The sequence below is a fragment of the Lutibacter sp. genome (genome assembly GCF_030692605.1).
Taxonomy (GTDB): Bacteria; Bacteroidota; Bacteroidia; order Flavobacteriales; family Flavobacteriaceae; genus Lutibacter.
Map to the genome: position 1 here is coordinate 1 of NZ_JAUYUD010000037.1, position 45185 is coordinate 45185.

Sequence of the window (45185 nt, forward strand, 5' to 3'; positions counted from 1 at the left end):
CTATTATAATAACGAAAGAATTAAATCAAATCTAAACAAAATGAGCCCGATAAAATATCGAGCTCATTATTGTCAAAATTAATTATAAATTTGTCTAACTTTTTGGGTTCAGTCTAATGCGGCTTTTTTTTATTTTAAATATTTTAAAAAGAAATTCATAAGTTTTTCTTTTAATTCATAGTGCATTTTAATAAATGTATCCATTTCGTCCTTAAGCAATACTTGTTTTTCATGAAAAATAGCTTCAGGTTTGTTATCAACTTTCGCTTGTGCCAATTCTCTTTTTTTCATTCTAATTCGGTGTCTTAAATCACCTATAACTTCTCGTTCTCTTATAATTTTATTTTGAAATCCTTCTATCTTAATCATGATATCTGTACCCAAACTGCGGATTGCAACATGTTCTAATTTTTCTTCAAAATAATCCATTTCACCTTCATGAAATTTCAACTCTCTTTTCCACACCTCTAAATTGAAGTTTAGATCACTTAATAATAATAATTGGCTTTCCATACATACTTTAATTTAAGTTTATTTTAATACCCTAAAGTTCATCATTTTTTAAAAATATTCTTCTGATATTTATCATAAAAACTAAGAATAAATCAAATATTAAAAAAAAATGATCTTGGTTAAAGATATAAAAAAAGCGTTTTAAAATTAATTAAAACGCTTAAATAATTATATTTTCATTAAAATTTACCCTTTTTCTTCTTCTTCTTCTTTTTTAGAAGCTTTATTCCAAATTTTTATTTCATCTTTTAAAGTAACACCTTTAATAATTTCAACATTAACACCGTCTGATATTCCAAGTTCAACATCGCGTCTTTCAAACTTTTGATCACCAACTTTTACTTCTACAAAAGGTGCTTCAGTTTTTTTGTCAAATTGTAGCAGTGCTTCTTTAATAGATAGAACACTGTCTTTCTTTTCCAAAACTATATCAGCATTTGCGCTGTACCCTGCTCTTACAAAAAATTGATTATCTAACGTTACATCTCCTTTAATTTTAAATTGAACAGCTCCATTTTCTTCTGTTCCTTTAGGGGCAATAAAATTTAATTTAGCAAGATATTTTTTCTTTTCAATCGCACCTAGTGAAACCTCTAATACCGTTCCGTTTTTAATTTTTCCTACCTCGGCTTCATCAACTTTTCCTTCAAAAATCATTTTAGTCATATCAGCAATAGTTGCAATGGTTGTTCCTGCATTAAACGTATTACTTTCAATTACCTGAGTTCCCCTACGAACTGGAATTTCTAATATGGTCCCAGCTATTTCAGCTTTTACATAGGTGTTTGCAGTTTTTCCCATACCAGCAGCGGAACCTTTTTTAATGATATCTAAATTGTTTTGAGAATTACTCAAATCTTGCCTTGCGCTATTATAATTTAACTCGGCTGATTCAAATTCTTGCTTAGAAATTACACCCTTTTCAAAAAGACCTTTGTTTCTTTCAAATAAGGTTTTAGTATTATCAAATCTCAATTGAGCCGTTTTTACTGAGCCTTGTGCACTATTAAGTGAACCCACATTAGGAACAACTCTTATAGTTGCAATTAAGTCACCCACTTTAACAACAGCTCCTTCTTCAACAAATATTTCTTCAATGATTCCAGAAACCTTTGGCTTAATTTCTGCTTCCTCTAATGGAACAACCTTTCCTGTTGCAACCGTTTTTCTAACAATATTTGTTTTAAATGGTTTTTCTGTTTCAAACTCTATAGGAGATTTACTATTTTTTGCTCCAAACCAAGCTAAAACAGCTATAAGCGCTACTCCTATCGATCCAAAAATTATTTTTTTCTTCATTAGTTATTGATTTTGTTTATTTTTATTTTGAAAGACTGAAATATTATATTAATGTTATGAAACATTTAATTACAATCTTTTTTTTATTTTTTAATTATCAATTTTTATTAATTATTCTTCTCTTAATGCTTCAATTGGTCTAATACTAACCGCTGTGTGCGCTGGAATTAATCCTATTAATGTACCTAAAACTACCAATGTAAGTGCAGCAATCAATATTACAGGAATATCGACAGTTGGATTTGTTAAGGCTGCATCTTCCCCTTTACCTAAAGTGGCATCTATTAACATTAAAACTAACCCTCCAAAAATAATTCCTAAGGCTCCTGCAATACTTGTTAAAAATACTGATTCTAGTATTATTTGCCTCTTAATTTCCCACGGCTTTGCGCCAATTGCTCTTCGTATTCCAATCTCTTTGGTTCGTTCTTTCACTGTTATTAATAAAATATTTCCAATGGCAAAAACACCTGCAATTAATGTAGCAATGCCAACAAACCAAGTCAAAAATTGCATTCCGGTTAAAAAACCAGTGACTTTAGCTATTTCTTTACCTAAATTAAAACTACCAAAAGCACGTTCATCTTCTGGATGTACTTTATGTAAGTTTTTAAGTAATAATTTAATATCCGCTTCAATTTGAACAATATCAAAACCTGGTTTCCCAGTAATCATCATCCAACCAATGCTATCTCCCATGTTATAAACCTGCTGAAAAGTAGTAAAAGGGATATGAATATTCCCTTGTGGACCACCTCCAACCATACCTTCTTTATACATTCCAACAACATTATAATTAATATCGTTAATTTTAATGTATTGCCCTATTGGGTCTTCATCTTTTTCAAAGAGTTGCTTATAGATTTCTTCTTCAATAACACAAACCTTCTTTTTTTCTTTAATATCGTTATCGTTGATAAAACGACCATATACTAAATTTCTTTTTTGAACCTTATCAAATTCTGGGTAATCTCCAAAAACCCCAAAGGTTCCTGATTTAAATTTATTAATTGTTAGTGCCTGTGTTTGGTGTCTTGGAACCACAAATTCCAACCCTTCAATTTCCGTTCTAATAGTCTCAATATCAGACATTTTTAATCGTAGCGATTTTCCTTCTTGAAAACCTTTAAAAGGCTGACTTGTCTGTTGTGCCCACACAAATACACTATTGGTCGCAAAGTTTCCGAATAATTTATTAAAATTATTTTCCACTCCCTTAGCTGCACCCAATAATACAACCAACAAAAATATACCCCACATTACACCAATAATGGTAATTGCAGTTCGTATTTTGTTTTTACGAATGCTACTGTATATTTCTTGCCAGGTATCTGTATCAAATAAAAACTTCATTTTCTATAATAGTTTTACTTTTTTGTAAAATTCATAATTACTCATCGTTTAATGCTACAATTGGTTTTATACTAGCAGCCCTTTTGGCAGGAATATAACCAGCAATAGTACCTGCAATTATTAATATAATAGTTGCTCCAACAACCACGTATGTTTCTACCGATGGATTAATAATAAAATAGGTTTCCAAACTGTCGCCAATCGCTTTTAAAGTGAATACTCCAATCAATAACCCTACATAACCAGCAACCGCAGTTACAAATATAGATTCTAACATAATCATTCCTACTATTGATTTTGGTGTTGCTCCTAACGCTTTTCTAATACCTATTTCTTTAGATCTTTCTTTAACAATATAAACCATAATATTACTTATACCTATTATACCAGCAACAAGAGTCCCTATACCAATAAATAAAATAATTATATTTAAAACCATCATAAACTGATTCACACTTTTATTTGCCTCAGCCATATTAGAAACTCTTAAAGCAGCTTGATCTCTGGGGTCTATATCGTGTTTTTCTTTAAATCGAGCTAAAATTAAATTACCAAATGAAATGGCTTGCTCCAAATTTAGCGTTGGATTATAGGTTAAATTAAGCTGATCTATATAGTCATTATTTCCATAAATAGATTGTGCGGTGGTAATTGGCATGTAAATAATACGCTCCTCATTATCACCACCTTCATCAGAAAAAGTTCCAATAACTTTGTAGGTAACTCCATTTAAACTAATACTTTTACCTAACGCAATTCTACCTCCAAATAAATCTTCTTTCACCAGCCTCCCTATTACAATTACTTTCGATTTATTTTTTAAATCAAACATATTTAAATAGCGACCTTCATCTATTATTGTTTTTTCTAAAAATTGATGATCAGGATGCACAGCTCGTAGTGAATAATTATTTTGTTCATTTTTATATATAGCTTGAACATTATTGTAAATACGAGCGCTTAAAAACTGAACTTTATTTCCGAATTCATCAACAATAAACTTATAGTCATCGTTTTTAAACTGAATTTTTCGACCACTCTGTAACCCTTTATATGGTTTAGTTGTTTGACCTGTTCTAATAAATATTGCATTATTTGCATCATCATTAAACGATTTTTCAAAAGTGTGTTTTAAACCATTCCCAATACCAAATAAGAGCGTAAAAAGTAATATTGCGAATGCAATAGTAAAACCAGAAAGAAGTGTTCTTAATTTGTTTTTACTAAGGGTCTGAAAAATTTCTTGCCACCGGTCTAAATCAAACATATCTTATACTATTGCTTTTTTTAGTACTTTCTCATCACTAATAATGATGCCATCTCTTAAACGCACAATTCTATCTGTTTCATTTGCAATATCCTCTTCATGAGTTATCACAAATACAGTCATCCCTTCTCGATTTATTTCTTTTAAAAGTTCCATGACAGAAGCAGAAGTAGTTGAATCTAACGCTCCAGTAGGTTCATCAGCCAAAATAACTTTAGGGTTTGTAACTAAAGCGCGTGCCACTGCAACGCGTTGTTTTTCACCACCTGACAGCTCACTTGGTAAATGGTCTGCTCTTTCTTTTAATCCAACTTTATCTAAAAATTGCATGGCTCTTTCGTTGCGTTCTTTTCGTCCCATTCCTTGATAGTAAAGCGGGAGAGCCACATTTTCCAATGCGTTTTTATAATTTATTAAATTAAATGATTGAAATACAAAACCTAAAAATTTATTTCGAAGCACTGCTGCCTTAGTTTCATCCAAATTTTCAATTAATTGTCCATTTAAAAAATAATTTCCCTCATCATGATTGTCTAATAACCCAACAATATTCAATAAAGTTGATTTTCCAGAACCAGAAGAACCCATAATAGCAACAAATTCTCCTTCTTTTATATGTAAATCTAATCCTTTTAAAACATGAAGTTTATCTTTCCCAATTGGATAAGATTTGTGCAGTTTTTCTATTTTAATCATTTGGTTGTTGTTTTAAACGAAATTATAAAATGCACTACAAAAACCTATTAATTTTATGTTAAATCCCAACATATTTAATTATTATGTAGCTTTGCTTTATGAACAAATTTGATAACAAATCTCTAATTCTTTTCGATGGAATTTGCAATTTATGCAATTCATCAGTCAAATTCATAATAAAAAATGATCCAAACGAAAATTTCAAATTTGCTTCAATTCAATCAGACGCCGCAACCGAAATTTTGTTACAGTATTCAACTATAAAATATGATTTAGATTCTATTATTTTAATTGAAGAAGGAAAAATATACGACAAATCGACTGCAATTCTTAAAATTGCTCGAAAATTAGCACATGGATTTTCCGTTTGCTATATTTTTATAATTGTACCACTATTTATAAGAGATTGGGTTTATTCAACCATAGCAAAAAATCGCTATAATTGGTTTGGAAAAAGAGAAAGCTGTATGTTGCCTTCCTTAGAAATAAAAAAAAGATTTTTAAATTAGAAAAACAATTATTAACCTATATCATTATCATTTCAATCTTTCACTTTCGGTTCATGAAGTTTCCCTAAAGATTTTGCAACGATCATAGAAACTACAGCATCTCCAGTTACGTTCACAGTTGTTCTACACATATCTAAAGGTCTATCAATAGCAAAAATTAATGCCAAACCTGCTTCCGGAATCCCGGCTTGCGCCAAAACAATCACCAACATAACCATACCTGCACCTGGCACTGCTGCCGATCCTATGCTTGCCAATGTTGCAGTAACAATTATTCCCAATTGAACAGATAATGATAAGTCCATTCCAAAAGCCTGGGCAATAAATACTGCTGCTACTGCCTGATACAAACTTGTGCCATCCATATTTATGGTTGCTCCAATTGGTAAAACAAAACTACTTACTTCTTCTTCAACACCTAAATGCTCTGTAACCCTTTCCATGGTAACAGGCAATGTTGCCGCACTGCTGCTAGTTGAAAAAGCCAATAATTGTGCTGGGGAGATTCCTTTCATAAAGAAAGAAGGTTTCCTTTTAGCAAATATAAATACCAACAAATTGTAGAATACTATAATAATGATTAATCCTAAAACAACTGTAAAAGCATACCATGCTAATGCTTTAAATAAATCTATACTCGGAGATTCCACTACTAAAGCAGCTAATAACGCAAAAACGCCATAAGGTGAAGCTATCATAATTAAGTCTATCATTTTCAGAATAACTTCATTAAAACCATCGAAGAATTTTTTAACGGGTTTCGATTTTTTTTCTGGAATCAATATTAACCCAATACCAAAAAATATGGAGAAAAATATAACTTGAAGCATATTCTTATTTTCTGAAGCCGCTCCAAAAATATTATCTGGAACAATATCTACCAACGCTTGAAGCGGACCACTTTCTTTTTGTATGGAAGCCTCATCTGAATATTTTTCGGCATCACTGCTATAATTACTAACTAATTCTTGACGCGTTTCTTCTGAAATTGAATTTCCTGGTTTTATAATATTCACCAATAATAATCCAATCGAAACTGCAATTACGGTTGTTATCAAATAGAGTCCAATTGTTCGACCTCCCATTTTAGACAATTTTGAAATATCTTTTAAATCGGAAACGCCTTTTATAAGTGAAGCTAATATTAAAGGAACTGCTATTAGTTTTAATGAATTTATAAAAATAGTTCCAAATGGCTTGACCCAATCTTTTACAATTTCTTTTCCTCCATCAAACTGAGTCATTATTAAGCCCACTAAAACACCCAAAACCATTCCCAGTAATATTTGCCAATGCAATGCTAATTTTTTCATTTAAGTATAGAATAAAACTTCTGAAATGTAATAAATATTAGCACACAAAAAATTTATTTTTAAATAAAATATTTTAGGTGTAAATCATCTGATTTTAAGAGCTTTGCGTACAAACCCAAAAGGGTTATTTTCTCAAAATAAGTAATTAAATTTGTGAACGATTTTACAATAACAATGACAGTCGGATTAGTATTAAACAAATCAAGATGTTGAAATTCAACATCTTGATTTGTTTAATATAAAATTACAGTTGATCTAATTACTTTTATAATTATCGTCCCAATCTTTTACTTTAGGGTCATGCAGTCTTCCTAAAGATTTAGCAACAATCATAGATACAGATGCATCACCTGTTACATTTACAGCTGTTCTGCACATGTCTAACGGTCTATCAATCGCAAAAATTAATGCCAAACCTGCTTCCGGAATTCCCGCTTGTGCCAATACAATCACTAACATGACCATTCCTGCACCGGGTACAGCAGCAGAACCAATACTTGCTAGAGTTGCTGTAACAATAATACCTAACTGAACACCCAAAGATAAATCCATTCCAAAAGCTTGTGCAATAAATACTGCAGCCACAGCTTGATATAAACTTGTACCATCCATATTTATAGTGGCTCCAATAGGTAAAACGAAACTACTCACTTCTTCATCAACGCCTAAATGTTCTGTAACTCTTTCCATAGTAACAGGTAATGTTGCTGCACTGCTACTGGTTGAAAAAGCCAATAATTGTGCCGGCGAAATTCCTTTTAAAAAGAAAGAAGGGTTTTTCTTAGTAATTACCCACACTAAAAGATTGTAAAAAGCAATCATAATTAACAACCCTAAAATAACTGTAAAAGCATACCAAATTAACGCTTTAAATAAATCTACACTTGGAGATTCTACCACCAATGCGGCCAATAAAGCAAAAACTCCATAAGGTGCTGCAAGCATAATTAAATCAATCATTTTTAAAATGACTTCATTAAAACCATCAAAGAATTTTTTAACGGGTTTTGATTTTTTTTCAGGAATTAATATCAATGCGAATTAAGGGTTAAAAATCACAAGAAAAAAGCAAAAAATTTATGATAAAAAGCAATAAAATATTTGCATAAAAGCCTGATAATCAGTATATTTATAGTGAATTTCAAACATTATAAAAAACATGATTAATCAGGCTAAAGCAGTAAAATTAATAAAAATATATCAATATGTATGTGATAAATACGAAGAGGAATTACAATATCACTGTCAAAGATTTACCAATAACAATAGACCTGAATTTACGGACCAAGAAATTATGACCATTTATTTGTTTTCAGTGAGTGAAGAACAGCGTTATAAAATTAAGCATATCCATGATTTTGCAAAGAATTATTTGATAGAGTGGTTTCCAAAATTAAACTCCTATGTGGCTTTCTGTACGCGTCTCAACAAGCTATCAGCAGTACTAAAGATTTTATGTAGCACTGTAATTCAGTCATTTATTCCAATAGAATGTTCAAAGGAGTTTTCATTATTAGATTCTATGCCAATTATTACCTGTGGTGGTAAAAGGACTGGAAAAGTAGCTAAAGAAATTACGGATAAAAGTTTTTGCTCCACAAAAAACTTGTGGTATTATGGTGTTAAATTACATTCACTAAACCATTACAATAAAGGAACTTTGCCATATCCAGAAAGTATTGTGATTAGTAAAGCTTCTGAAAATGATTTAAATGTTTTTAAGGAAAATTGGTCAGAAATTAAAGGAAGGACTTTTTTTGGCGATAAAATCTATCATAACCATGATTTTTTTGATAATTTATACACTGAAAATAAAATAACTATGCTAACGCCAATCAAAGGAATTAAAGGAAAATCAGAGGTTCTTAAGCAAAGAGATTTTGCCTATGAAAATCTCTTTTCAAAGGCTGTATCAACCATAAGACAACCTATAGAATCGTTTTTTAATTGGATAAATGAAAATACTCAAATCCAAAATGCAAGTAAAGTCAGGTCGTTTAAAGGTTTAATTGTACATATATTTGGAAAACTTGCTGCTTGTTTTTTAAAGCCAATTGTTAACCCTTAATTCGCATTATCAATCCAATTCCAAAAAATATGGCAAAAAATATAACTTGAAGCATATTCTTATTTTCTGAAGCTGCTCCAAATATATTGTCTGGAACAATATCTACCAATGCTTCTAAAGGACCACTTTCTTTTTGCTTAGAAGCTTCATCTGAATATTTAGCAGCATCGCCACTATAATTGCTAACTAATTCTAGACGAGTTTCTTCAGAAATTGAATTTCCTGGTTTAATAATATTCACCAACAACAATCCTATTAAAACAGCAATTACAGTAGTCAATATATACAAACCTATTGTTTTACCTCCCATTGCAGACAGTTTAGAAATGTCTTTTAAATCGGAAACCCCTTTTATAAGCGAGGCAAGTATTAATGGCACTGCTATTAATTTTAAGGAGTTAATAAAAATTGACCCAAAAGGCTTTATCCAATCCTGAACAATTTCTTTACCACCAATAAATTGAGTCATTATTAAACCCACTAAAACACCTAAAACCATTCCCAGTAATATTTGCCAGTGTAATGCTAATTTTTTCATTTAAAAATTTTAAAATTCTTGGTAAGATAAAAAAAAATAATTGTAAACTAGTTTATTCCAGTTCATAAAAAAAGCTCCAAAGGAGCTTTATATTTAATAATCAAATAATTAGTTGAAGAGATACCTTAGAGATAGCGCTAAATCTATATTGGTGTCATTGCCATAATCTCCCATAATTCCAAATTCTGGTCTAAAATCAAGCGAAATAAGTAAAGGAATGCCAAAATTGTATTCTATACCCACATTTCCATCTAAATTTAAAAACAGTCCATCATCCTGATTTCCAACAAATCCTGATTTTTTACTCCAATTCCCTAACCCTGCTCCAACACCTGCATACCAATTAAAACCTCCATCAATATTCCAAACCCATTGATAAATACCACTTAATTTAAATGCATCTGAATTGGTATGATCTCTAAAACCAAGATCAATTTCTAGCCTGTTATATTCGCCTAATTCTCTTTGATAGGATATTTCGGTCCCAAATCCATCATTGTTTCCCAAACGCAAACCCAACGCGTTTCTTGAAATGTCTTGCGCCTCAATGCTTAAAATAAAACTAAAAAAAACAACTGCTACTAAAAATAAATTTTTCATAAATTAAATTATTTGATTATTAAAGAATTGATGATTGTCCCATTAATTATGATTAAAACGCTTAAAAAACTTTATTATTTTAACCTATTTTAAAATGATATTGATTTAAATTTAAATTCTATTTTTTTTATTAATTTGCAATAATAATTTAAAATTAAAAAAATGGCGGGATTAATAGATTTACTTAACAGCGATTTAGGAAAAACATTGGTAACTGGTGCAAGTAAAAAACTTGGTCAAGATAAAGGTAAAACCGCCTCTGCATTAAATGCCGCAATGCCTTTAATATTAGGGGCAATGAAAAACAATGCATCGTCTCCTAAGGGAGCAGAAGGTTTGTTAAACGCATTATCTAAAAAACATGATGGTGGTATTTTAGATAATTTAGGAGATTTATTAGGTAATGATGATATTTTAAAAGATGGTGCTGGTATTTTAGGGCATGTTTTTGGTGGGAAAGAACAAAATGTTGCAAAAGCAGTAAGTGCTAAAAGTGGTATGAATGCTGGAGCTACCATGGATTTATTAAAAATGGCTGCTCCTGTTATTATGGGGTATTTGGGAAAAGAAAAGCAAACTAAAAATGTAACTGATGGAAATGGAATTGACGACATACTTGGTGGTTTATTAGGTGGAAACGCTAAAGGAGAACAAAGTTTAATCGCCAAAATATTAGATGCTAATGGAGACGGAAGTGTTATTGATGACATAATGGGAATGGTATCTGGCGGTAAAAAGAAAGGGGGTTTAGTTGGGTTATTAGGGGGTTTATTTGGAAGAAAATAATTTTTAATAGAACTAAATAAAAAGGTCAAGTTTTTCAACTTGACCTTTTTTTATTCTTACTATTCATTATTGAATTATAAATGTATTTTTGCACAGAATTTATCAAAAAATGGAGAAATTAAAAAAACGTTGGGGACTAACTTCAAATTTTCAAATTTTATTAATACTAATTGTTTTTTCTTTAAATGGTTCATTTGCTGCTTGGATTGCAAAACCGTTGACTGAATTTATTGGTTTAAATTATGAAAATACAAACCCTTGGTTATTTTGGCCTGTTCGAATTATTTTAATTTTTGTTATTTATCAAATAACGTTGCCTTTGGTAGGTTTTTGTTTTGGTCAGTTTAAATTCTTCTGGAATTTTTTCACAAAAAAAATGTTCGCAAGAATAGGTTTCAAAGACAATTTTAAAGAATCTTAGGTTACTTCTTTTTTAATTAAGAATTTATAAATCCAAGTGAAAGTGAAAGTTGGAATAAAATCTGTTCCAAAAAATCCTGCTTCTTCAACAAACGTTACAAAACTTGCTATTTTACCAGCAGTACCTTTGTACATTTTTAAAATTAAAAATGCTGCCAATGGTGCCCAAAAAATATCAAAAAACTCTCCAAAAAATGGTATTACAAAAGATAGCATTCCAACTCCATCTAAAAACAACCCTAAAATCAATAATTTATATTTTTCTTGCATTGGTTCTTTAAAATTGAAGGTAATACACTCTTTTAATTAGTTTTCTTTTAATTTGTTTTTAAACTTTTTTAAAAATTTATCTAATTTAGGATTGATAACTGCAACACAATAACCCTGTGTTTTATTATTATTGTAATAATTTTGATGATACTCTTCGGCTATGTAAAAAATATCAGCTTTTGAAATTTCTGTTACTATCTTATTTTCAAATACATGAGCTTCTGTTAATTCTTTTATAAAATTTTCTGCAATTAACTTTTGAGTTTCATTGTGATAAAATATAGCAGATCTATATTGCGTCCCCACATCAAAACCTTGTTTATTTTTAGTGGTTGGGTCATGGGTGCTAAAAAAAACTTCAAGAATTTCTTGAAAACTAATTTCACTTGCGTCAAATTTAATTTGAATTGCTTCAGCATGTTCTGTTAATCCAGTTGTAATATCATTATAGGTAGGATTTATTAGTTTTCCTCCAGTATATCCAGATTTAACAGTTTCAACACCTTTTAGCCGCTGAAAGATAGCCTCTGTGCACCAAAAACAACCATTGGCCAGCGTTGCAGTTTCTATTTTCGTATTCATTTTTGATTTTTTAATTAGACTCGATTGAGACAGCATATTATTTGTAACTAAAAAAGTAAGAGCTAGAAGAATTAATTGTTTTTTCATTGTAATATATTTAATTCTAAGTCGCGTTCCTTTTGGTATAATTACATTTAAAATTAAATATTTTCAATAGTTCTTACAACGCTTTCTAACATATCTTCGGTAAAATCTAAATGAGTTACCATTCTTAGTTTTCCTTGACCCATACTAATTAATAGGATTCCCGCACCTTTTAAACGATTAATAAAATCATATTCATTAATTGAATCAATAACATTAAAAATAACAATGTTAGTTTCAATTGGCTCCACATTTTTTATTAAATGACAGTTAGATAAGGTTGCTCCAATTATTTTTGCCCGTGTATGATCTACGGCTAACCTTTCAACATGGTTGTCAAGTGCATAAATACCAGCGGCGGCGAGATATCCCGCTTGTCTCATTGCTCCTCCAAATAATTTTCTAATTCTTAACGCTTTTGCTATATGCTCTTTACTTCCAATTAAAACAGATCCTATGGGCGCACCTAAACCTTTAGACAAACAAATTGATATGGTATCAAAAGTTTTTCCATATTGATCTGGAGTTTCATTTTTTGCTACTAAGGCGTTAAAAAGTCGGGCACCATCTAAATGAAAAGCTAAATTATTAGTCGTACATATTTTTTTTATTTTCAATATTTCTTCAAAATCCCAACAAGCTCCACCCCCTTTATTCGTAGTATTTTCTAAGGAAACTAGCCTTGAAAATGGAGTATGAATATCAGATCTACCACCTTCAATTATTTCATTAAACTGTTTTGCTTTAAACATACCGCGCTCTCCATCAATTAAATAAGATGTTACACCTGAATTAAATGCAGGTCCACCTCCTTCAAAATTGTAGACATGTGCCCATTTATCACAAAACATTTTATCGCCTGGCTGTGTATGTAATTTTATTGCAGCTTGATTTGCCATCGTGCCAGAAGGAAAAAAAAGAGCATCTTCCATTCCAAATATTTCAGCAATTTTTTCTTGTAATCGATTCACTGTTGGATCGGTTTTAAAAACATCATCACCAACTTCGGCATTCATCATTGCTTTCAACATTCCTTTAGTTGGTTTGGTTACTGTATCGCTTATTAAATTTATTTCCATATTATTAATTTGTTAATTTTCTATTTAAAAATCGCAACTCATACTTCCAATTGGCGCTCCATCAGGAATTCTAGGGGCAATAACTTTTTGGTATTTTGATGTATTTTTATAAAAGTCATCTATTAATACTACATATTCTTGGGTATACGATTGATTTACTTTTGATCCTTTTTTGGTTAATAACCATTTTCTTAATTCTTTCAATTTATAATTTGTAATAGCTTTAGCTTGGAATGAAGCTACATTACTTGCAGCTAAAAAAAACAAGCTTTGCAATACTTCGTGATTTATATTTTGCTGAATTTCAAAGTCATATATTATGATATGATTCATTTTAAAACTTTCATTTATCACGCTATCTATCAACTCGTCCAATCCTAAATTTTGGTTGTATAATGCTTTTTGATGAATTAAACGTGAAGCTCTTTCAGGATTAAATAATAAATTTAATGCAAACTCTGATGCCGTTGAAGCACTATTTAAAGCATCAAATGAAATTCCATTTTTAGAGTTAAAAGACTCTCTGGTTCTAGGAAATCCATTTGCTCTTGGGGGAAATAATTCAATCAAATGAATTGGAATTTTTAAAGTTTCAACTTTTAATGTGTTCAAAATGCTTTCAAGCGCTTCCTTTTCTAAAAATGCCTGTATTGGCTTAATAATTTTTTGTCCATCATTTTTGACTGCATACGAGTAATCTATTCCTCCAATTAATTTTATGGTAGCTTCCAATTGATAACGATGGAAAAAATAAAGTGGAACGAATAAATCTTCCAATGATGTATAGGGTTCATTATCCCCTAAATTAGCCACTGAAAAATTGGCAATGGCTTTAGCTCTAACTTTTAGAATCCTATTTAATTCAATAGCAGGATTCGACCCATTATCCCATAAATGTGCGTAAATATGAGCTCCGCCTTCTGCTCTTGCGTCGCTGTCTGTAATAAATTTCAACCCATTTTCTAAAGAAGTGGCAATAATTTTATTTAATTCTTGAGTTTCATTCAAGTTTGGAGGAAAATCTTGATAAGAATAAGCCACAGTAACTTTATCCCATTCCTTAATTCCAACATCATATGCATCCTTTAAATCTATGTTCCCATCTGTTAATTGAACGTATGGATGAGGGTAATCCATTACAGACCCTCTATCATTAACACTTGATGCAAAATTATGGGTAAAACCAAGAGTATGACCTATTTCATGAGCAGATAATTGTCGAATTCTTGCCAAAGCCATTTTTAAAAGTTCATTTTCTGAATCATTCACTTTTGGAATTCCTAATAATGCTTGGGCAATTAAATAATCTTGCCTAATTCTTAAAGAGCCCAAACTAACATGACCTTTTAAAATTTCACCTGTTCTTGGATCAACTACGCTTGCACCATAAGACCAACCACGTGTAGACCTATGAACCCATTGTATTACGTTATACCTTATATCTAATGGATCAACTCCTTCTGGTAATACTTTAATTTGAAATGCATTTTTATATCCTGCCGCTTCAAAAGCTTGGTTCCACCAACTTCCTCCTTCTAGCAAAGCCGATTTTATTGGTTCTGGTGCTCCCCTATCTAAATAATAAATAATTGGCTCAACAGGTTCGCTTTGTAACGCTTCCGGATTTTTTTTTGTTAATCTATGTCTTATAATAAATTGCTTTTTTATATCTGATTCCACTGGAGTTGCATAATCTAAATATGACATGCCTATTGCTCCTGATCGAGGATCAAATTTTCTCATTTTATAATTTGAGTCAGGCAATTCTATAAATGAATGATGTTGTCTTACCGTAACAAGTGATGAATTTGGTGTTACACTTTTTATAAAATTCCCTTCTGCTTCGCCTGTAAAAGTTAAAATTGCTTCAAATTCTACATTTTTAGGAAACGCTTTTGTTCGTTCTAAATAAAAAGCACTTTTAGTAAGATCCAATTTATAAGTACCTTGCTTTGAAGATTTTAATCGGTTCGAAACACCATGGGCATCACTCATAAAAAATGAAGAAACATCAATTAAATAATTAGTCTCTATTGTTTCAATAATAGGAAATCCGTACCAAACGGATTGAGCAAATGCTTCTTGAACAGATTTTTTTTCTTCTAAATTATCACTTACTGCGCGGTACTTTAAATTTGGCTCAATAAGCAACAACTTATTACCCGCTTTTATAAATTTAACTACAGCCGTTTCTCCCAATTGCCCTCTATCCAAACCAATATCGTTAGAACCTATACCTGCTGCCAAAGAATTTACATATAAAAACTCCTGATCAACATTAGAAACTTTTAAATATATCTTATCGGTATTTTCCTCATAAAAAAAATCGAAAAAACCTTTAAAATGTTTCATTTCTTTAGTTTTTTGAAAAGATTGAGAAATACCCGAAAAACAAAATAAAATCGATAACACACTTAAAAAATATTTCATTTTTTTTAGAAAAATTAGAATTAATAAAATAATTGAGATGTTCGTATTTCTATAATTATTGTTGTTTCAAATATAATTTATAATTTCTTAAACCATTTAATTTTAAACATAATTAAAAAATGAAAAAAAATTAATTTGCATAGATTAAATATGAAAGATTATTTTTGTGTCACTTTTTACATGAAATGATAACAAACGATCAAATATTAAAATTACAAGAACGAATAGTCAATTTAAAAACTTACCTCGAAATTGACAAGAAAATAATTGAAATTTCTAACGAGGAAGAGAAAACTCTAAATCCTGATTTTTGGAATAACTCAAAAGAGGCTGAATCAATTATGAAAATAATTCAATCTAAAAAAAGTTGGGTTGAAGATTTTAAAAAAATAACAACTAACTATGAGGATATTTTGGTTCTTTTCGATTTTTTTAAAGAAGGCGAAGTTTCAGAAAAAGAGGTCGAAAAACTATATCATACAACCGCTGGTTTAGTTGAAAAACTTGAATTTAAAAATATGCTTTCTGAAGAAGGTGATAATTTAAGTGCGGTGCTTCAAATTACTGCTGGTGCAGGTGGAACTGAGAGTTGTGATTGGGCAGAAATGTTAATGCGTATGTACTTAATGTGGAGCCAAAATCAAGGTTACAAAGTTAAAGAACTAAATTTTCAGGCAGGAGATACTGTTGGTATTAAAACAGTAACCATAGAAATAGAAGGCGAATTTGCATTTGGCTATTTAAAAGGTGAGAATGGTGTGCATAGATTGGTTAGAATTTCACCATTTGATAGTAATGCAAAACGGCATACTTCATTTGCTTCTGTATATGCTTACCCTTTGGTAGATGATAGCATTGATATAACAATTAATCCGGCCGATATAGAAATTATTACTTCTAGATCTAGTGGCGCGGGTGGACAAAATGTAAACAAAGTTGAAACAAAAGTTCAGTTAACCCATAAACCAACAGGAATTCAAATTTCTTGTTCAGAAACGCGTTCTCAACATGAAAATCGAGACAGAGCTTTGCAAATGCTAAAATCTCAATTATATGAAATTGAATTAAAAAAACAGCATGAAGCACGTGAAGATATTGAAGCAGGAAAAATGAAAATAGAATTTGGATCTCAAATTAGAAATTATGTAATGCACCCGTATAAATTAGTGAAAGACGTTAGAACTTTGCATGAAACAGCCAATGTTGATGCTGTTATGGATGGCGATATAGACGGTTTTATAAAGGCCTTTTTAATGCAAAATGGTCAAAAAGAAACTTCAAATGAGTTATAAATGAAACAAAAAATTGATACTATTATTTTTGACTTAGGAGGAGTGTTAGTAGATTGGGATCCTAAAAATGTATACTTAAAAGTATTTAATGGAAATGTTGAAAAAACAAATTGGTTTATAGAAACCGTTTGTACTCATGAATGGAACATGGCTCAAGATGGCGGAAGAACCATTGAAGAAGCAGTAACTGTGAAAATTGCAGAATTTCCGCAATATGAAGAGCTAATTAGAATTTATTACAACGAATGGCACCATATGTTTTCTGGTATTATTGAAGAGAATGTTGCACTATTCAAAAAAATGAAGGATTCAGGAAAATATAAAATTTATGCGTTAACCAATTGGAGTGATGAAAAATGGGATTTAGCCTTAGAATTATTTCCCTTTTTTAATAGTTTTGATGGTGTAGTAGTTTCTGGTAAAGAAAAAACGCACAAACCATTACCAGAAATTTATCACTTAATTCTAAATAGATTTCAAATAAATCCTGAAAGTACTATTTTTATTGATGATAATCCGTCTAACATTGAGGCCGCAAATAAGTTTAATTTACACACCATTCACTTTAAGTCAAATTCGAACCTAGCTTTAGATTTAAATAAATTTGGAATAATCTTTTAACAAAATAACAAACAGTATTTAATTTCCAACAATTAGTGATTAATTCAATATAATTTGTATTTTTACAAGAATTTACATTTTATAATGTTATTTTATTTAAAAATTGCTAAGAATTAACTAAAAATAACTGTATGAGAAAATTATTAATAGGGCTATTCTTACTAGTTCCAATTATTACTTTCGGCCAAAAGGCGTATACTTCATTTACCATTTCTGGAAAAATAATTGACGGTTCAACAAAAGAACCAATTGAACTTGCAACTATAATATTTAAAAATTCCGATGATTCTAAAATTAAACATGGAGGTATTTCCAACTCCAAAGGAAATTTTTCCATTGATGTCGAAAGAGGTACTTACGATGTTTCTGTTGAAATTATTGGGTTTAAAACAAAAAACCTGAACATTTCATCAATTAATAGAAATATAAATCTTTCCGTGATTGAATTGGAAATAGATACTGAGTTATTGGCCGAAGTTGAAGTTTTAAGCGAAAAAAGGACCATTGAATTTAAGGCTAACAAAATAGTTTATAATGTTGAAAGGGACTTATCATCTTCTGGCAACTCTGCAACTGAAATTTTAAATAATATCCCTTCCGTTTCAGTTGCCCCTGACGGAAATGTTAAAATAGGCGGAATTAAAACTCCTTTGATTTTAATAAATGGCAAAATGTCTTCAATGACTAAAAATGAAGGTTTAAAATCAATTCCTGCAGGTTCTATTGAAAATATTGAGGTTATTCCAAATGCCGGAGCCAAATATGCGGCATCAACCACAGGTGTTATTAACATTATTCTTAAAAAAGGGGAAAAGGAAGGCTTAAATGGATCTATTACTACCACAGCAGGTTATAAAGATTATTATGGTGGATTACTAACTTTAAACCAGAAGTCTAAAGGGATCAATTTTTATGTAAATAGCACTTATTTTCAAAGAAACCCTATAGATGAAATTGTTACTAACTCAGATTTTATAAGTAATGGATTGTTAGTGTCTTCTGTAAACGAAAAAATTGAAAACAATAGTAAAGGGAAAGGTTTTTACAGTACAATTGGTGCAGATTTCAACCTTTCAAGTCAAACTAATTTATCAACTGTTCTAAATTATACCAATATAAATAATAATAATAAAGCACCTGGAATTACTACATTTATAAATAATTTAGGGCAGATTACTTCAAGCAATGATCGTGATTTTAAAGGAGATTTTAGTGATGAGATTGTTGAATTATTAATCGATCTTGAACACAATTTTAAAAAGGAAGGACAGCAATTATCTGCATCTGTGAGACGGTACAGTGATCTTGAGAACTTTCATAATACAATTTTTAACACCAATAACTTATTTTCAAATGAGGATTTTGTTATAAAAAACAAAATGGCTGGTACTAATTATCATTTGAAATTTAATAACCCAATTAACAAAACTTCAACATTTATAACCGGATATACATATAAAAATGGTAAAATCCCATTTAGATTAAGTGGTACTTCTATTTCGAGCATGGATTACACAGAAAAAGTAAATGCTGGTTTTATTGAATTTGAAAATGAAGGTGAAAAATTCTCTTATGTTTTAGGTTTAAGGGGAGAATTTATTGAGCTCGACGTTAACTATCTTTCACAAGATATTTCTCAAAAAAAGGATTACAAATTTTTAATTCCTTCAACTTACTTTCAATATTCATTTTCAGATACAAAATCGTTAAGTTTGAGTTATGGAAAATCAGTTGTCAATCCTGACTACAACCGCTTACAACCTTTTGAACAAAAAATAAGTGAAACCTCTTCCTATAAAGGAAATGTTCATTTAAATCCTATTATTACAAACAATATAGAACTTCTTTATGCATATTCTGGCGAAAAAATAACCTTTGCTCCTACTATATTCTTTATGAAAATAGATGAGTATTGGGAATTCGTTACTTATGAAACAGGTGAAACTATAAACGGTATTTCAAAAATACTTACAAAACCGTATAACGTAGGTAATTTAGACTATTACGGAATAAATTTGACCAGTAGCTATAAAGTTTCAAATATCTTAAATTTTACAGGTTTTGTAAGTATCTTTAATATGACCAGAAAAGGTAAACTTACTATAAAAAATGAATTAAACGAAAATATTAATAAAGATTATGAACATAGTAGTTTGAGTGGTGAAATGAGTTTATTATTTCAGTTAAAAATTCCAGGCGTTTTTGATATTCAAAGTAATATTCAGCATGTATTAGAATCTGAAGCACGTTATTCCATTAGAAAAGCATATACTAATGCCAATTTAGCAATTAACAAAGATTTGTTTAATAAGGATGCATCTATTAGTCTATCTGTTGACGATTTATTTTTATCTGAGAAAACTGATAGAAATCGTTTTGAAACTAATTATTTTTCCAATACTTTAAATAAAAGTAAACATCGAAACATCTTATTATCATTTACTTATCGTTTTAACCAAAGTAAAAAAGATAGAAAAATTGATTTTGAAATAAAAGAAAATAAGCCTAAATTTTAAATAGTTATTAACTTATATTAATGAAGATATACCATAACCCAAGATGCAGTAAAAGCAGGGAAGGTCTTGCCATTTTGGAAGAATCTAATACACAATTTGAAGTTGTTTTATATTTAGACCAACTTTTAACAAAGGCTGAATTAACTGAAATCATACAATTATTAGGTATTTCTCCAATAGAATTAATTCGAAAGAATGAATCTTTATGGAAAGAAAATTACAAAGCAAAAAATCTTACTGATATGGAACTTATCAAAGTAATGATTGAAAATCCAAAATTGATTGAAAGACCAATTGTGATAAACAATGGAAAAGCTGTTATTGGACGTCCGCCTGAAATAATTAAATCAATTTTATAAAATTTAAGTTTTTTTTAACACAAAAATAAATCCCAAAACCTTTAATATAATTATCACAATTACTATTTAACTAATTGTTTATCAGTAATTTAATTTATTAAATTAACCTTAGAATCTAACTTTTTTAAGTCCAACTTTCCTTAGTATTCATTAACACTAGTTAACATATAACTACTTGGTTAACCACTATATTTGTCCCTGAAATAAACAAAAATATATTTATGAAAAGAATTAAAATTTTGATGCTAATTTTAACGCTTTCAAATACCATGTTTGGACAGATGCAAGGAAATGCACCTCAAATTAGTGTTAAGGGTCAAGTAATAGACATTGAAACCAAACAGCCATTAGAATACGCAACAATAATTTTTACACCTGTAAATGGGAAATCGCTAAATGGAGGAATAACAGATGATAAAGGTAATTTTGATATTCCAGTAGCAAAAGGAACCTACAATATTTCAGTGGAATTTATTTCATTTAAAACAAAAAAATTTCCAAATAGAGCTTTAACAGTTGATACTAATCTAGGTGTAATTTCATTAGAAATTAATGCCGAAGCCTTAAATGAAGTGGAAGTAATTGCTGAAAAAAGTACTGTTGAGATTAGACTTGACAAAAAAATATATAATGTTGGTAAAGATATGACTGTAAAAGGTGGTACTGCAGCAGATGTATTAGATAATGTTCCATCAGTATCTGTTGATGTTGAAGGAAATGTTAGTTTACGAGGCAGTGAAAATGTAAGAATTTTAATAAATGGAAAACCATCTGGGTTGGTTGGTTTAAGCGGTACCGATGCATTAAGACAATTACCTGCTGATGCTATTGAAAAAGTCGAAGTAATTACAAGTCCTTCAGCACGTTATGAAGCAGAAGGTACGGCCGGAATATTAAATATTATTTTACGAAAAGGTAAAGCTCAAGGATTCAATGGTTCATTTACCGCAACTACTGGACATCCTGATAATTTAGGTGCATCTGCTAGTTTAAATTATAGAACCGATAAGGTAAATTATTTTGGAAATGGTGGTTATTCCTATAGAAATGCTCCAGGCAGCTCATTTAGTAACACCACTTATTTAAATCCAATTGCTGGAGCTCCTAAATTTAGAAATGAAAATAATGAAATTGTACGTTTAAATAATAATTATAATACTCGCTTTGGTATAGAATATTTTTTATCAGATAAAAGCTCTTTAACAGGTACATTTTTATACAGAGAATCTAATGGAGAAGACCTATCAACTAACATTACAGATGAGTTGAACGCATCAAAAATAATGACACGTGTTAACGAAAGAATTGATAGCTCTGATGAAAAAGATAAAACCATTGAATATGCACTTAATTATTCAAAAGATTTTACTAAATCTGGTCATAAACTAACATTAGATTTCCAATATGGATCAAGCACTGAAGGAAATCAATCTAATTTAACAGACTCAGATACTTTTCCTACACTAGTAATAAACAATCCTGAAAGGAGTTTAACCAATAATGAATCTAAAGATTTACTATTTAAAGGAGATTATGTGTTACCCCTTGGAGAAAAAGCACAATTTGAATTCGGATTTAAAGCCGACATTACCTCTTTAAATTCAGATTATTTGGTAGAAGATTATGATTTCACAACTAACCAATACATCAATAATCTTAATTTTTCTAATGCATTAGAGTTTGATCAAAATGTGTTTGCTGTTTACTCTCAATACGGAGAAAAAATTAATAAATTCTCCTATTTATTTGGTTTAAGAATGGAAACAACGGATAGAAACATAAAATTAGTTGACCAGCCCGATAATAAAAAAGATTTTACTGAACTATTTCCAACCATAAATTTTGGTTATGAATTTAGCGATACTGAAAATTTAACATTGGGTTACAGTAGAAGATTAAGAAGACCACATCATTGGTTTTTAAACCCTTTTGAGTCGAGAACTAGTGAAACTTCCATTAACAAAGGAAACATTTATTTAGATCCAATGTATACTAATTCCTTTGATTTAGGATATTTAAAAAGATGGGATAAGATAACTTTAAATTCATCTGTTTATTACCAGCATACAACAAACAATTTTGAAAGAATTCAAACCGAGGAGAATAGAATTATTGACGGAAATCTAACATTAGTTCTTATTAGACAACCTATAAATTTAAGTTCCCAAGATAGATATGGATTTGAATTTACTGCAAATTATAATCCTTATAAATGGTGGAGATTAACCAATAGTTTTAATTTCTTTAAATCTGTAACTGATGGGTTTTATGAAGGTATCAGTTATGATGCCGAAAATACAAGTTGGTTTACACGCTTTGATTCTAGAATAACCCTACCTGGAAAAATTGATTGGCAAACAAGTGGTATGTATATGGGACCCTCAGAAGGAGCTCAATCTAAAAATAAAGCTATGTTTGGGGTTAACTTAGCCTTTAGTAAGGATATTTTAAAAGATAATGGTACTATTTCTTTAAACGTAAGCGATCTATTTAACACTCGTAAGAGAGAATCAACAAATTATTCTCCAAACACTATTTCTGTTAATGAATTTCAATGGAGAAAGCGTCAAGTATTATTAAACTTTACGTATAGATTAAATCAGAAAAAGAAAAGAGAAAGACCTCAAAGAGATTCTGAAGGAGGCGAAGAAGAAATGTTTAAAGCATAAAAAAAGGGAGCAATTAAAATTGCTCCCTTTTTTTATATATAATTTATTTTTTTTACTTCTTAGCTTCTACTTTTGCAGCCTTTCTATATTTCCAAGATTCTTTAAAATATCCAATTAACCAATAAGGAATAACAAACGTAATTAAAAAAATCATTAACCAAAACCCCATTGTAAAAACGGTTAAGAAAACTAAAAATCCAGAAAATTGGGATAAATCCATAACTTTTAAAGTATTTTATTAATTTTTACAAAAATACTATTTATTTTAAATTAACTACTAAAGTTTACTTATTTTTTATTGGTTACTTTTATTACTAAATAATTTAAAAAATATTCCTCTCCTTTGGAAAGTTCAAAACGTATAATTTGTAACTTTACATGGTTAGTAATTACCTTAATCAATATTAAAATGAAATATAGAATAGAAAAAGACACAATGGGTAAAATTGAAGTTCCTGCTGATAAATATTGGGGAGCTCAAACCGAACGATCAAGAAATAATTTTAAAATAGGACCTTCTGGTTCTATGCCTTTAGAAGTGATATATGGATTTGCATATTTAAAAAAAGCCGCTGCTCATGCAAATTACGATTTAGGTGTATTACCATTAGAAAAAAGAGATTTAATTTCTAAAGTTTGTGAAGAAATTTTAGAAGGAAAATTAGATGATCAGTTTCCTTTAGTTATTTGGCAAACAGGATCTGGTACCCAAAGTAATATGAACTGTAATGAAGTAATTGCAAACAGAGCTCATGAAATTGCAGGAAATATTATTGGAGAAGGAGAACCTGTGATACAAGCAAATGATGATGTGAACAAGTCACAATCTAGTAATGATACTTACCCAACTGGAATGCACATTGCTTGTTATAAAATGATAAATGATGTTACCATTCCAGGTGTAAAAAAATTGAGAGATACTCTAAAAGCAAAATCTGAAGAATTTAAAGATGTTGTTAAAATTGGACGTACACATCTTATGGATGCAACTCCGCTTACCATAGGGCAAGAATTTTCTGGCTACGTTTCTCAATTAAATCACGGATTAAAAGCATTAGAAAATACATTACCTCATTTAGCTGAATTAGCACTAGGTGGAACAGCGGTTGGAACTGGACTAAATACGCCTAAAGGATACGATGTTCTCGTAGCTCAAAAAATTGCAGAATTTACAGGCTTACCATTTATTACAGCTGAAAATAAATTTGAGGCATTAGCTTCACACGATGCATTAGTTGAAAGTCATGGTGCATTAAAACAATTAGCTGTTTCATTAAATAAAATTGCAAACGATATTAGAATGATGGCTTCTGGACCAAGATCTGGAATTGGAGAATTAATTATCCCAGCAAATGAACCAGGAAGCTCAATTATGCCAGGTAAGGTAAACCCAACCCAATCTGAAGCAATAACAATGGTTTGCGCCCAGGTAATTGGTAATGATGTTACCATTACATTTGGAGGTGCTCAAGGTCATTATGAATTAAATGTTTTTAAACCTGTAATGTGTGCCAATTTCTTACAATCGGCACGATTATTAGGGGACGCTTCTGACAGTTTTAATGAGCATTGCGCCGTTGGTATAGAACCAAATTACCCGAGAATTAAAGAACTATTAAATAATTCATTAATGTTGGTTACAGCATTAAACACAAAAATTGGTTATTATAAAGCTGCTGAAATAGCAAATACAGCGCATACTAATGGAACTACATTAAAAGAAGAAGCTGTAAGATTAGGATATGTAACTCCTGAAGATTACGATGCTTGGGTTAAACCAGAAGAAATGATTGGTTCTTTAAAATAAGATTGACTTTAATTAAAAAAAGCACTGAAATTCAGTGCTTTTTTTTTATAACAATTCAAATGATTGTTTTGCAATTTCAACCTCTTCATTAGTAGGAACAATTAATATTTTTGTTCTTGCATTTAAGGAATGAATTTCAGTTATTTTTTTAGCTCTAACTTTATTTTTCTCTTTGTCTATTTCAATTCCAAAATATTCCATATTAGCACATACCAAGTTTCTAATAGCCTCAGAATTTTCTCCAATTCCAGCAGTAAATACAATAGCGTCTAAACCATTCATAGCAGCAACATAAGCTCCAATATAATGTTTTATTTTATATGCACTCATATCCAACGCTAACTGACATTCTTTATTTCCCTTTTCAGCTTCAGATTCAATATCACGTAAATCACTATAACCAGTTAATCCAAACATCCCACTTTCTTTTTGCAACATGCTGTTAACTTCATCTAATTCATAACCTAAATTATTTACCAAATGAAAAATAATAGCGTGATCAATGGCACCACTTCTAGAACCCATTATTAACCCTGTTACAGGTCCAAACCCTAGCGAAGTATCAATGCTTTTCCCATCTTTCACAGCGGCCATACTACAACCATTCCCTAAATGAATTGTAATAATTTTAGAATTTTTAATTCCCAAATATTCAATTGCTTTTTCAGAAACATATTTATGACTGGTACCGTGAAATCCGTATTTTCTAATTTTATGTTCTTCCAAAAATTTATTTGGAATGGCATATTTATAAGCTTCAACTGGTATAGTTTGGTGGAAGGCTGTATCAAAAACTGCAATTTGCTTTGCTTCAGGAAACATTGTTTCAGCAACAATAATACCTTCATAATTTGCCGGATTGTGTTGAGGAGCTAAAGAAAATAATTTTTTAATTTGATCTTTAACTTCCCGATTTATAATAGTTGTATTTGAGAATGTGCTTCCCCCGTGCACTACTCTATGACCAACAGCTTCAATTTCTAAAGTAGATTTTAATACCCCTACTTTTGGATCAAGTAGCAATTTAACAACTTTTTCTAACCCTATTTTATGATTCGGAATTTCTCCAACTTCATCAATTTTATGATTTTCAGATTTATAATGAATCTCCGCATCGTTTAAACCTATTCTTTCAACCAAACCTGAACAAATAACTTCTTCTTGTGGCATTTTAAATAATTGATATTTAATGGAAGAACTACCTGAATTAATTACTAATATTTTCATGTGTTATTTTTATTGTTTTTTAATGGTCAAATGCTGTTCGCTATTAATAATTCTCTTGAAAATAAAAATTTTAATGCTCGTTTCATTTTATAAATCTTGCGCTTGTATTGCTGTTAATATTACAGTATTAAAAATATCATCTATAGTACAACCTCTACTTAAATCATTTACCGGTTTATTTAAACCTTGTAACATTGGGCCAATAGCTAATGCTCCTGTTTCTCTTTGAACTGCCTTATACGTGTTATTTCCTGTATTCAAATCTGGAAATATCAAAACATTTGCTTGCCCAGCAACTTCAGAATCTGGCATTTTACTTTTACCTATTCTAGCATCAACAGCCGCGTCGTATTGAATTGGGCCTTCTACTTTTAAATCTGGTCTTTTTCTTCTAATAATTTCAGTTGCTTCTCTTACTTTATCAACATCCGCTCCTTTTCCAGACTCCCCAGATGAATAGGAAAGCATTGCAATTTTAGGTTCAATTCCAAAATTCATACTAGAATCCGCCGATGTAATTGCAATTTCAGAAAGTTGCTCTGCAGTTGGATTTGGATTAATGGCACAATCTCCAAAAACAGAAACTCGATCTTCTAAACACATAAAAAATATAGATGATACAACCGAAACTCCTGGTTTTGTTTTAATAAATTGCAAAGCAGGTTTAATAGTGTGTTGAGTTGTGTGAGCAGCTCCAGAAACCATTCCATCTGCAAGACCTTTATAAACCATCATGGTTCCAAAGTACGACACATCACCCATTAAATCTTCAGCCACATCTATAGTTAATCCTTTATCTTTTCTTAGTTCAAATAAGGTATTAGAGAAATCAGAATAATAATCAGACTCAATAGGGTTAATAATTTGAACTTTATCCAAATCAAAATGCAATCCTAATTGCTGAATTTTGTATTCAATATTAGTTTTAGAACCTAAAATCGTTAAATCAACAATATCCATTTCAATTAACCTACATGCAGCAATTATTATTCGGTCATCATTGCCTTCGGGAAGAACAATATGTTTTCTGTGATTTTTGGCTCTTTTTAATAAGTTATACTGAAACATTTTCGGAGTCATTCCAACATTTTGGAATGCAATTAATTTTTCAATTAATGCATCAACTTCTATGAATTTATCAAAGGTATTTAAGGAGGTTGCAATCTTTTTCTTGTTCCCAGCATACATATGAGAACGAACTGCCCCAATTTTATTTGCAACTTCAAAAGTTCCTTCACTTACAGTTAAAATTGGTACTATTTGCGATAACCCTTCAATCAGTTTTAAAATTGAATCTTCAGGCATAATTCCACCTGTTAATACAATACCAGAAATTTTTGGATAATTGGTTGAAATATTTGCCTGCAACGCCCCCAAAATAATATCAGCTCTATCTCCAGGAGTAATTATTAAACAATCTTCTTCTAAATAAGTAAGATAATTTCTCAATTGCATTGCTCCTACCTTAAAACTTGAAGATTGGTTATTAATAAATTCTTTTCCGTATAAAACCTCGGCTCCTATCGATTTGGCTATTTCTTTGATCGTAGGGTTTTTCAATGATGCAATCATTGGAATTACTCCAACAAAAACATTCTTTGGTATATTTTTTTGTACGCCTTCTTTTACCATTTGAATATTAACCTCTTGAACCTTATTAGCAATTACAGCTAGAACTTCAACATCCCTATCTTTGAAAGAATCGTATGCCAAACACAAATCACCTATAAATTCGTCCATAGTTTTGCCAACTCCGCTCGAAACAATAATTGCCGGGATTCCTAAATTTTTTGCAATTAAAATATTTGCATCTAATTCAATAGCAACCCCTTCACCAGAAAAATCAGAGCCTTCAACCAACATAAAATCGTGCTTTTCCTCAAGAGCTTTATATTTTTCAATAATAGTATCTATTATTTCACCTTCTTTACCTTTGTTTCTTTTTTTAATAAATTGGGAACGCGTGTAAGCAAAAGCATCATCTGGATTAATATCCAAATCGAAATGTGATATAATGGTATTGATATGATTGTCTTTTTTACCTTTAGAAACATCGTCAATTATAGGTCTAAAATATCCAACTTTTGCCGTTTTTCCCAATAACATTCTCATTAAACCTAGTGAAACAATAGACTTACCACTATTAGGTTCACTAGTTGCAATATATATAGCTTTATTCATTTTAAAAATTTTTGCAAAGGTACTGCAAACTATCTTTATATCTATGGTTTTTTGGTATTTTTGATGTGTTCTTATGGAGAATTAATTTATTAAAATTCAATTTTTAATACCTCTCAAAATTCCTGTATATTTGAACTGTTAAATTACCTTTTATGACAACCTTAATTATCAATATTAAAGAATTAATTCAAATAGAAAATGTACCAAAATACATAGTAAAAGGTGCTGATATGAAAATTCTTCCAACCATAAAAAATGCCTATTTGCTAATTGAAAATGATCTTATTAAGGATTTTGGTACTATGAGCAATGTGCCAAATATAACATCTCAAATTACAATAGATGCATCTGGTGGGTCTATTTTGCCTGCTTGGTGCGATAGCCATACTCATATTGTTTATGCAGGGAACCGTGAGCAAGAATTTGTAGATAGAATTAATGGATTAACTTATGAAGAAATTGCTGCAAATGGTGGTGGAATCTTAAATTCATCAAAAGTGTTAATTCAGACTTCTGAAGAAGATTTATTCGACCAATCTTCTCATAGAATTGAAGAAGTTATGAAACTTGGAACTGGGGCTATAGAAATCAAATCAGGTTATGGTTTGAATAAAGAAGGTGAATTAAAAATGCTTCGAGTAATTAAAAAATTAAAACAAAAATATCCTATCACCATAAAAGTTACTTTTTTAGCTGCACATGCCTTGCCTATCGAATTTAAAGATAAAAAAAGTGATTATATAGATTATGTGATTCAAGAAATATTGCCAATAGTAAAAAAAGAAAAATTAGCTGATTATATTGATGTTTTTTGCGAAACTGGTTATTTTAACGTTGAAGACACACATAAAATTTTACAAGCCGGAAAAAAAGCTGGGTTACAAGGTAAAATTCATGTAAATCAGTTTACAGCTATTGGTGGAGTTGAAGTTGGGGTGAAAAATAAAGCACTTTCTGTAGATCATTTAGAAATAATGAATTCTGATGATATCAAAATTTTAAAAAATAGTAAAACTATGCCTGTAGCATTGCCTTCGTGTTCCTATTTTTTAGGTATTCCTTATACCCCTGCCCGCAAAATAATTGATGCTGGATTACCCCTAGCATTGGCAACAGATTATAACCCTGGTTCAACACCTTCTGGAAATATGAATTTTGTAATATCAACAGCATGCATTAAAATGAAAATGACACCCGAAGAAGCTATCAACGCTGCAACCATAAATGGTGCATACGCAATGGGATTAGAAAAAACTCATGGAAGTATTTGTATTGGTAAAAAAGCTAATTTTATTATTACAAAAGTAATACCTAGTTATAATTTTATTCCATATTCATTTGGAAATCACCAAATTGACCAAGTATTTATTAATGGATTACGAGTTTAGTATTAATTTCTATTTCTTTTTAAATCTCCTCATTACTTTAGTTAAAAAAGAAGAATTAATATCTGAAACATACCCACTTGAATATTTACCAAGTCCATATCCATAGCCGTAACCATATCCGTAACCGTAGCCATATTTCGATTTTATTTTAAAATCATTCAATACTATACTTATATTGGAAATTTCCTTTTTTAAATATTTATCATTAATCATCTTAAGCATTGGTTTTTGAGAATATCGTTGTCTAACTACATAAATAGTAGCATCAACAAATTTTACCAATTCTAAAGCATCGCTTACTAAGCCAATTGGAGGCGTGTCTAAAATAATATACTCATACTCTTCTTTTAAACTTGCTAATAATTCAGCGATAGCATCGCTTAATAAAAGTTCAGACGGATTTGGTGGTACTAGTCCAGAAGTAATTACATCAAGATTTGGAATATTAGTAGAACTAATAACTTCCGATTTGCTATTCTCCGAAATTAAATAATTTACAACACCTTTTTCATTGGATAAATTAAAATCTCCAAATATTTTTGGCTTACGCAAATCCAAACCAACCAAAATGGTTTTTTTTCCACTTAATGCAAAAACAGTTGCCATATTAATTGAAATAAACGTTTTACCTTCTCCACTAACCGAAGATGTTACCAATATTGTTTTGCTTTTATCTTTTGAACTTCGGGTAAATAAAAATTGTAAATTGGACCTTACTCCTCTAAAAGATTCAGCTACAGAAGATTTTGAATTTAAAAACACTGCTAAATTACTTTCAATGCCACTTTTACCAATTACACCAAGTACTGGAATTGGTGAAATTCGTTCAATGTCTTCAACTGTTTTAATACTATTATCAAAAATTTCTCTAATTATAATTAAAAATAAAGGAATTAAAACTCCTAATAATAAGGCAATCATATAATTAAATTCTTTACGTGGCAACACTGAACCTTGTCCGGTATCTTTGGCTGAATCTAAAATTGAAATATCAGAAACGCTTGCTGCGATGGCTATATCTGCTTCATAACGTTTCTGCATTAAAAAGACAACATTATTCTCAGTTAAGCTGTATTTTCGTTCGTAATTAATTAATTGCTGCTCTTTTTTTGGTAGTTTACTCAACTCATTAGCATAGCCACCCAGTCTACCTCTGCTGTTTGAAAGGTTTAAAACTATTGCCTTTCTTAACGATGAAATATTTTCTAAAACAACTCTTTTCGTAGTCTCTGCATCTTGTCTGATCTGAATTAAAGCTGGATGATTTCCAGTTACTTGTTTAGAGAGCTGATCTTTTCTAATTGATAATTGTGTTAATTGACCAACCATTTCAGAAATTGAACCATCTTCAATATTTATGATTGCTGGTGCTGGAATGTTCGTGTAATTTTCATGAGTTTTAATATAATTTGTCAAATTATCTAAATACTCAATTTTATCAAGTAATACTTTTTGTGCATTATCTAAACTTATCGTTTTAGAAAAAATTTCACTTCCTTCTGCAGATAATTGATATATGGAATTATCTCGCTTATACTTTCCAATATTACTTTCAATAACTTGTAAACTATCTGAAGTGGTTTTAAACTGCGCATCAATAAAATCTTTGGTACTATGCGCATAATTAGTTTTTCGTTCTAATTCTCTTTCAGCCAAAACTTCAACTGTTTTATTTAAATAATCAACAAGTCTGTTTTTGTTTGCACCAGTAAGTGTAATTTCAACTAAAGAAGTACCTTGTAAACCTGTAGCTCTAATATTTTGGTATTTTTCAGTAACTAAATTAATGGGTTTTAATCTTAAATAAAATATTTTTCCTTTAAGTCTATTTTCAGTCACCAATCCTTCCAATTGCCCTTTTAAGAAAGGTAAATTAATATATTCGTTAATAAGATATTTCTTTGAAAAAACGGCTTCATCTGAAAAATATTCCTTAATTGTTTCATCTTTATAATTCATTAATTCGTAAGATTCCTTTTCAGAAAAATCAATTGATAAATTAAAACTTTCATTGTCAATAAATTCAATTTTTATTAAGGTATTAAGTAATTGAAACTGGTTTGGTTGAAGTTTAACTAAAAAAGGCGTTTTACCATACACATCATCCTTTCTAAACCTACCCTCTTTCAAATATTCAATGTAAAAATTTAATCTATTAATAACTTCCTCATTATGAGAACGAGAGGTCAATGATTTCCTAATAGATTCTACCTGATCACTTACACCTCCCCAATTAAATGCAATATTAGTACCTGTTGCGAATAATGGGTTTTGCTTTTCTTTAACAACAATGGTGGTTTTTAGACCAAATATTTTTTCAGTAGAAATATTGTAATAAAAAGCAATAAGTAAAGCAATTACAACTGAAAAAACAAACCATTGCCAATTAGCTAAAATTCGATACAAATAATCTTTAATACTAGAAATTTGTTCACTAGGATTTGTAATAAATTTAAATTTATTTTCCATTTGAATAATTATATATTTTTAACCAATAAAACGGAACTAACAACAAAAGATAAAATTGTTACCACAGTTGAGAATGTTTGAAAAGCGTTTGTGCCTGTTCCCCATGATTTTTGTTTTAATGGGGCCACATATATAATATCATTTGGTTGAATGTAAAAATGTTCAGAATTGAAAATATCAATACTGGTTAAGTCTAAACTATATTTTTTAACACCATCCAATGATTTTCGAATTAATACTACTTCCTTTTTATTACCCAACTGGGAAATTTCACCTGCATTTGAAATTGCATCTACAATTGAAACCTGATTTTGAGCTAAATTTTTGGTTCCTGGAGAACCAACTTCACCTGTTACCACAAAATTAATTCCTGCTAGCTTTACCGTAACAAATACCCCAGCTGTATCCTTAATATATTTTGTTAATTCAATTTCTATTTTCTCTCTAATTTCCTTCTCCGTATAACCCAAAACATTAACATCTCCCAAATATGGAATTCGAATATTCCCTTGTCTATCTACTGAATAACCAGACGACTCACCTTGTGCAAATAATGTTACTAAATCTTTATTTTCTGCTTTTATAAAAATAGTTACAACATCATTAACTTGTAATCGATAAGGTTCATTATTCAATTTATAAATTTCTAGGTTAGATTTTGGCTCACCTTGAAAAGAAGTCATTTGTTTAGTTGTGATACAAGATGACCCTAATGACAAAATCAAAATGTAAAAAAAAAGTTTCTTCATAAAATTTTATTGAGGTAACGCAAATATAATTTTTAATAACAGATTAAAATAATTTTTAAACTATTTTCGTAATAAATACAACTATAATATGTGGTTTCAAGTCTTTTCATATTTTAAATTTTTAATTAAATCTACAAATCAACATGGAATTCATTCCCCTTTTATTTATGATTTAGTAACCAAATGTTTCTATAAAAATGCTGATAAAACTACTCGCAATTCCATTAAAAACGTCATACAATTTTTAAAATCAAATCCAAATACTATCGACGTAATCGATTATGGAAGTGGCTCTAAGGTGTTTAAAAATAACCGTCGAAAAATTGGATTAATTGCAGTGGTTGCTGGAAGTTCACTTAAAAAAGCAATATTTTTAGCCAAATTAGTAAATTACCTAAAACCCAAAAGTATTTTAGAAATTGGAACCTCCGTTGGAATTGGAACTTCTGCTTTAAGTTTCGGGTATCCAAAATCAAAAATAACTACCATAGAAGGTTGTAGTAACACTGCAAAAATAGCTCAAGAAACTTTTAATCATTTTGGGTTGACTAGTATTGAATTAAAAATTGGACAATTTGAACAAGTACTTCCAGAAATATTAGAAAATCAAACATTCAATTGCATATTTTTTGATGGAAATCATAAAAAAAATCCGACACTAAACTATTTTGAACTTTGTTTAAAAAATGCTGAAACAACTTCAGTTTTTATTTTCGATGATATCTATTATTCAAAAGAAATGTATGAAGCCTGGAACATTATTAAAAAAAACCCGAATGTTTCTGTAACTATCAACACTTATTATTTTGGAATTGTGTTTTTTAAAAAGGAACAAACAAAACAACATTTTACGGTAAGAATCTAAATTTCACTAATTTTACAACCATTAAAACAAGTATTTTTTATTTTTAAAATAATTTTTATGAAAATATATACTAAAACAGGAGACAAAGGTGAAACTTCTTTATTTGGAGGAACGAGAGTTCCAAAACATAATATACGAATTGAAGCTTATGGAACAGTTGACGAACTCAATTCTTATATTGGTTTTATTAGAGATCATATAAAAGATATTCAAATAAAAACTGTTCTCATCGAAATCCAGACAAATTTATTTACCGCAGGAGCTATATTAGCTACTGCACCTGATAAAAAAATACTTAAAAATGGAAAAGATCGCTTAAACATTCCAACAATTAATCCTAACTCTATTTCAACTTTAGAGCAACAAATGGATTTAATGAATGATGAATTACCAGAAATGACTCATTTCATTTTACCTGGTGGCCACCCAACAGTGTCAATTTGTCATATTGCTCGTTGTATTTGTCGCAGAGCTGAAAGACGTTGTACTGAACTTCATTATAACTCGCCAGTAAATGAGTCTATATTGGTATATTTAAACAGACTTTCAGACTATTTATTTGTGTTGGCACGGAAATTGACTAAAGACTTGCAAGGGAGTGAAATACAATGGATTCCTGAAAAATTAAAATAAGTTCTTTGTTATATAAAATAATATCAAAAATAACTTGACTTTTTAACTAAAAAAATTACTTTTGCACAAATAATAAAATTCAAAGCTATGTATTGGACACTAGAATTAGCCTCTTATTTATCAGACGCGCCTTGGCCAGCAACTAAAGATGAATTAATCGATTATGCGATCAGAACTGGTGCACCTTTAGAAGTGGTAGAAAACCTCCAAGAGATTGAAGATGAAGAAGAAAATTTCGAATCTATTTTGGAAATTTGGCCAGACTATCCGTCGGACGAAGATTATCTTTGGAATGAGGATGAATACTAAATAAAAAACAAAAAAAGTCTCAAAATGAGACTTTTTTTTTATCATATAATCAATAAAATTTTCTGAAATTATTAAGTGTTTTAAATTCAAAATATTTTAATTTCGTTTCATTATTATAAACCATTAGTAATTACTATTAAAATGGTAATTACAATTTACTAGATATCAAAATTATGAATATATTAAATTCTGTTCTAAAGTTATTTGTTGGTGATAAAAATAAGAAAGACCTAAAATTATTGGAACCAATAATTGGCCAAGTCAATTTCTTTGAAAATGAATATTTAAAATTATCAAATGATGAGTTAAGAGCAAAAACAATTGCCTTTAAACAACGAATAAAAGAAGCAACAAACGAATTCACAAATGCCATAACGATTTTGGAGACTGAGGCTGTTGATGCAACTATTGATAGAAAAGAAGATATTTATTCGGAAATAGATGAGTTAAAAAACCTTTCATACGAGGCCTCAGAAAAAGCGCTGAATGCTATTATGCCAGAAGCTTTTGCTTTAGTTAAAGAAACAGCAAAGCGTTTTGTAGAAAACAATACTTTACGAGTAACCGCTACTCCTTTTGATAGAGAATTATCTGCTTTTAGAGAAAATGTAAATTTAGATAATACAGATGCTATTTGGGATAATCATTGGGATGCTCAAGGCAAAAAAGTAATTTGGGACATGGTACATTACGATGTTCAACTAATAGGTGGAGCCGTTTTGCATAGTGGTAAAATTGCTGAAATGATGACGGGAGAAGGAAAAACATTGGTTTCTACATTGCCTGTTTATTTAAATGCATTAACAGGTAACGGCGTACACGTTGTAACTGTTAACGATTATCTTGCCAAGCGTGATGCTGCCTGGATGGGGCCAATTTTTGAATTTCATGGATTAAGTGTAGATTGTATTGATCACCACGAACCAAATTCTGATGCCAGAAGAAAAGCGTATAATTCTGATATTACCTACGGTACTAACAATGAGTTTGGTTTTGATTACTTACGTGATAACATGTCACATTCTCCAAACGATTTAGTTCAAAAACCTCATAATTACGCAATTGTAGATGAGGTCGATTCTGTTTTAATTGATGATGCACGAACTCCATTGATTATTTCTGGCGCAACTGCAAACGCAGATAGACACGAATTTAATGAACTTAAACCCGTAGTAGATGGGTTGGTTAGTACACAACGTAATTATTTAACCGGAGTTTTAGCTGAAGCCAAAAAACTTATTAGTGAAGGTAACACCAAAGAAGGTGGTATATTGTTGTATAGAGTCTATAGAGGATTGCCTAAAAGCAAAGCATTAATTAAATTTTTGAGTCAAGAAGGGATTCGACAATTACTTCAAAAAACCGAGAATTTTTATATGCAAGACAATAACCGTGAAATGCCATTTATTGATGCGGAATTGTATTTTGTTATTGATGAAAAAAATAATTCGATAGAATTAACTGATAAGGGAATAACGTATTTGTCTGGAAATGATGGCGATGAAAACTTCTTTATTTTACCCGATTTAAGTGTAGAAATTGGGCGTATAGATAAAGAAGAAATCAGTAAGGAAGAAATTACACTTAAAAAAGAAGAACTTTTTACAGAATTTAGCACAAAAAGTGAACGAATTCACACTATGAACCAGCTCTTAAAAGCATACACATTATTTGAAAAAGATATTGAATATGTAATAATGGATGATAAAATTAAAATTGTTGATGAACAAACCGGTCGTATTATGCAAGGCCGAAGATATTCAGATGGTTTACATCAAGCAATTGAAGCTAAAGAAAATGTAAAAATTGAAGCCGCAACCCAAACTTACGCTACTATAACGCTTCAAAACTATTTTAGAATGTACCGAAAATTATCTGGTATGACTGGAACGGCAGTTACTGAAGCTGGAGAATTTTGGGAAATCTATAAATTAGACGTTATAGAAATACCAACGAATGTTCCTTTAATACGATTTGATAGAGAAGATTTAGTTTATAAAACGAAACGTGAAAAATACAACGCAGTAATTGAAGAAATTGAAAATTTAGTTAAACAAGGTCGCCCCGTATTAGTTGGTACAACTTCTGTAGAAATTTCTGAATTATTAGGAAGAATGTTGGCTATTAGAAAAATAACCCACAATGTATTAAATGCAAAACTTCATAAGAAAGAAGCTGATATTGTAGCAGAAGCTGGTAATGCTGGTATTGTTACCATTGCAACAAATATGGCAGGTAGGGGTACCGATATTAAGCTTTCTGATGAAGTTAAATTGGCTGGTGGACTAGCAATTATAGGAACTGAAAGACATGATTCTAGACGTGTAGATAGGCAATTACGTGGTAGAGCCGGTAGACAAGGAGACCCTGGTTCATCTCAGTTTTATGTTTCTCTTGAAGATAATTTAATGAGATTATTTGGTTCTGAACGAATTGCAAAAATGATGGATAGAATGGGACTTACAGAAGGTGAAGTAATTCAGCATTCTATGATTACCAAATCTATTGAAAGAGCCCAACGTAAGGTTGAAGAAAATAACTTTGGTGTTAGAAAACGTTTATTGGAGTATGACGATGTTATGAATTCTCAACGTGAAGTTGTATATAAGCGAAGAAGACATGCGTTGTATGGAGATAGATTACAAGTAGATATTGTGAACATGATATATGATACTTGCAACTTATTAATTAGAGAAAACAAACCTTCAAATGATTTTATAAACTTTGAATTTGAATTAATTCGTTTTTCATCAACAAGTGCCCCATTTTCGGAAGAAGAATTTAAAAACTTATCTGAACAAGAATTATCAAATCAATTATTTGATGAGGTTTACAAACATTATAAAGAAAAATTAGAACGTAATGCTCTTGCTGCTTTCCCAGTAATTAAAGATGTATTTGAGAAACATGGAGATAAATACGAACGTATTGTTGTTCCTTTTTCAAATGGAATTAAAGAATTAAAAGTGGTTACTAATTTAAAAGAAGCGTACGAATCTCAAGGAAAAGGGTTAGTAACAGATTTTGAAAAAAATATTACTCTTGCAATAATAGATGACACGTGGAAAGACCATTTACGCCAAATGGATGAATTAAAACAATCTGTTCAAAACGCTACATATGAACAAAAAGACCCTCTTTTAATTTATAAATTTGAATCTTTTGAATTGTTTAGCACTATGCTCGATAAGGTTAATAAAGAGGTTTTATCTTTTCTTTTTAAAGGAGAATTACCTTCACAAGGCGCTACTCAAGTATCACAGGCTAGAGAACAAAAAAGGGAAAAAGTGCAACTTAGTAAAGAAGATTATCAAGGAGCAAGTGAAGCAAATGAAGCTAATAAAACCCAACAACCACAAATTGTTGAAACCATTGTTAGAACAGAACGTAAAATAGGTAGAAATGAACACGTTACGTTAAAAAATGTTATGACTGGTGAAAATAAATCAATGAAATATAAACAAGCAATACCATTACTTCAAAAAGGTGATTGGGTATTAGTCGAATAAAAAATTGAAAATTGAATCAAAAAAAAATCGAAATTGTAAAAATTTCGATTTTATGCTAATATTTAATTAATTTCTGGTTCTCCATATAAATCAAATTCAGTGGCGTCATTTATTACAATAGTTGCAAATTTTCCGACCTGAACATAATGTTTTGTAGCATCAATAAGCACTTCATTATCAACATCTGGCGAATCAAATTCTGTTCTACCAATAAAATAATTTCCATCTTTACGGTCAATAATACATTTAAAAGTCTTTCCAATTTTTTCTTGATTTAAGTCAAACGAAATTTGACTTTGAATTTCCATAATTTCACTAACACGCTGTTGTTTTACTTCTGGTGAAACATTATCAATTAAATCTGCAGCAGTTGTATTTTCCTCATGTGAATAAGCAAAAGCACCTAAACGTTCAAAACGCATTTCTTGAACCCAATCTTTCAATTCTTGAAATTGTTTTTCAGTCTCACCAGGGTAACCAACAATAAGGGTGGTTCTAATTGCCATATTTGGAACCGATTTTCTAAATTTAGCAATTAACTTGGTAGTTTTTTCATGAGATGTTCCTCTTTTCATAGATTTCAGAATATCATCGTTGATATGTTGAAGTGGAATATCCAAATAATTACAAACTTTAGGTTCATTTTTTATAACCTTCAAAACATCTAATGGAAATCCAGTTGGAAACGCATAATGAAGACGAATCCACTTAATTCCTTCAACCTTCACCAACTCTATTAATAAATCGGCCAAAGCTCTTTTCTTGTAAATATCTAAACCATAATATGTTAAATCTTGAGCTATAAGAATTAATTCCTTAATTCCTTTTTTTGCAAGTTTTGTAGCTTCAATTACTAAATTTTCTATCGGAGTAGAAACATGTTTTCCTCGCATTAAAGGTATTGCACAAAATGAACAAGGCCTATCGCAACCTTCAGCAATTTTTAAATATGCATAATGTGTTGGAGTTGTTGTTAAACGCTCACCAATTAATTCGTGCTTATAATCAGCATCCAAAACCTTTAGCAAATTAGGTAAATCATGGGTTCCAAAATACTCATCTACATTAGGAATTTCCTTTTGTAAATCTGGCTTATAGCGCTCACTTAAACAACCCGAAACATACACTCTATCTATTTCACCCAGTTCTTTCCGATTAACATAATGTAAAATAGTATTTATAGATTCTTCCTTAGCATCACCAATAAAACCGCAGGTATTAATAACAACAATATTTCCTTCATCATTTTCATCCTCATGAACAACATTTTTATTGTTAGCCTTTAATTGGCCCATTAAAATTTCACTATCGTACACGTTTTTTGAGCACCCTAAAGTAACTACATTGATTTTATTTTCTTTTTTAGATTTGGTTCTCATAATATTGGAGAAAAAAAATCATACTTCAACAAGCTCAGCATGATATTTTTTATTTTTACATTATTATTTTATTTGAAGAAAGAATCTACAAATTCAATTTTATTAAATACTTGCAAATCGTTGATACCTTCACCCACTCCAATATATTTAACAGGAATTTGAAATTGATCAGAAATGCCTATTACAACACCTCCTTTTGCAGTTCCATCTAATTTTGTTACTGCCAAAGACGTAACATCTGTTGCCAGAGTAAATTGCTTTGCTTGTTCGAATGCATTTTGACCCGTTGAGCCATCTAAAATTAGTAAAACTTCGTGAGGAGCTTCAAGCACAACCTTTTGCATAACTCGTTTTATTTTAGTTAACTCGTGCATTAAGTTAATTTTATTATGAAGTCTTCCAGCCGTATCAATAATTACAACATCAGCATTTTGAGCTATGGCTGATTTCAATGTGTCAAAAGCAACTGATGCTGGATCACTACCCATTTCTTGTTTTACAATAGTTACCCCAACCCTATCTGCCCATATTTGCAACTGATCAATGGCGGCAGCTCTAAATGTATCTGCTGCACCCAATACCACTTTTTTACCATTTGCTTTAAATTGTGACGCTAATTTTCCAATAGTGGTGGTTTTACCAACTCCATTAACACCAACAACCATAATAACGTAAGGTTTAACATTAAGAGGAGTATTAAATTCTGTTTCGTTTCCAACATTTGTCTCAGACAACAAACCAGCAATTTCTTCTCTCAAAATTACATTCAACTCACTAGTTCCTAAATATTTATCTTGAGATACGCGGACTTCAATACGTTTAATAATTTTTAATGTGGTTTGCACTCCAACATCTGACGAAATTAAAATTTCTTCTAAATTATCCAATACATCATCATCAACCTTTGTTTTGCCTGCTACAGCCTTTGAAAGTTTAGAGAAAAAAGTGGTTTTAGATTTTTCTAACCCTTTGTCTAAAGTCTCTTTTTTTTCTTTTGAAAATAATTTATTGAATAAACTCATGTGAAAATTAATTATCTCGTAAATATAAAATAAAAAAAGCTACTCTCAATTAAATGAAAGTAGCTCATATATTGTATGAACAATTGTTACTTTTTGCTTAAAAAGTCTTGAACTTTTGCAGGATCCATAACTGATTCCACAAATGTATATCCTCCAGACTTATCAGATTTAACCATTTTTATTGCTTTGGTTAAACGCTTTGCTCCTGTTTGTAATGATGCTACTGCTTTCTTTGCCATGTTCTATATTATTTAATTTCTTTATGAACAGTCATTTTTTTCAAGATAGGATTAAATTTTTTAATTTCCATTCTATCTGGAGTGTTCTTTTTATTTTTAGTTGTAATATATCTAGAAGTTCCTGGTTCTCCAGTTCCTTTGTGCTCAGTACACTCTAAAATTACTTGAATTCTATTACCTTTAGTCTTTGCCATTTCCTAATCCTTAATTTTTATAAAAACCTTTTTCTCTTGCAGTTTTTAACACAGCCGAGATTCCTAATTTATTAATATTCTTTAGCGCAGAGGTAGATATTTTTAAAATTATCCACTTATCTTCTTCAGGAATATAAAAACGCTTTTTAATTAAATTAGCGTCAAATTTTCTTTTTGTTTTATTCATAGCGTGAGAAACATTGTTCCCAACCATTGCTTTTTTTCCAGTAAGTTCACAAACTCTTGACATATTCTTTACCTTTTTAATGTATTCTCAAAACGAGATGCAAAATTAAATTTTTAATAATTAATACACAAACTTTATTTGTTAGTTTTTTAATATTTCTTTTCTTAGCAGCTCTAAGGCTTTAATTGATGAACGCTCTATTACTTTTTCTCTTGGTTTTCCGAAAAAATATTCTTCAGAAATAACACCATTTGGTGAAGCGATTGCAATAATAACCGTTCCTAAAGAAGCTGTTGTATTATTTACTGTAGGACCAGCGTTACCAGTAGTTGCAATACTATAATCAGTTTTAAATTTTTGCTGAATTCCCAATGCCATTGCTTCAGCAACTTGTTTACTTACAATCGAATATTTTTTGATCAAAGCTGCATCAACTTTTAACTCATTAATCTTAATATTTTGATGATATGCCACAATAGAACCTTCAAAATAACGCGATGATCCGGGTACTGAAGTTATCAATTTAGCAATATTACCACCAGTACAACTCTCAGCGAGTGATAAATTTTGATTTTTTTCAATCAATAAATTACCAATTATCGCTTCCAAAGTTTCATCATTTTCATACCCCACAATTGCATCTCCTAAAATCCATTGAATTTTTTCTATTGCTATATTAATTGAGTTTTGTAGTAATTCCAGATTATACCCTTTTGTGCTAAGTCTTAATCTAACACTACCAAACGAAGGTAAATATGCTAATTTAACATGCTGAGGCAATTCATTTTCCCAATTCTCAATTTTAGCAGCCAAAACACTTTCGCCAATTCCATAAGTAATAATTGTTTTATGAATAATTATTGGTAATTCAAAATTTTCAATCAGTTTTGGAATAACTTGATTGCGCATTAATCCTTTCATTTCATAAGGTACACCTGGCAACGAAATCATAATCTTGTTATTGTTTGCAAACCACATCCCGGGTGCAGTTCCAAATTCATTAAATAAAGGAATGCATTTAGACGGAATAAAGGCTTGATTTTTATTTACCTCTGTAAAAGGATAATTAATTTTCGTGAACATCTTTTCAATATGAGTAGCAATTTCAGAATTAAAAATCAACACATCATTAAAATATTCTGTTAAAGTTAGCTTTGTTATATCATCTTTTGTTGGGCCTAACCCTCCTGTTAAAATTACAATATCAGAACGCTCCTCAGCATCTTTTAAAAAACTTAATATATGCTGTTTGTTATCTTGAATGGATGTAATTTGAAAAACAGAAATACCAATTTTAGTTAACTCTTCTGCAATCCATTTCGAATTGGAATCTACTATTTGTCCTATTAAAATTTCATCACCAATAGTAATTATTTCTGCCTGCATTCTTTAAATTCAATTAAATGTAAAAATAGGAAGATTTTTTAATATTTAAGAAAAGACCTTTTTAAACATTTATTTTTTATAAAAAACAATAAAAAAACGCAACCTTTTACGTAATTTGACATCTAAATAATAAAGAAAAGAAATACCCCTAAAACAACTACTCGCTATGACAACAGAATTAAATTTTACAGACAACGAGCTCTTGGAGCAATTTGAAAATTGCACATTACCAATCGATTTATTAACTCATGAAAATTTACTAAGAATTTCTTGGGTTTTATTAAATAGTTATAAATTGGAATTAGCAACACATAAAAACTGTACCTTAAAAGAGCGATATTATCGTGAAGTTATTAAAAATAACAAATTCAATCTCTCGCTAACTAAGGCATATACTGAAATTTTGTATTATTTCATGAAAAAATCTTCAGCTAAAACATTCGATAAACTAATGTCTGAATTCCCTCGATTGAAATATAATTTTAAAGAATTAGTTAGAACGCATTATGGTTATGATATTCTAAAAGAGCATAGAAATCAAGAATCTAAACCAATAGACACTATTTTATTTACTTTTTAAAGTTTTATTTAACTTTAATACTAAAGTTTTCTATACCATTTAATATTCCTGTTAATTGGTCGTTTTCATCTATTTTACCCACGCCTTCTGGAGTTCCAGTAAAAATAATATCTCCTTTTTTTAGTGTGAAAAATTGTGATGCATATGCTATTATTTCATCTATTTTCCACAACATAGCATTTGTATTTCCATTTTGTACAATTTCATTATTTTTGATTAATGAAAAAGATAAATTTTCTAAATCTCCCAATTTTTCTTTAGGCAAAAACTCGCCTACAACAGCACTCCCATCAAATGCTTTTGCTTTTTCCCAAGGCAACCCTTTTTCTTTACAAATATCTTGAATATCTCTGGCTGTAAAATCTATTCCAAGACCAATTTCATTATAATACTTATGTGCAAATTTGGAATCGATATATTTTCCTACCTTATTAATTTTCACTAAAACTTCCACTTCGTAATGAATATTCTTAGAAAATGGTGGTATAAAAAATGGTTGATTTTTTAATAAAATTGCTGAATCTGGCTTTAAAAATAGTATTGGGTTAGTAGGTCTTTCATTTTTTAATTCTTCTATGTGTTTGGCATAATTGCGACCGATACAAATTATTTTCATGATATTTTATTTAAAGATTGAATTATTGAAAGATAAATGAATGAATGAATAATATAAATTACACATTATTAATTGTTAATTATCAATTAATTAAGGTATCCATTTTTTTTCAAAATTTGGTTTTCGTTTTTCTAAAAAGGCATTTCGTCCTTCTTTCGCCTCTTCAGTCATATATGCCAATCGGGTAGCTTCTCCTGCAAAAACCTGTTGACCTACCATACCGTCATCGGTTAAATTCATTGCAAATTTTAACATTTTTATGGATGTAGGTGATTTTGCTAATATTTCCTGAGCCCAGTCGTAAGCTGTGTTTTCTAATTCTTCATGAGGAATCACAGCATTAACCATTCCCATTTCAAAGGCTTCTTGGGCAGTGTAATTTCTTCCTAAGAAAAATATCTCTCTCGCCCTTTTTTGACCTACCATTTTTGCTAAATAGGCCGATCCATAGCCACCATCAAAACTGGTTACATCGGCATCAGTTTGTTTAAAAATCGCATGTTCTTTACTTGCCATGGTTAAATCGCAAACAACATGTAAACTGTGCCCACCTCCTACTGCCCAACCAGGAACAACCGCTATTACTGCTTTCGGCATAAAACGAATTAAACGCTGCACTTCTAAAATATTTAATCTGTGATATCCATCTTCGCCCACATAACCTTGATGCCCTCGTGCTTTTTGATCGCCTCCACTGCAAAATGAATATACCCCGTCTTTAGTTGAAGGACCTTCTGCCGATAATAAAACCACTCCAATTGAGGTGTCTTCGCCAGCATCATAAAATGCTTCATACAATTCTTTAGTAGTTTTTGGTCTAAAAGCATTTCTAACGTCGGGTCTGTTAAAAGCAATTCGTGCTACCCCTTCACATTTTTTATAAGTAATATCTTCAAATTCTTTAACTGTTTTCCAATTAATTTCTTTCATGTTTTTTGCTATTAAAAGGGTAAAAATAACTCATTTTAAGGTTTTATAAAACTAAACTTTAAATTAAAAAATTGTTATTTAAATAACATAAAAAAACTAGGATTACAAAATAAGTAATGGTTAAAATTTAATGTCGTATTTAATGTCAAAATTATTCAGCACTAAATTTAATTGTTCTTTGAGGTTTTTAAAGCATTTATAAGCATCGAAATCTAGCCATTGATATTTTATTCTTCGCCACAGTATTTCTA

General features: G+C 30.2%; 41 protein-coding genes and 2 pseudogenes. 17 read left to right on the forward strand and 26 right to left on the reverse strand.

From position 1 onward, the window contains the following. On the forward strand, positions 1 to 82 hold an 82-nt coding region (locus Q8S45_RS13955; RefSeq protein WP_369075486.1), incomplete at its 5' end, for an IS3 family transposase. Positions 83 to 129: 47 nt separating this feature from the next. Here Q8S45_RS13955 and Q8S45_RS03160 read toward each other — a convergent pair. The 5 genes from Q8S45_RS03160 to Q8S45_RS03180 all read right to left on the reverse strand — a co-directional run bounded on the left by Q8S45_RS03160 (position 130) and on the right by Q8S45_RS03180 (position 5128). After that, positions 130 to 513, reverse strand: a complete 384-nt coding sequence (locus tag Q8S45_RS03160; RefSeq protein ID WP_305601160.1) for a hypothetical protein — start codon at positions 511 to 513, stop codon at positions 130 to 132. Between the two features lie 186 nt (positions 514 to 699). Continuing rightward, positions 700 to 1812 carry an efflux RND transporter periplasmic adaptor subunit gene (locus Q8S45_RS03165; protein WP_305601162.1) on the reverse strand — a complete coding sequence of 371 codons (1113 nt, stop codon included), beginning with the start codon at positions 1810 to 1812 and terminating at the stop codon, positions 700 to 702. Between the two features lie 111 nt (positions 1813 to 1923). Continuing rightward, positions 1924 to 3165 (reverse strand): ABC transporter permease, encoded by a 1242-nt coding sequence (locus Q8S45_RS03170; protein ID WP_305601164.1) that lies wholly within the window; start codon positions 3163 to 3165, stop codon positions 1924 to 1926. Positions 3166 to 3202: 37 nt separating this feature from the next. Then, positions 3203 to 4432: an ABC transporter permease gene (locus tag Q8S45_RS03175; protein ID WP_305601167.1), complete on the reverse strand. Its 1230-nt coding sequence runs from the start codon at positions 4430 to 4432 to the stop codon at positions 3203 to 3205. A 3-nt stretch (positions 4433 to 4435) separates the two neighbouring features. After that, positions 4436 to 5128, reverse strand: a complete 693-nt coding sequence (locus Q8S45_RS03180) for an ABC transporter ATP-binding protein (RefSeq protein ID WP_305601169.1) — start codon at positions 5126 to 5128, stop codon at positions 4436 to 4438. Between the two features lie 98 nt (positions 5129 to 5226). Between Q8S45_RS03180 and Q8S45_RS03185 the strand changes: the two genes are divergently transcribed. Beyond that, a complete protein-coding gene (locus Q8S45_RS03185; protein ID WP_305601171.1) occupies positions 5227 to 5637 on the forward strand; it encodes a thiol-disulfide oxidoreductase DCC family protein in 411 nt (136 codons plus the stop codon). Positions 5638 to 5669: 32 nt separating this feature from the next. On the opposite strand, the gene Q8S45_RS03190 is transcribed toward Q8S45_RS03185, so the two are convergent. Further along, positions 5670 to 6950, reverse strand: coding sequence for a dicarboxylate/amino acid:cation symporter (locus Q8S45_RS03190; RefSeq protein ID WP_305601173.1), 1281 nt, complete (start codon positions 6948 to 6950; stop codon positions 5670 to 5672). Between the two features lie 255 nt (positions 6951 to 7205). Beyond that, a pseudogene (locus tag Q8S45_RS03195) lies at positions 7206 to 7985 on the reverse strand (dicarboxylate/amino acid:cation symporter); the annotation flags it as partial. Positions 7986 to 8109: 124 nt separating this feature from the next. Here Q8S45_RS03195 and Q8S45_RS03200 point away from each other — a divergent pair. Next, on the forward strand, positions 8110 to 9018 hold the full coding sequence (locus Q8S45_RS03200; RefSeq protein WP_305601175.1) for a transposase: 909 nt from the start codon (positions 8110 to 8112) through the stop codon (positions 9016 to 9018). Positions 9019 to 9022: 4 nt separating this feature from the next. Here Q8S45_RS03200 and Q8S45_RS03205 read toward each other — a convergent pair. Together Q8S45_RS03205 and Q8S45_RS03210 are read right to left on the reverse strand one after the other, a co-directional pair. Beyond that, positions 9023 to 9556, reverse strand: a pseudogene (locus Q8S45_RS03205) (dicarboxylate/amino acid:cation symporter); the annotation flags it as partial. Positions 9557 to 9664: 108 nt separating this feature from the next. Then, positions 9665 to 10156, reverse strand: a complete 492-nt coding sequence (locus Q8S45_RS03210; RefSeq protein ID WP_305601178.1) for a hypothetical protein — start codon at positions 10154 to 10156, stop codon at positions 9665 to 9667. A gap of 162 nt (positions 10157 to 10318) precedes the next feature. Between Q8S45_RS03210 and Q8S45_RS03215 the strand changes: the two genes are divergently transcribed. After that, a complete protein-coding gene (locus tag Q8S45_RS03215) occupies positions 10319 to 10942 on the forward strand; it encodes a DUF937 domain-containing protein (RefSeq protein WP_305601179.1) in 624 nt (207 codons plus the stop codon). Between the two features lie 109 nt (positions 10943 to 11051). Next, positions 11052 to 11363, forward strand: coding sequence for a DUF6787 family protein (locus Q8S45_RS03220; protein WP_305601180.1), 312 nt, complete (start codon positions 11052 to 11054; stop codon positions 11361 to 11363). Here the strand turns inward: Q8S45_RS03220 and Q8S45_RS03225 are convergent. Genes Q8S45_RS03225 through Q8S45_RS03240 form a run of 4 tightly spaced genes read right to left on the reverse strand, consistent with a single transcriptional unit; the run spans position 11360 to position 15729 of the window. Then, complete coding sequence (locus tag Q8S45_RS03225) at positions 11360 to 11632, reverse strand: hypothetical protein (RefSeq protein WP_305601181.1); 273 nt, start codon at positions 11630 to 11632, stop codon at positions 11360 to 11362. The genes Q8S45_RS03220 and Q8S45_RS03225 overlap by 4 nt on opposite strands. Positions 11633 to 11668: 36 nt before the next feature. Next, on the reverse strand, positions 11669 to 12301 hold the full coding sequence (gene msrA, locus Q8S45_RS03230) for a peptide-methionine (S)-S-oxide reductase MsrA (protein WP_305601183.1): 633 nt from the start codon (positions 12299 to 12301) through the stop codon (positions 11669 to 11671). A 53-nt stretch (positions 12302 to 12354) separates the two neighbouring features. After that, positions 12355 to 13377, reverse strand: coding sequence for a low specificity L-threonine aldolase (locus tag Q8S45_RS03235; protein WP_305601185.1), 1023 nt, complete (start codon positions 13375 to 13377; stop codon positions 12355 to 12357). A gap of 24 nt (positions 13378 to 13401) precedes the next feature. After that, positions 13402 to 15729, reverse strand: coding sequence for a zinc-dependent metalloprotease (locus tag Q8S45_RS03240; RefSeq protein WP_305601186.1), 2328 nt, complete (start codon positions 15727 to 15729; stop codon positions 13402 to 13404). 263 nt (positions 15730 to 15992) lie between these two features. Here Q8S45_RS03240 and prfB point away from each other — a divergent pair, with 263 nt between their 5' ends. The 5 genes from prfB (at position 15993) to Q8S45_RS03265 (ending at position 23264) form a co-directional block, all read left to right on the forward strand. Continuing rightward, positions 15993 to 17099 (forward strand): peptide chain release factor 2, encoded by a 1107-nt coding sequence (prfB, locus tag Q8S45_RS03245; protein ID WP_305601188.1) that lies wholly within the window; start codon positions 15993 to 15995, stop codon positions 17097 to 17099. Further along, a complete protein-coding gene (locus tag Q8S45_RS03250; RefSeq protein WP_305601190.1) occupies positions 17100 to 17720 on the forward strand; it encodes an HAD family phosphatase in 621 nt (206 codons plus the stop codon). A 131-nt stretch (positions 17721 to 17851) separates the two neighbouring features. Continuing rightward, complete coding sequence (locus Q8S45_RS03255; protein ID WP_305601192.1) at positions 17852 to 20236, forward strand: outer membrane beta-barrel protein; 2385 nt, start codon at positions 17852 to 17854, stop codon at positions 20234 to 20236. Positions 20237 to 20256: 20 nt separating this feature from the next. After that, on the forward strand, positions 20257 to 20595 hold the full coding sequence (gene arsC / locus Q8S45_RS03260) for an arsenate reductase (glutaredoxin) (protein ID WP_305601194.1): 339 nt from the start codon (positions 20257 to 20259) through the stop codon (positions 20593 to 20595). A gap of 221 nt (positions 20596 to 20816) precedes the next feature. After that, positions 20817 to 23264: a TonB-dependent receptor domain-containing protein gene (locus tag Q8S45_RS03265; protein WP_305601196.1), complete on the forward strand. Its 2448-nt coding sequence runs from the start codon at positions 20817 to 20819 to the stop codon at positions 23262 to 23264. Between the two features lie 52 nt (positions 23265 to 23316). On the opposite strand, the gene Q8S45_RS03270 is transcribed toward Q8S45_RS03265, so the two are convergent. Continuing rightward, on the reverse strand, positions 23317 to 23484 hold the full coding sequence (locus tag Q8S45_RS03270; protein ID WP_305601197.1) for a hypothetical protein: 168 nt from the start codon (positions 23482 to 23484) through the stop codon (positions 23317 to 23319). Between the two features lie 189 nt (positions 23485 to 23673). Between Q8S45_RS03270 and fumC the strand changes: the two genes are divergently transcribed. Beyond that, a complete protein-coding gene (gene fumC, locus Q8S45_RS03275) occupies positions 23674 to 25071 on the forward strand; it encodes a class II fumarate hydratase (protein WP_305601198.1) in 1398 nt (465 codons plus the stop codon). A 45-nt stretch (positions 25072 to 25116) separates the two neighbouring features. Here the strand turns inward: fumC and Q8S45_RS03280 are convergent, their stop codons facing one another. Then, positions 25117 to 26298 (reverse strand): acetate/propionate family kinase, encoded by a 1182-nt coding sequence (locus Q8S45_RS03280; RefSeq protein WP_305601199.1) that lies wholly within the window; start codon positions 26296 to 26298, stop codon positions 25117 to 25119. A gap of 87 nt (positions 26299 to 26385) precedes the next feature. Then, a complete protein-coding gene (gene pta / locus Q8S45_RS03285) occupies positions 26386 to 28479 on the reverse strand; it encodes a phosphate acetyltransferase (protein ID WP_305601201.1) in 2094 nt (697 codons plus the stop codon). Between the two features lie 152 nt (positions 28480 to 28631). Between pta and hutI the strand changes: the two genes are divergently transcribed. Beyond that, a complete protein-coding gene (gene hutI, locus Q8S45_RS03290) occupies positions 28632 to 29867 on the forward strand; it encodes an imidazolonepropionase (protein ID WP_305601203.1) in 1236 nt (411 codons plus the stop codon). Between the two features lie 9 nt (positions 29868 to 29876). On the opposite strand, the gene Q8S45_RS03295 is transcribed toward hutI, so the two are convergent. Together Q8S45_RS03295 and Q8S45_RS03300 are read right to left on the reverse strand one after the other, a co-directional pair. Continuing rightward, entirely contained in the window at positions 29877 to 32336 is a 2460-nt protein-coding gene (locus tag Q8S45_RS03295) for a polysaccharide biosynthesis tyrosine autokinase (protein WP_305601205.1), read from the reverse strand. A gap of 8 nt (positions 32337 to 32344) precedes the next feature. Further along, on the reverse strand, positions 32345 to 33085 hold the full coding sequence (locus tag Q8S45_RS03300; protein ID WP_305601207.1) for a polysaccharide biosynthesis/export family protein: 741 nt from the start codon (positions 33083 to 33085) through the stop codon (positions 32345 to 32347). Between the two features lie 88 nt (positions 33086 to 33173). Between Q8S45_RS03300 and Q8S45_RS03305 the strand changes: the two genes are divergently transcribed. The 4 genes from Q8S45_RS03305 (at position 33174) to secA (ending at position 38401) form a co-directional block, all read left to right on the forward strand. Then, positions 33174 to 33950, forward strand: coding sequence for an O-methyltransferase (locus Q8S45_RS03305; RefSeq protein ID WP_305601209.1), 777 nt, complete (start codon positions 33174 to 33176; stop codon positions 33948 to 33950). 57 nt (positions 33951 to 34007) lie between these two features. Next, the gene (locus tag Q8S45_RS03310) at positions 34008 to 34583 is read left to right on the forward strand and encodes a cob(I)yrinic acid a,c-diamide adenosyltransferase (protein ID WP_305601212.1); all 576 of its coding nucleotides are present in this window, start codon (positions 34008 to 34010) and stop codon (positions 34581 to 34583) included. Between the two features lie 87 nt (positions 34584 to 34670). Continuing rightward, positions 34671 to 34892, forward strand: coding sequence for a DUF2795 domain-containing protein (locus Q8S45_RS03315; protein WP_305601218.1), 222 nt, complete (start codon positions 34671 to 34673; stop codon positions 34890 to 34892). A gap of 173 nt (positions 34893 to 35065) precedes the next feature. Next, positions 35066 to 38401: a preprotein translocase subunit SecA gene (gene secA / locus Q8S45_RS03320; RefSeq protein WP_305601220.1), complete on the forward strand. Its 3336-nt coding sequence runs from the start codon at positions 35066 to 35068 to the stop codon at positions 38399 to 38401. 62 nt (positions 38402 to 38463) lie between these two features. Here secA and rimO read toward each other — a convergent pair whose 3' ends face one another. The 6 genes from rimO to Q8S45_RS03350 all read right to left on the reverse strand — a co-directional run bounded on the left by rimO (position 38464) and on the right by Q8S45_RS03350 (position 42808). Then, a complete protein-coding gene (gene rimO / locus Q8S45_RS03325; RefSeq protein ID WP_305601221.1) occupies positions 38464 to 39780 on the reverse strand; it encodes a 30S ribosomal protein S12 methylthiotransferase RimO in 1317 nt (438 codons plus the stop codon). Between the two features lie 68 nt (positions 39781 to 39848). Beyond that, complete coding sequence (gene ftsY / locus Q8S45_RS03330; RefSeq protein WP_305601222.1) at positions 39849 to 40802, reverse strand: signal recognition particle-docking protein FtsY; 954 nt, start codon at positions 40800 to 40802, stop codon at positions 39849 to 39851. 86 nt (positions 40803 to 40888) lie between these two features. Next, a complete protein-coding gene (locus tag Q8S45_RS03335) occupies positions 40889 to 41041 on the reverse strand; it encodes a DUF4295 domain-containing protein (protein ID WP_305601223.1) in 153 nt (50 codons plus the stop codon). A gap of 8 nt (positions 41042 to 41049) precedes the next feature. Beyond that, positions 41050 to 41235, reverse strand: a complete 186-nt coding sequence (gene rpmG / locus Q8S45_RS03340; RefSeq protein WP_305601225.1) for a 50S ribosomal protein L33 — start codon at positions 41233 to 41235, stop codon at positions 41050 to 41052. A 10-nt stretch (positions 41236 to 41245) separates the two neighbouring features. Further along, on the reverse strand, positions 41246 to 41485 hold the full coding sequence (rpmB, locus tag Q8S45_RS03345) for a 50S ribosomal protein L28 (RefSeq protein WP_305601226.1): 240 nt from the start codon (positions 41483 to 41485) through the stop codon (positions 41246 to 41248). Between the two features lie 78 nt (positions 41486 to 41563). Next, positions 41564 to 42808 carry a competence/damage-inducible protein A gene (locus Q8S45_RS03350; RefSeq protein WP_305601228.1) on the reverse strand — a complete coding sequence of 415 codons (1245 nt, stop codon included), beginning with the start codon at positions 42806 to 42808 and terminating at the stop codon, positions 41564 to 41566. Between the two features lie 166 nt (positions 42809 to 42974). Between Q8S45_RS03350 and Q8S45_RS03355 the strand changes: the two genes are divergently transcribed. Continuing rightward, positions 42975 to 43388, forward strand: a complete 414-nt coding sequence (locus tag Q8S45_RS03355) for a hypothetical protein (RefSeq protein ID WP_305601230.1) — start codon at positions 42975 to 42977, stop codon at positions 43386 to 43388. A 4-nt stretch (positions 43389 to 43392) separates the two neighbouring features. Here Q8S45_RS03355 and Q8S45_RS03360 read toward each other — a convergent pair whose 3' ends face one another. Then, on the reverse strand, positions 43393 to 44004 hold the full coding sequence (locus tag Q8S45_RS03360) for a fumarylacetoacetate hydrolase family protein (RefSeq protein ID WP_305601232.1): 612 nt from the start codon (positions 44002 to 44004) through the stop codon (positions 43393 to 43395). A gap of 90 nt (positions 44005 to 44094) precedes the next feature. Next, positions 44095 to 44934 (reverse strand): 1,4-dihydroxy-2-naphthoyl-CoA synthase, encoded by an 840-nt coding sequence (locus tag Q8S45_RS03365; protein WP_305601234.1) that lies wholly within the window; start codon positions 44932 to 44934, stop codon positions 44095 to 44097. Positions 44935 to 45185 lie beyond the last annotated feature (251 nt).

Excerpts from the sequence above, each read along its gene's own strand:
- Q8S45_RS03175 (WP_305601167.1), bottom strand. The coding sequence starts at position 4,432 with ATGTTTGATTTAGACCGGTGGCAAGAAATTTTTCAGACCCTTAGTAAA.
- Q8S45_RS03360 (WP_305601232.1), bottom strand. The coding sequence starts at position 44,004 with ATGAAAATAATTTGTATCGGTCGCAATTATGCCAAACACATAGAAGAA.
- rimO (WP_305601221.1), bottom strand. The coding sequence starts at position 39,780 with ATGAGAACCAAATCTAAAAAAGAAAATAAAATCAATGTAGTTACTTTA.
- Q8S45_RS03235 (WP_305601185.1), bottom strand. The coding sequence starts at position 13,377 with ATGGAAATAAATTTAATAAGCGATACAGTAACCAAACCAACTAAAGGA.
- Q8S45_RS03350 (WP_305601228.1), bottom strand. The coding sequence starts at position 42,808 with ATGCAGGCAGAAATAATTACTATTGGTGATGAAATTTTAATAGGACAA.
- Q8S45_RS03250 (WP_305601190.1), top strand. The coding sequence starts at position 17,100 with ATGAAACAAAAAATTGATACTATTATTTTTGACTTAGGAGGAGTGTTA.
- Q8S45_RS03185 (WP_305601171.1), top strand. The coding sequence starts at position 5,227 with ATGAACAAATTTGATAACAAATCTCTAATTCTTTTCGATGGAATTTGC.
- Q8S45_RS03200 (WP_305601175.1), top strand. The coding sequence starts at position 8,110 with ATGATTAATCAGGCTAAAGCAGTAAAATTAATAAAAATATATCAATAT.
- Q8S45_RS03300 (WP_305601207.1), bottom strand. The coding sequence starts at position 33,085 with ATGAAGAAACTTTTTTTTTACATTTTGATTTTGTCATTAGGGTCATCT.
- Q8S45_RS03165 (WP_305601162.1), bottom strand. The coding sequence starts at position 1,812 with ATGAAGAAAAAAATAATTTTTGGATCGATAGGAGTAGCGCTTATAGCT.
- Q8S45_RS03210 (WP_305601178.1), bottom strand. The coding sequence starts at position 10,156 with ATGAAAAATTTATTTTTAGTAGCAGTTGTTTTTTTTAGTTTTATTTTA.
- Q8S45_RS03220 (WP_305601180.1), top strand. The coding sequence starts at position 11,052 with ATGGAGAAATTAAAAAAACGTTGGGGACTAACTTCAAATTTTCAAATT.
- Q8S45_RS03305 (WP_305601209.1), top strand. The coding sequence starts at position 33,174 with ATGTGGTTTCAAGTCTTTTCATATTTTAAATTTTTAATTAAATCTACA.
- rpmB (WP_305601226.1), bottom strand. The coding sequence starts at position 41,485 with ATGTCAAGAGTTTGTGAACTTACTGGAAAAAAAGCAATGGTTGGGAAC.
- prfB (WP_305601188.1), top strand. The coding sequence starts at position 15,993 with ATGATAACAAACGATCAAATATTAAAATTACAAGAACGAATAGTCAAT.
- Q8S45_RS03280 (WP_305601199.1), bottom strand. The coding sequence starts at position 26,298 with ATGAAAATATTAGTAATTAATTCAGGTAGTTCTTCCATTAAATATCAA.
- Q8S45_RS03215 (WP_305601179.1), top strand. The coding sequence starts at position 10,319 with ATGGCGGGATTAATAGATTTACTTAACAGCGATTTAGGAAAAACATTG.
- Q8S45_RS03180 (WP_305601169.1), bottom strand. The coding sequence starts at position 5,128 with ATGATTAAAATAGAAAAACTGCACAAATCTTATCCAATTGGGAAAGAT.
- ftsY (WP_305601222.1), bottom strand. The coding sequence starts at position 40,802 with ATGAGTTTATTCAATAAATTATTTTCAAAAGAAAAAAAAGAGACTTTA.
- Q8S45_RS03160 (WP_305601160.1), bottom strand. The coding sequence starts at position 513 with ATGGAAAGCCAATTATTATTATTAAGTGATCTAAACTTCAATTTAGAG.
- rpmG (WP_305601225.1), bottom strand. The coding sequence starts at position 41,235 with ATGGCAAAGACTAAAGGTAATAGAATTCAAGTAATTTTAGAGTGTACT.
- Q8S45_RS03225 (WP_305601181.1), bottom strand. The coding sequence starts at position 11,632 with ATGCAAGAAAAATATAAATTATTGATTTTAGGGTTGTTTTTAGATGGA.
- Q8S45_RS03315 (WP_305601218.1), top strand. The coding sequence starts at position 34,671 with ATGTATTGGACACTAGAATTAGCCTCTTATTTATCAGACGCGCCTTGG.
- Q8S45_RS03365 (WP_305601234.1), bottom strand. The coding sequence starts at position 44,934 with ATGAAAGAAATTAATTGGAAAACAGTTAAAGAATTTGAAGATATTACT.
- msrA (WP_305601183.1), bottom strand. The coding sequence starts at position 12,301 with ATGAAAAAACAATTAATTCTTCTAGCTCTTACTTTTTTAGTTACAAAT.
- Q8S45_RS03240 (WP_305601186.1), bottom strand. The coding sequence starts at position 15,729 with ATGAAACATTTTAAAGGTTTTTTCGATTTTTTTTATGAGGAAAATACC.
- fumC (WP_305601198.1), top strand. The coding sequence starts at position 23,674 with ATGAAATATAGAATAGAAAAAGACACAATGGGTAAAATTGAAGTTCCT.
- arsC (WP_305601194.1), top strand. The coding sequence starts at position 20,257 with ATGAAGATATACCATAACCCAAGATGCAGTAAAAGCAGGGAAGGTCTT.
- Q8S45_RS03190 (WP_305601173.1), bottom strand. The coding sequence starts at position 6,950 with ATGAAAAAATTAGCATTGCATTGGCAAATATTACTGGGAATGGTTTTG.
- hutI (WP_305601203.1), top strand. The coding sequence starts at position 28,632 with ATGACAACCTTAATTATCAATATTAAAGAATTAATTCAAATAGAAAAT.
- Q8S45_RS03255 (WP_305601192.1), top strand. The coding sequence starts at position 17,852 with ATGAGAAAATTATTAATAGGGCTATTCTTACTAGTTCCAATTATTACT.
- Q8S45_RS03170 (WP_305601164.1), bottom strand. The coding sequence starts at position 3,165 with ATGAAGTTTTTATTTGATACAGATACCTGGCAAGAAATATACAGTAGC.
- Q8S45_RS03270 (WP_305601197.1), bottom strand. The coding sequence starts at position 23,484 with ATGGATTTATCCCAATTTTCTGGATTTTTAGTTTTCTTAACCGTTTTT.
- Q8S45_RS03265 (WP_305601196.1), top strand. The coding sequence starts at position 20,817 with ATGAAAAGAATTAAAATTTTGATGCTAATTTTAACGCTTTCAAATACC.
- secA (WP_305601220.1), top strand. The coding sequence starts at position 35,066 with ATGAATATATTAAATTCTGTTCTAAAGTTATTTGTTGGTGATAAAAAT.
- Q8S45_RS03310 (WP_305601212.1), top strand. The coding sequence starts at position 34,008 with ATGAAAATATATACTAAAACAGGAGACAAAGGTGAAACTTCTTTATTT.
- Q8S45_RS03355 (WP_305601230.1), top strand. The coding sequence starts at position 42,975 with ATGACAACAGAATTAAATTTTACAGACAACGAGCTCTTGGAGCAATTT.
- pta (WP_305601201.1), bottom strand. The coding sequence starts at position 28,479 with ATGAATAAAGCTATATATATTGCAACTAGTGAACCTAATAGTGGTAAG.
- Q8S45_RS03335 (WP_305601223.1), bottom strand. The coding sequence starts at position 41,041 with ATGGCAAAGAAAGCAGTAGCATCATTACAAACAGGAGCAAAGCGTTTA.
- Q8S45_RS03295 (WP_305601205.1), bottom strand. The coding sequence starts at position 32,336 with ATGGAAAATAAATTTAAATTTATTACAAATCCTAGTGAACAAATTTCT.